The organism is Bradyrhizobium sp. HKCCYLRH2047 (assembly GCF_051168175.1).
Classification (GTDB): Bacteria; Pseudomonadota; Alphaproteobacteria; order Rhizobiales; family Xanthobacteraceae; genus Bradyrhizobium.
The window spans coordinates 55888-110495 of the sequence record NZ_JBNPUM010000003.1 but is presented as its reverse complement, the minus strand read 5'-3'; the positions used below and the strand labels follow the sequence as shown (position 1 = coordinate 110495).

General features: G+C 65.2%; 60 protein-coding genes (2 of these 60 only partly in view). 29 read left to right on the top strand and 31 right to left on the bottom strand.

Features of this window, described 5'->3' with window-relative positions; genetic code table 11:
• Window positions 1-28: the 3' end of a DUF2478 domain-containing protein gene (locus ACQR1D_RS07805; protein WP_434837732.1), read on the top strand. 536 nt of this gene lie to the left of the window's left edge; 28 of the gene's 564 nt are visible here — the last part of the coding sequence; its start codon lies off the left edge, out of view; its stop codon occupies window positions 26-28.
• A gap of 27 nt (window positions 29-55) precedes the next feature.
• On the opposite strand, the gene ACQR1D_RS07800 is transcribed toward ACQR1D_RS07805, so the two are convergent.
• The 11 genes from ACQR1D_RS07800 to nifH all read right to left on the bottom strand — a co-directional run bounded on the left by ACQR1D_RS07800 (window position 56) and on the right by nifH (window position 9140).
• Window positions 56-262, bottom strand: coding sequence for a TOBE domain-containing protein (locus ACQR1D_RS07800; protein ID WP_434837731.1), 207 nt, complete (start codon window positions 260-262; stop codon window positions 56-58).
• Window positions 263-414: 152 nt separating this feature from the next.
• Window positions 415-711 (bottom strand): ferredoxin family protein, encoded by a 297-nt coding sequence (locus ACQR1D_RS07795; protein ID WP_172112536.1) that lies wholly within the window; start codon window positions 709-711, stop codon window positions 415-417.
• A 41-nt stretch (window positions 712-752) separates the two neighbouring features.
• Window positions 753-2060 (bottom strand): FAD-dependent monooxygenase, encoded by a 1308-nt coding sequence (locus ACQR1D_RS07790; protein ID WP_315803656.1) that lies wholly within the window; start codon window positions 2058-2060, stop codon window positions 753-755.
• A 22-nt stretch (window positions 2061-2082) separates the two neighbouring features.
• Entirely contained in the window at window positions 2083-3189 is a 1107-nt protein-coding gene (locus tag ACQR1D_RS07785) for an electron transfer flavoprotein subunit alpha/FixB family protein (RefSeq protein WP_434837730.1), read from the bottom strand.
• Window positions 3190-3225: 36 nt separating this feature from the next.
• Entirely contained in the window at window positions 3226-4071 is an 846-nt protein-coding gene (locus ACQR1D_RS07780) for an electron transfer flavoprotein subunit beta/FixA family protein (protein ID WP_315803658.1), read from the bottom strand.
• Window positions 4072-4332: 261 nt separating this feature from the next.
• Window positions 4333-4671 carry a nitrogenase stabilizing/protective protein NifW gene (gene nifW / locus ACQR1D_RS07775; RefSeq protein WP_434837729.1) on the bottom strand — a complete coding sequence of 113 codons (339 nt, stop codon included), beginning with the start codon at window positions 4669-4671 and terminating at the stop codon, window positions 4333-4335.
• Entirely contained in the window at window positions 4668-5459 is a 792-nt protein-coding gene (gene cysE, locus ACQR1D_RS07770; RefSeq protein WP_316216994.1) for a serine O-acetyltransferase, read from the bottom strand. The genes nifW and cysE overlap by 4 nt, the downstream gene beginning before the upstream one ends.
• Before the next feature lie 2 nt (window positions 5460-5461).
• Entirely contained in the window at window positions 5462-6601 is a 1140-nt protein-coding gene (nifV, locus tag ACQR1D_RS07765; RefSeq protein WP_315803661.1) for a homocitrate synthase, read from the bottom strand.
• Window positions 6602-6921: 320 nt separating this feature from the next.
• Window positions 6922-7416 carry a Fur family transcriptional regulator Irr gene (gene irr / locus ACQR1D_RS07760; protein WP_315803662.1) on the bottom strand — a complete coding sequence of 165 codons (495 nt, stop codon included), beginning with the start codon at window positions 7414-7416 and terminating at the stop codon, window positions 6922-6924.
• A gap of 17 nt (window positions 7417-7433) precedes the next feature.
• Window positions 7434-8168, bottom strand: a complete 735-nt coding sequence (locus tag ACQR1D_RS07755; protein WP_434837728.1) for a nitrogen fixation protein NifQ — start codon at window positions 8166-8168, stop codon at window positions 7434-7436.
• Between the two features lie 84 nt (window positions 8169-8252).
• Window positions 8253-9140 (bottom strand): nitrogenase iron protein, encoded by an 888-nt coding sequence (nifH, locus tag ACQR1D_RS07750; protein WP_315803664.1) that lies wholly within the window; start codon window positions 9138-9140, stop codon window positions 8253-8255.
• 448 nt (window positions 9141-9588) lie between these two features.
• Here nifH and ACQR1D_RS07745 point away from each other — a divergent pair, with 448 nt between their 5' ends.
• Window positions 9589-10014, top strand: coding sequence for a response regulator (locus tag ACQR1D_RS07745; protein WP_315803698.1), 426 nt, complete (start codon window positions 9589-9591; stop codon window positions 10012-10014).
• Between the two features lie 13 nt (window positions 10015-10027).
• Window positions 10028-10489 (top strand): SufE family protein, encoded by a 462-nt coding sequence (locus tag ACQR1D_RS07740; protein WP_434837718.1) that lies wholly within the window; start codon window positions 10028-10030, stop codon window positions 10487-10489.
• A gap of 288 nt (window positions 10490-10777) precedes the next feature.
• Here the strand turns inward: ACQR1D_RS07740 and ACQR1D_RS07735 are convergent, their stop codons facing one another.
• From ACQR1D_RS07735 to ACQR1D_RS07705, 7 genes are all read right to left on the bottom strand, one after another.
• A complete protein-coding gene (locus ACQR1D_RS07735; protein ID WP_315803801.1) occupies window positions 10778-12019 on the bottom strand; it encodes a cysteine desulfurase in 1242 nt (413 codons plus the stop codon).
• Window positions 12020-12022: 3 nt separating this feature from the next.
• Window positions 12023-13348: a Fe-S cluster assembly protein SufD gene (gene sufD, locus ACQR1D_RS07730; RefSeq protein WP_316216998.1), complete on the bottom strand. Its 1326-nt coding sequence runs from the start codon at window positions 13346-13348 to the stop codon at window positions 12023-12025.
• A gap of 19 nt (window positions 13349-13367) precedes the next feature.
• Window positions 13368-14129: a Fe-S cluster assembly ATPase SufC gene (gene sufC / locus ACQR1D_RS07725; RefSeq protein WP_315803701.1), complete on the bottom strand. Its 762-nt coding sequence runs from the start codon at window positions 14127-14129 to the stop codon at window positions 13368-13370.
• 37 nt (window positions 14130-14166) lie between these two features.
• Entirely contained in the window at window positions 14167-15684 is a 1518-nt protein-coding gene (gene sufB / locus ACQR1D_RS07720) for a Fe-S cluster assembly protein SufB (RefSeq protein WP_434837717.1), read from the bottom strand.
• Between the two features lie 38 nt (window positions 15685-15722).
• Complete coding sequence (locus ACQR1D_RS07715) at window positions 15723-15917, bottom strand: 4Fe-4S dicluster domain-containing protein (RefSeq protein WP_006609648.1); 195 nt, start codon at window positions 15915-15917, stop codon at window positions 15723-15725.
• Window positions 15918-16475: 558 nt separating this feature from the next.
• Window positions 16476-18215: a nif-specific transcriptional activator NifA gene (gene nifA / locus ACQR1D_RS07710; protein WP_434837716.1), complete on the bottom strand. Its 1740-nt coding sequence runs from the start codon at window positions 18213-18215 to the stop codon at window positions 16476-16478.
• A 425-nt stretch (window positions 18216-18640) separates the two neighbouring features.
• Window positions 18641-19489 (bottom strand): SDR family NAD(P)-dependent oxidoreductase, encoded by an 849-nt coding sequence (locus ACQR1D_RS07705; protein ID WP_434837715.1) that lies wholly within the window; start codon window positions 19487-19489, stop codon window positions 18641-18643.
• Between the two features lie 397 nt (window positions 19490-19886).
• Between ACQR1D_RS07705 and ACQR1D_RS07700 the strand changes: the two genes are divergently transcribed.
• Both ACQR1D_RS07700 and ACQR1D_RS07695 read left to right on the top strand, forming a co-directional pair.
• Window positions 19887-20753 carry a xanthine dehydrogenase gene (locus ACQR1D_RS07700; protein ID WP_434837714.1) on the top strand — a complete coding sequence of 289 codons (867 nt, stop codon included), beginning with the start codon at window positions 19887-19889 and terminating at the stop codon, window positions 20751-20753.
• A 65-nt stretch (window positions 20754-20818) separates the two neighbouring features.
• Window positions 20819-21061 carry a (2Fe-2S)-binding protein gene (locus ACQR1D_RS07695; protein ID WP_316179915.1) on the top strand — a complete coding sequence of 81 codons (243 nt, stop codon included), beginning with the start codon at window positions 20819-20821 and terminating at the stop codon, window positions 21059-21061.
• 81 nt (window positions 21062-21142) lie between these two features.
• Here ACQR1D_RS07695 and ACQR1D_RS07690 read toward each other — a convergent pair whose 3' ends face one another.
• Window positions 21143-21298, bottom strand: coding sequence for a hypothetical protein (locus tag ACQR1D_RS07690; RefSeq protein WP_315803707.1), 156 nt, complete (start codon window positions 21296-21298; stop codon window positions 21143-21145).
• Between the two features lie 200 nt (window positions 21299-21498).
• Window positions 21499-22845 carry an ATP-binding protein gene (locus ACQR1D_RS07685; protein ID WP_315803708.1) on the bottom strand — a complete coding sequence of 449 codons (1347 nt, stop codon included), beginning with the start codon at window positions 22843-22845 and terminating at the stop codon, window positions 21499-21501.
• A 154-nt stretch (window positions 22846-22999) separates the two neighbouring features.
• On the opposite strand from ACQR1D_RS07685, the gene ACQR1D_RS07680 reads away from it, so the two are divergent.
• Entirely contained in the window at window positions 23000-23620 is a 621-nt protein-coding gene (locus tag ACQR1D_RS07680) for a response regulator transcription factor (RefSeq protein WP_315803709.1), read from the top strand.
• An 85-nt stretch (window positions 23621-23705) separates the two neighbouring features.
• Window positions 23706-24551: an S-formylglutathione hydrolase gene (gene fghA / locus ACQR1D_RS07675; RefSeq protein WP_434837713.1), complete on the top strand. Its 846-nt coding sequence runs from the start codon at window positions 23706-23708 to the stop codon at window positions 24549-24551.
• 629 nt (window positions 24552-25180) lie between these two features.
• Here fghA and ACQR1D_RS07670 read toward each other — a convergent pair.
• On the bottom strand, window positions 25181-25660 hold the full coding sequence (locus ACQR1D_RS07670; RefSeq protein ID WP_316239566.1) for a DUF3280 domain-containing protein: 480 nt from the start codon (window positions 25658-25660) through the stop codon (window positions 25181-25183).
• A 169-nt stretch (window positions 25661-25829) separates the two neighbouring features.
• Here ACQR1D_RS07670 and ACQR1D_RS07665 point away from each other — a divergent pair, with 169 nt between their 5' ends.
• The 5 genes from ACQR1D_RS07665 to ACQR1D_RS07645 all read left to right on the top strand — a co-directional run bounded on the left by ACQR1D_RS07665 (window position 25830) and on the right by ACQR1D_RS07645 (window position 30592).
• Window positions 25830-27011: an ABC transporter substrate-binding protein gene (locus ACQR1D_RS07665; RefSeq protein WP_434893863.1), complete on the top strand. Its 1182-nt coding sequence runs from the start codon at window positions 25830-25832 to the stop codon at window positions 27009-27011.
• A 308-nt stretch (window positions 27012-27319) separates the two neighbouring features.
• Entirely contained in the window at window positions 27320-28324 is a 1005-nt protein-coding gene (locus tag ACQR1D_RS07660) for a YVTN family beta-propeller repeat protein (RefSeq protein WP_434893856.1), read from the top strand.
• On the top strand, window positions 28321-29133 hold the full coding sequence (locus ACQR1D_RS07655) for an ABC transporter ATP-binding protein (protein WP_434886365.1): 813 nt from the start codon (window positions 28321-28323) through the stop codon (window positions 29131-29133). The genes ACQR1D_RS07660 and ACQR1D_RS07655 overlap by 4 nt, the downstream gene beginning before the upstream one ends.
• On the top strand, window positions 29130-29984 hold the full coding sequence (locus tag ACQR1D_RS07650; RefSeq protein WP_316179911.1) for an ABC transporter permease: 855 nt from the start codon (window positions 29130-29132) through the stop codon (window positions 29982-29984). Before ACQR1D_RS07655 ends, ACQR1D_RS07650 begins: the two co-directional genes overlap by 4 nt.
• A complete protein-coding gene (locus tag ACQR1D_RS07645) occupies window positions 29981-30592 on the top strand; it encodes a hypothetical protein (RefSeq protein WP_315803713.1) in 612 nt (203 codons plus the stop codon). The genes ACQR1D_RS07650 and ACQR1D_RS07645 overlap by 4 nt, the downstream gene beginning before the upstream one ends.
• A 32-nt stretch (window positions 30593-30624) precedes the next feature.
• Here the strand turns inward: ACQR1D_RS07645 and ACQR1D_RS07640 are convergent, their stop codons facing one another.
• Together ACQR1D_RS07640 and ACQR1D_RS07635 are read right to left on the bottom strand one after the other, a co-directional pair.
• On the bottom strand, window positions 30625-31185 hold the full coding sequence (locus ACQR1D_RS07640; RefSeq protein WP_434891880.1) for a PQQ-dependent catabolism-associated CXXCW motif protein: 561 nt from the start codon (window positions 31183-31185) through the stop codon (window positions 30625-30627).
• Window positions 31182-32057, bottom strand: a complete 876-nt coding sequence (locus ACQR1D_RS07635; RefSeq protein WP_316179910.1) for a substrate-binding domain-containing protein — start codon at window positions 32055-32057, stop codon at window positions 31182-31184. Before ACQR1D_RS07635 ends, ACQR1D_RS07640 begins: the two co-directional genes overlap by 4 nt.
• Window positions 32058-32218: 161 nt before the next feature.
• On the opposite strand from ACQR1D_RS07635, the gene ACQR1D_RS07630 reads away from it, so the two are divergent.
• Entirely contained in the window at window positions 32219-33145 is a 927-nt protein-coding gene (locus tag ACQR1D_RS07630) for a quinoprotein relay system zinc metallohydrolase 2 (protein ID WP_434837710.1), read from the top strand.
• A gap of 56 nt (window positions 33146-33201) precedes the next feature.
• Window positions 33202-34023, top strand: coding sequence for a quinoprotein dehydrogenase-associated SoxYZ-like carrier (locus ACQR1D_RS07625; RefSeq protein WP_315803717.1), 822 nt, complete (start codon window positions 33202-33204; stop codon window positions 34021-34023).
• A gap of 20 nt (window positions 34024-34043) precedes the next feature.
• On the opposite strand, the gene ACQR1D_RS07620 is transcribed toward ACQR1D_RS07625, so the two are convergent.
• Window positions 34044-34403: a hypothetical protein gene (locus tag ACQR1D_RS07620; protein ID WP_316179908.1), complete on the bottom strand. Its 360-nt coding sequence runs from the start codon at window positions 34401-34403 to the stop codon at window positions 34044-34046.
• 86 nt (window positions 34404-34489) lie between these two features.
• Here ACQR1D_RS07620 and ACQR1D_RS07615 point away from each other — a divergent pair, with 86 nt between their 5' ends.
• From ACQR1D_RS07615 to ACQR1D_RS07600, 4 genes are read left to right on the top strand one after another with little or no spacing between them, the layout of a single operon-like run.
• A complete protein-coding gene (locus tag ACQR1D_RS07615; RefSeq protein ID WP_434837709.1) occupies window positions 34490-35470 on the top strand; it encodes an ABC transporter substrate-binding protein in 981 nt (326 codons plus the stop codon).
• Window positions 35470-36207, top strand: a complete 738-nt coding sequence (locus ACQR1D_RS07610; protein WP_315803720.1) for an ABC transporter permease — start codon at window positions 35470-35472, stop codon at window positions 36205-36207. Before ACQR1D_RS07615 ends, ACQR1D_RS07610 begins: the two co-directional genes overlap by 1 nt.
• Window positions 36197-36907, top strand: coding sequence for an ABC transporter ATP-binding protein (locus ACQR1D_RS07605; protein WP_315803721.1), 711 nt, complete (start codon window positions 36197-36199; stop codon window positions 36905-36907). The genes ACQR1D_RS07610 and ACQR1D_RS07605 overlap by 11 nt, the downstream gene beginning before the upstream one ends.
• Before the next feature lie 36 nt (window positions 36908-36943).
• Window positions 36944-37291, top strand: coding sequence for a hypothetical protein (locus ACQR1D_RS07600; RefSeq protein ID WP_316179906.1), 348 nt, complete (start codon window positions 36944-36946; stop codon window positions 37289-37291).
• 30 nt (window positions 37292-37321) lie between these two features.
• On the opposite strand, the gene ACQR1D_RS07595 is transcribed toward ACQR1D_RS07600, so the two are convergent.
• The gene (locus ACQR1D_RS07595) at window positions 37322-37534 is read right to left on the bottom strand and encodes a hypothetical protein (RefSeq protein ID WP_315713207.1); all 213 of its coding nucleotides are present in this window, start codon (window positions 37532-37534) and stop codon (window positions 37322-37324) included.
• Window positions 37535-37748: 214 nt separating this feature from the next.
• Here ACQR1D_RS07595 and ACQR1D_RS07590 point away from each other — a divergent pair, with 214 nt between their 5' ends.
• On the top strand, window positions 37749-38057 hold the full coding sequence (locus ACQR1D_RS07590; protein WP_434893857.1) for an EthD family reductase: 309 nt from the start codon (window positions 37749-37751) through the stop codon (window positions 38055-38057).
• Window positions 38058-38226: 169 nt separating this feature from the next.
• Here ACQR1D_RS07590 and pqqA read toward each other — a convergent pair whose 3' ends face one another.
• Both pqqA and ACQR1D_RS07580 read right to left on the bottom strand, forming a co-directional pair.
• Window positions 38227-38307: a pyrroloquinoline quinone precursor peptide PqqA gene (gene pqqA / locus ACQR1D_RS07585; RefSeq protein ID WP_009031067.1), complete on the bottom strand. Its 81-nt coding sequence runs from the start codon at window positions 38305-38307 to the stop codon at window positions 38227-38229.
• Between the two features lie 221 nt (window positions 38308-38528).
• Complete coding sequence (locus tag ACQR1D_RS07580; protein ID WP_434837706.1) at window positions 38529-38921, bottom strand: hypothetical protein; 393 nt, start codon at window positions 38919-38921, stop codon at window positions 38529-38531.
• A gap of 261 nt (window positions 38922-39182) precedes the next feature.
• Here ACQR1D_RS07580 and ACQR1D_RS07575 point away from each other — a divergent pair, with 261 nt between their 5' ends.
• Genes ACQR1D_RS07575 through ACQR1D_RS07565 form a run of 3 tightly spaced genes read left to right on the top strand, consistent with a single transcriptional unit; the run spans window position 39183 to window position 42149 of the window.
• Window positions 39183-40847 (top strand): methanol/ethanol family PQQ-dependent dehydrogenase, encoded by a 1665-nt coding sequence (locus ACQR1D_RS07575; RefSeq protein WP_315803725.1) that lies wholly within the window; start codon window positions 39183-39185, stop codon window positions 40845-40847.
• Window positions 40848-40878: 31 nt separating this feature from the next.
• Window positions 40879-41214: a c-type cytochrome gene (locus tag ACQR1D_RS07570; protein WP_434893864.1), complete on the top strand. Its 336-nt coding sequence runs from the start codon at window positions 40879-40881 to the stop codon at window positions 41212-41214.
• Window positions 41214-42149: a substrate-binding periplasmic protein gene (locus ACQR1D_RS07565; RefSeq protein ID WP_434893865.1), complete on the top strand. Its 936-nt coding sequence runs from the start codon at window positions 41214-41216 to the stop codon at window positions 42147-42149. Before ACQR1D_RS07570 ends, ACQR1D_RS07565 begins: the two co-directional genes overlap by 1 nt.
• 18 nt (window positions 42150-42167) lie before the next feature.
• Here the strand turns inward: ACQR1D_RS07565 and ACQR1D_RS07560 are convergent, their stop codons facing one another.
• The gene (locus tag ACQR1D_RS07560) at window positions 42168-43115 is read right to left on the bottom strand and encodes a helix-turn-helix domain-containing protein (RefSeq protein ID WP_434893858.1); all 948 of its coding nucleotides are present in this window, start codon (window positions 43113-43115) and stop codon (window positions 42168-42170) included.
• A 406-nt stretch (window positions 43116-43521) separates the two neighbouring features.
• On the opposite strand from ACQR1D_RS07560, the gene xoxF5 reads away from it, so the two are divergent.
• The 6 genes from xoxF5 to ACQR1D_RS07530 all read left to right on the top strand — a co-directional run bounded on the left by xoxF5 (window position 43522) and on the right by ACQR1D_RS07530 (window position 50868).
• Window positions 43522-45324 carry a lanthanide-dependent methanol dehydrogenase XoxF5 gene (gene xoxF5, locus ACQR1D_RS07555; protein WP_316217013.1) on the top strand — a complete coding sequence of 601 codons (1803 nt, stop codon included), beginning with the start codon at window positions 43522-43524 and terminating at the stop codon, window positions 45322-45324.
• Window positions 45325-45456: 132 nt separating this feature from the next.
• Window positions 45457-45936, top strand: coding sequence for a c-type cytochrome, methanol metabolism-related (locus ACQR1D_RS07550; RefSeq protein ID WP_316179903.1), 480 nt, complete (start codon window positions 45457-45459; stop codon window positions 45934-45936).
• Between the two features lie 78 nt (window positions 45937-46014).
• Window positions 46015-47124, top strand: coding sequence for an S-(hydroxymethyl)glutathione dehydrogenase/class III alcohol dehydrogenase (locus tag ACQR1D_RS07545; protein ID WP_316192879.1), 1110 nt, complete (start codon window positions 46015-46017; stop codon window positions 47122-47124).
• 33 nt (window positions 47125-47157) lie between these two features.
• Window positions 47158-47721, top strand: coding sequence for an S-(hydroxymethyl)glutathione synthase (gene gfa, locus ACQR1D_RS07540; RefSeq protein ID WP_315713222.1), 564 nt, complete (start codon window positions 47158-47160; stop codon window positions 47719-47721).
• Between the two features lie 358 nt (window positions 47722-48079).
• Window positions 48080-48532 carry a (2Fe-2S)-binding protein gene (locus tag ACQR1D_RS07535; protein WP_316179901.1) on the top strand — a complete coding sequence of 151 codons (453 nt, stop codon included), beginning with the start codon at window positions 48080-48082 and terminating at the stop codon, window positions 48530-48532.
• 2 nt (window positions 48533-48534) lie between these two features.
• Window positions 48535-50868: a molybdopterin cofactor-binding domain-containing protein gene (locus ACQR1D_RS07530; RefSeq protein ID WP_434880239.1), complete on the top strand. Its 2334-nt coding sequence runs from the start codon at window positions 48535-48537 to the stop codon at window positions 50866-50868.
• A gap of 71 nt (window positions 50869-50939) precedes the next feature.
• Here the strand turns inward: ACQR1D_RS07530 and ACQR1D_RS07525 are convergent, their stop codons facing one another.
• Entirely contained in the window at window positions 50940-51314 is a 375-nt protein-coding gene (locus tag ACQR1D_RS07525) for a transposase (RefSeq protein WP_316179899.1), read from the bottom strand.
• Between the two features lie 307 nt (window positions 51315-51621).
• Here ACQR1D_RS07525 and ACQR1D_RS07520 point away from each other — a divergent pair, with 307 nt between their 5' ends.
• Window positions 51622-52560: an acetamidase/formamidase family protein gene (locus ACQR1D_RS07520; RefSeq protein ID WP_316239546.1), complete on the top strand. Its 939-nt coding sequence runs from the start codon at window positions 51622-51624 to the stop codon at window positions 52558-52560.
• Between the two features lie 7 nt (window positions 52561-52567).
• Here the strand turns inward: ACQR1D_RS07520 and ccoG are convergent, their stop codons facing one another.
• Complete coding sequence (gene ccoG / locus ACQR1D_RS07515; RefSeq protein WP_434893859.1) at window positions 52568-54049, bottom strand: cytochrome c oxidase accessory protein CcoG; 1482 nt, start codon at window positions 54047-54049, stop codon at window positions 52568-52570.
• Between the two features lie 533 nt (window positions 54050-54582).
• Window positions 54583-54608, bottom strand: the end of a protein-coding gene (locus ACQR1D_RS07510; RefSeq protein ID WP_315803737.1) for a fumarylacetoacetate hydrolase family protein. The gene runs 769 nt beyond the window's last position; 26 of the gene's 795 nt are visible here — the last part of the coding sequence; its start codon lies beyond the right edge, outside the window; it ends in the stop codon at window positions 54583-54585.

The window sequence follows — 54608 nt, the reverse complement described above, 5'->3', positions numbered from 1 at the left end:
GCGCGCGCGCCACGCATCGACCGGCTGATCGGCGCAACAATTCGGCGCCATGTTCCTATTTGCCGATCATCACATCCGACGACTTGATGACGGCGGAGACGCTGTCGCCGACGGCAAGCGCGAGCTCCTCCACCGCCTCGTTGGTGATCGCCGAGAAGACCGTGAGTCCCGGGGCGAGCTCCACCTTGACGTGGGCGGTGGTCACTCCCTTTTCAACCGAGATGATCCGTCCCGGCAAGACGTTTCGTGCGCTCAGCTTCACGTGCTGTTCCTCATCGATTGCAGCTTCGTTGCTGCCCCATGATGTAAGCAGAACGTGGGCCCGAACTCAATGACCTATATCAAGAACGATACAGGATTGATGATCCGGCACCGGTTTGCGGCGCCTCGTCGACCTGCGCGATCCGACGGGCATCAGCCGAACTTGAACAGCACGCCGTAGCCGCCGCGCGGATAGCTCCACTCGATGTCGCCGCTGGCCTCGCCGATGACCCGGCAGGTGCCGCATTCGATGCAGCCGTCGACCGTGATCTCGACCTGGCCCTTGTCGTTGAGCTCGTAGCAGCGTGCCGGGCAGGCCTTGAGAAGCGCCTTCAACTGCGGCGTCGGCGTCGTATGCGGACGGACCTTGATATGGGCCCGGCCGGGATCGACCTGATAGCGATTGTAGAACAGCTTGTCTTCGACCCTGACTGCGACGTCCGTGCTCATGTCTGATCTCCCTCGCTTAAGCTGTCTCGTTCATTCACCAATCATCGCCACGCCCGGGCAAACCTGAAGGCGTCGCCGAACAGGCCGGTCCATGACCTTGCATTCACGAAGGAGCGCACGGTGCTGCTCTCTTTCTCCTTCTTCGGCGTCCCGTCGACGCGCACGAAGTTCTGCATCGCCTTGGAGACGAGCTGCGGGTAGGTCAGGAAGAAGTTCTGCGACTGGTTGTGCAGCAGCGCCGGCATGTCCTTATATTTCTTCAGATCCTTGATGACGAAGGAGTCCTCCAGCATCTTCTTGTAGAGCGCGAGGTTCTCCTTGGTCATCGGATCACGGCGCGACTTCACCTGGAAGATCGCCTCGGCCGCGATGCGCCCTGAGGTCATCGCGAGATTGGAGCCCTCGCGGTGAACGGCGTTGTTGAGCTGGGCGGCATCGCCGACCACGACCCAGCCATCGCCGCAGAGCTGCGGGATCGCGTTGTAGCCACCTTCGGGAATGAGATGCGCCGAGTACTCCTTGACTTCCGAGCCCTCGATCAGCGGCGCCACCGACGGATGCTGCTTGAACCGCTCGAGCAGGCCGTAGGGCGTCTCGCCGGTCTTCTGGAAGTCGGAGACGAGGCAGCCGATGCCGAGCGAAATGCACTCCTTGTTGGAGTAGATGAAGCCCATGCCGGTCATGCCGCGGGAAATCGTACCGACGGCCTCGATGACGGCGCCCTCGTCGCCCTTCAGGTTGAAGCGCGCCTCGATCGTTTCGCGCGGCAGGAAGTGCATCTCCTTGACCGCGAGCGCGACGTTCTCCGGCTTCGGCCGCTCGCGCAGGCCGGCGCGGCTCCCGAGCAGGCCGTTGACGCCCTCCGCCAGCACGACGACGTCGGCATGGATCTCACCATCGCGTCGATCGGTCCTGACGCCGATCACCTTGCCATAGGCGTCCTGCGCCAGCTCGGTGACGGTGGTCTCGCACAGCACGGTGGCGCCGGCTTCCTTGACCTTGGACGAGAACCACTTGTCGAACTGGGCACGGATAATGGTGTAGCGGTTCGGCTTCTCCTCGTTGAAGTCGTCCGACTTGTAGTGCAGGCCGACATGCGACTTGTCGTCGAGCATCCAGAAGCGCTGCTCGACCAGATGGCGTTCGAGCGGCGCTTCCTCGCGGAAGTCCGGAATCAGCTTCTCCAGCATGTCGGCGTAGAGGATCGCGCCCTGCACGTTCTTCGAGCCGGAATACTCGCCGCGCTCGAGCTGCAGCACCTTCATGCCGCGCTGAGCCATGGTCAGCGCAGCCGCATTGCCGGCCATGCCGGCACCCACGACGATCGCGTCGAAACGTTCCTCGATCATTGCCCTGCTCCCTCTCTGGTGCCTAGCTTGCGATGCGATCGCGCGAATGCGGCGACAGACGCGCACGGAATGCCTCCGTCAGCGCAGGCAGCAGCCGGATCGCGTCGGTGACGATGCCGACATGCGCGAAGTCGAAGATCGGCGCGTTCTTGTCGGTGTTGATGGCGACGATCAGATCGGCGCCCTCGACACCGACCCGATGCTGGATCGCGCCGGAAATGCCTGCGGCGATGTACAGCTTGGGCCGGATGGTCTTGCCGGTCTGGCCGATCTGCCGATCGGACGTGACCCAGCCCTTCTGCACCAGTGGCCGGGAGCAGCCGAATTCGGCGCCGAGCACCGACGCGAGCCCCTTGACGAGCTGGAAGTTCTCCGGCGAGCCAAGCCCGAGCCCGCCGGCCACGACGATGTCGGCATAGGCGAGATTGGACTTGGCGGAATCGCGATCCGGAATGAAGGACAGCACCTTGGTGACGATGTCCTCCTCGACGAGACCGAGCTTGTGCTCGATGACGCGGCTCGCAGGCTTCTCGACGCGGTCCGGCATCGGCATCACGCGCGGGCGGACGGTCGCCATCTGCGGCCGGTAGTTCAGCGTGTAGATCGTGCAGAGCAGCGAACCACCGAAGGTCGGCCGCGTCGCGGCCAGGGAACCGTCGCCATCGACGTCGAGCTCGGTGCAGTCGGCGGTCAGACCGGTGAGCAGGGTCGTCGCGACGGAGCCCGCGAGGTCGCGGCCGAGCGTGGTGGCGCCGAGCAGCAGGATCTCCGGCTTGAAGGTGTTGACGACGTCGGTCAGTGCCTTGGTATAGGCTTCGTTGCGATAGTCGGTAAGAACGCCGTCCGCGACGATGTAGGCGAGATCGGCGCCATAGCAGAACGACTCCGCGGCAGCGTGCCGCACGGCTTCTCCGGGAGGACCGATCACCACGGCCGCCAGATCGACCTTCAGCTTGTCGGCGAGCTTGCGGCCGGCGCCCATCAGCTCCCAGGACACCGGGTGAACCTGGCCGCGCTCCTGCTCGATGAACACCCAGACGTGCTTGTAGGCCTTGAAATGCTCGGGCAGCTCCTTCTTGGTCGCGGCGCGACCGGCTGCGGCGGGCGGTGCTTTGGTGGGTTCGCTCATGATCGTCGTCCCTTGGTCCGTCAAAAGCCGTCTGGATCAGAAGCCGTGTGCTGACGTCGTCAGCTCGGCTTCGAGCTTCGGCTGCCGCTTGAACAATTCCTCGATCAGCGCGTCGGCCGGCGCGCGGTTCGAGAAGTCGACCATGGTCGCCTTCTCCGCCCGGGCCGACGGCGCGAAGACCCGCTTCACGATGGTCGGCGAGCCCTTCAGGCCGCACTTCGAGATGTCCTCGACGCCGGCGTCCTTGGCGCTCCAGGTCACGATCTGAGCGCGCGCCGCACGGAGCGCATCGGCCATGGCGCCGCGGCGGATCTCGTTGGTCGCCTCCAGCATCGTCACCAGGCACGGCAGCCTGGTCTTCAGCACCTGAACGCCGCCCTCGGAGCGACGCTCGGCTTCGATGGTGCGCGCGACGGGATCGACCTCGTTGATCTTCGCCACATAGGTCAGTTGCAGCAGGCCCAGACGCTTGGCGATGCCCGGGCCGACCTGCGCGGTGTCGCCGTCGATCGTCTGCTTGCCGGTGAACACGATGTCCGGCGCTCCGAAGGTCTCGCTGATCTTGCGAATGGCTGTCGCCAGCGCATAGGTGGTCGCCAGCGTATCGGCGCCGGCAAAGAAGCGATCGGTCAGCAGCACGGCGCGGTCGGCGCCGTAGGTCAGTGCCCGGCGCAGCGAGTCTTCGGCGGACGGCGGCCCCATCGTCAGCACCGTCACCTCGCCGCCGAACTTGTCGCGCAGTTGCAGCGCCGCCTCGAGCGCGAACAGATCGTAGGGGTTGATGATGGTCGGCACACCCTGGCGCATGATGGTGTTGGTCACCGGATGAACGCGGATCTGCGCGGAGTCCGGAACCTGCTTGATGCAGACGACGATATGCATGCGATCACTCCGGGTGTGTAGGCCTGCGATCAGGACAGCAATTGTCGTACCAGTTTCGGCCGCGATGATTATCGGCACGGATTCAACACCTTGGCGCATGAACCTGAACTGCTTCTGAGAACTCGCCGCCGAGGTCCGACACGTCGCAAGCAACACGCGTCGGGAATGCGACAGGACTTTGAGAGCGCACCGCTCGCCTGAAAGCAGAAGCGCCGCCAGTGGTGCTGGCGGCGCTTCTGGGAGCGATCGTTAGTTCATGCGTTACTTGAGCGTCGTCAGCGACACGAATGGCTTGGGAGCCGGCTTCGGCGGCGCCACCGCCTCCTTGAGCACCTTGAACACCCGCTGATCGAGCGGCGTCGAGACGAGGAAGTCCTGATAGGCCTGCTCGAGGTACGACTTGCAGCGGGCTGCGACATCCTCGCTGGATACGCCGGAGAAGTCCTCGCTGACGAGGTACTGCCCCATCCGGCGGAGAATATGCAGCCGGCAGACATTGAGGATCTTGGGATCGTAGTCGACACCAAGCAGCTTGAAGAATTCCTCGGCAGCAGAGGTCTGCTTCAGTTCGTCCAGAACGTTCGGCGTTGCCACAGTCATTGCTTTGCTCCTTGACTCGAAATCGGATCAACCTCGCACAACGAGGTCGGCGCCGGAGGCGGCGGTCCCTGGCGCACCTTCTGTCTGATGTGAGCGAGCTGCGCTTCGAGAAACTCGATCCGGTCCAGCATCACGGAAAGGGCCTCACCGACCGGATCAGGCATCAGATGATGATCCAGATCGATGCGTCCGACGGTCCGCCGATGGGTGAATTCAGGCCGCACCACCTTGGCAGGGATGCCGACCACGGTGACGTCGGGCGGCGTGCTCTGGATGACGACGGAGTTGGCACCGACGCGGGTCCGCGGACCGATCGTGATCGGGCCGAGAATCTTGGCGCCGGCGCCGACGACGACACCGCTGTCCAGCGTCGGATGCCGCTTGCCTGGCGACCACGACGTGCCGCCCAGGGTGACGCCGTGATAGAGCGTGACATCATCGCCGATCTCGGCAGTTTCACCGATCACGACGCAGGCCCCATGATCGATGAAGAAGCGGCGGCCGATCTCGGCGCCCGGATGAATGTCGACATTCGACAGGAAGCGTCCGAGCCACGACAACAATCGTGCCGGAAAACGCCAGCCGCGAATCCACAGCCGATGCGCCAGGCGATGCCAGATCAGCGCGTGAATGCCGGGATAGGTCAGCAGGGTCTCGATTTCGCTGCGCGCCGCCGGATCGCGCGAGCGGACACAGCCAATGTCCTCGCGGATCAGGCGGAGCAGCGAGGGCCGGCTCGCCTCGACGACGATCGGCTTTGCAATGGGGGTATCGACGATGTCGCTCATGATCAGGCAAAGCTCGCCAGCGGGTGATCGCAGACTTCGCGCCAGATGGCCGCAACGGCCTCTTTCGGCACCGGCCCCTTGTGAACGACGGCATGCCTGCGCACGCGCGCCAGGATGTGCCGAGCCTGGTCGGCGCTCGCCGGCAGGCGCAGATCCGACAGCAGCGAGGTGATCGCCGACAGCCCGGAATGCTTCCCGATCACGATCCGGTTGGAGCGGCCGAACAGCACCGGATCGAGCGCCTGGTAGGTGCGCTGATCCTTCAGCAGGCCATCGACGTGAATGCCGGATTCATGGGTGAAGACGTGCTCGCCGACGATGGCCTTGTTGAGTGGAATGGCGCGCGCCGCAGCGGCCGCCACGACATTGGCGACGTGATCGAGCTCGGCCAGCACGATGCCGGTCTCGCGCCGGTAGAGCTGCCGCAGCGCGACCGCGACCTCCTCCAGCGGAGCATTGCCGGCGCGCTCGCCGAGGCCGATCACGGTGACCGATGCATGGGTCGCGCCCGCCTTGACCGCCGCCAGCGTGTTGGCGGTGGCAAGACCGAGATCGTCATGGCCGTGAAACTCGATCTCCAGGTCCGTGGTCGCGCGCAAGGCGCCGACCAGAGCTGACGTCGCGTCCGGATCGAGCACGCTCAGCGTATCGGCGACGCGGAAGCGCCGGGCGCCGACCGACTTTGCGGTCGCGATCACCTCGGCGAGAAAGCCGACATCGGCGCGCGAGGAATCCTCACCGCCGACGGCAACGGCCAGTCCGCGGCTCCGCGCATAGCCGACCACGCGCTTGAGCAGTTCCAGCGCGGCACTGCGGCTGCCGCCGAGCTTGGCGGCGATCTGCACGTCGGATGTCGGGATGGAGACATTCACCATCGAGACGCCGGCCGCGATCGCCGCATCGACATCCGCCTCGCGCATCCGGCACCAGCCGATGATGGTCGCGGGCAGACTCGCCTCGACGATCGCCCTGATGGCAGCGATCTCGTCGGCCCCCATTGCCGGCGTGCCGGCCTCGATCTCGGGAACGCCGGCTCGCGCCAGCGCACGGGCGATCGCGACCTTCTCTCCGAGAGCGAAGGCGACGCCCGGCGCCTGCTCGCCGTCGCGGAGCGTGGTATCGTTGAGGATGACCCGGGGCATCGGGCTCCCCGAGACCGCGCTCCCGTTGGCAGAGCCGGCATCTCGGGCATTCCTGGACCCGCGCTGTCCGGAGACGTCTGGCATTCACTCGCTCCGTCGCAACCTGTGTGTGGCCGCCAGAAGCACGACGCTCCGTTGCGGCCTGCCATTCACTCAGCAACGGCCATGCCACCGCCGGACACCACGCCAACCAATTGAATATCCGATTGTTTTTCCAACGTCTCGGATTGTCGGATTCGTGACAGCGTCGGACATCGAACGTCGACGCGGAGAGACATGCCCCGCGCCGCGCCTGGACCGCGCGGCGACCAAGGCTGCCGTCAGGCGTGGCGCCTGCGGCGCAGGTGGATGACGATGTCGATCCGCTCCATGCCGTAGCCCGGCAGCGGCTCGGGCAACTGCTCGAACGCGACCTGTTCGGGCACGTCGACGAGCTCGCCTTCGTCCTCATAGAAGAAGTGCGGATGCACGGTCGTATTGGTGTCGAAGAATGATTTCGAGCCGTCCACGCCGATCTGCCGCAGCAGTCCGAGCTCCACGAACTGGTTGAGGGTGTTGTAGATGGTGGCCTGCGAGATCTTCATGCCCGAAGCAACGGCAGCGGCATAGAGCGCGTCGGCGGTGATGTGGCGGTCGCCGCCGCCGAACAGAATCCGGCTCAGTTGCTGACGCTGCTGGGTAGGACGCAACCCGGCCCGACGCAGCGCGTCCTCGCATCGACGCATCAGGATCTCGCCAGCTTCGCAAGTCTCCGCCTGGGGACAACGTCCGCTGTCGGAGTTGCACGGGAATCCAAGCTGGCTGTCCAACAACATCGTCACGGTCCTCGAACTCACATCGCGGCGCCCGCCGCCTCCTGCAGCGCCACCTCGCGTCGCCGTTCGGCCATCCGGCTCTCGCCGCTCTCCTCGCCAAAACAAACCTCGAAGTCGTTGCACTGGGTACAGACCGGCGTCGTGCACATCACGAAGCCATCGTCCTCGCACAGCATGCGGTAGAAGAAGCGCTTCCAGCGCATGTTTCTGGCGTTGCGGCTCGCCAGCGGCGCGAAGTGGCGCATCAGCAGCCGCGACAGCTCGGACCGCTCGCGCAGGCCCAGGTCTTCCCAGAGATGGTTGGGCTCCATCGCGCGACGCGCCACCATGGCCGCGAGCCAGCGGCCGACCTCGCCGTCCGTGGAGCGCTGCGCGGCGAGCAGATCGCGCACCATCGTGATCTCGTCGTCGTCCGGCGCGGCCACGGCCCCGGTGAACGGCAGCCATGAGGAGTCGATCGAGGCTGCCGGAAACAACTGCGCCAGCAGCGCGATCAGCTCGACTGTCGAAAGCCCGGCGCGCTCCGCCAATACGCCGTGCTCCATCGCCGAGACGGAGAGAATCGACGCGACCACATGACGGTCGAAACCGATGTCGCTGTCGATCAGCGCGTCCTCGGGATCGACGCCGGTCAGCAGGCGGTAGATCTCGCGGCCGTGATGCCGCTTGTCCTCTTCGAACGAGCCGCTGCGCGGCGACTTTTGCAGGCCGGCAGCAACGGATTCCGAGACGCCCACGATTGCGATGGTCATAGCGCGATCCCCTGCCGCCATGTCGACGGGACATGCGATGAGGTACCGGCCTTCCGACGGGAGGAAGGCCGGTACCAAGACTGCTTAAGCCGTTGCGGCGAGATCGGCGGCAGTCTTTCCGATTTGGCTCTCGTCCACGGCCTTCATGATGCCGTGCTCCATCAGCATGTCCTCGAGCTCGTCCATCGTGATCGGCGTCGGGATGATGCCCTTGCCGCCGTTGTTGTGGATCTTCTGAGCCAGCGAGCGGTAGTGGCCGGCCTGGACCGAGTCCGGCGCGTATTCCAGCACGGTCATGCGGCGCAGCTCGGCGTGCTGCACGATGTTGTCGCGCGGCACGAAGTAGATCAGCTGCGTGCCGAGCTTCTTGGCGAGTGCTTCCGCCAGCTCCAGCTCCTTGTCGGTCTGGCGCTCGTTGCAGACCAGGCCGCCCAGGCGCACGCCGCCGGAATTCGCGTATTTCAGAATGCCCTTGGAGATGTTGTTGGCGGCATACATCGCCATCATCTCGCCGGACATCACGATGTAGATCTCCTGCGCCTTGTTCTCGCGGATCGGCATCGCGAAGCCGCCGCAGACCACGTCGCCGAGCACGTCGTAGGACACGTAGTCGATGTCCTCATAGGCGCCGTTCTCCTCCAGGAAGTTGATCGAGGTGATGACGCCGCGGCCGGCGCAGCCGACGCCCGGTTCCGGACCGCCGGACTCGACGCAGCGGATGTCGCGATAGCCGACCTTCATGACCTCCTCGATCTCGAGGTCCTCGACGCTGCCGGCGGCGGCGGCCAGGCTGAGAATGGTGTCCTGCGCCTTGGCGTGCAGGATCAGACGGGTCGAATCCGCCTTGGGGTCGCAGCCGACGATCAGGATCCGATGACCCATCTCGGCGAGCGCCGCGAGCGTGTTCTGCGACGTCGTCGATTTGCCGATGCCGCCTTTGCCGTAAAATGCGATTTGTCGAAGTGATGACATTCTGCTCTCCATCAACCGATTGCCAATGTCCCGCATGCGCCTTGCATGACGAGACCGCGTCCTCTCTCCAGAACCGGCAGACGGGTTATTGGGAAGGAGAGCATCGCTCGTCCGAAGCGTCGGCGTGCACTCAGCCCTCAACCTTTGCCTGAGCCCAGTTTTGCAACTGATGTGCCAGAGCTTTGGAATCGTTAAAAAGGCCATGTTTTGAAAGAGATGCGGCCAAGCTCGGCGCTAGGATGTACTTGTTGCAAATCCGACATCGGGGGTTTTCACCCGACGCTCCCGCGCCGTGCTGTCCGAAACGACACATGCCGCCGCGGCTCCGAGCGACGCTTCCGTAGAGAACACCGCGGAACGCTCGCCGAGGCCGGCCAGGAGCGGCGGTACGGAGTTTGCTTGATGTAGATCAAACCCGCTTTCGAACGGGCCAGCAGGAGTACTTTTGATGGCGAGCAAGGCGCGCGTCTTTGTCATTGAAGCCGATCAGGTGATCCGCTCGGCGCTCGGCTACATTCTCAGCGAGCGTCACGAGACCTTCACCTTCGCAGAGACCGCGGATGCACTGAGCAAGGCCGTGCGGGCCACACCCGATGCCGTCCTGGTCGGGAGCAGCATCCTGGAGGACGACGGCGCCGAGACCGTCGGCATGCTTGCCCGGAAGATGCATCAGGCTGGCATCATCGTGGTCGCGGGATCGACCCGATCGCCGCTCGCGCTGGCCGGCCTGCAGCAGGGCGCGGAAGCCATCATCGCCAAGCCGATCACCTTCGACGGCGTCACGCACGCGGTCGATTCCGTGCTGGCACGGCGCGGGAGCGAACCGGGCCCGACGGCATCGCCGGCCCGCATATCCACGGAGATCAGCCGGTGACACGGAGAGCCTGATGTTGAAGATGACCCAGACCACGGCGCCGGGGGCGCCGGACATCGAGGACATCGTCGAGAATTTCGCGCTGCTCGACGACTGGGACGACCGCTACCGCTATGTGATCGAGCTCGGCCGCGGCCTCCCGCCGCTGCCCGACGCCGACCGCAATGATGGCAACAAGGTGCAGGGCTGCACCAGCCAGGTCTGGCTCGCCACCACCGTGCGGCACGACGCCGCAGCACCGGCGCTCCGCTTCATCGGCGACAGCGACGCCCACATCGTTCGCGGCCTGGTCGCGATCCTCCTGGCCATGGTGTCGGGCCGCACGGCAAGCGAGATCCTGGCCGCCGATCCGATCGCCCTGTTCGAGAAGCTCGGCTTGCGCGAGCATTTGACCCCGCAGCGCTCCAACGGTTTCCGCTCGATGGTGGCCCGCATCAAGGCGGATGCCCAGGCGGCGCTGGCGGCGGCGGCGTAGGTTTGATTGGCTTATTTTCTGGCTTGATTGATCCGTCTTGTGGCGGCGATCTCGGTGCACCCTCTCCCCTTGTGGGAGAGGGTGGCGGCCCCTGGCGATGCGAAGCATCGCCCTGGGTCGCCGGGTGAGGGGTTGTCTCGGCATATTCAGACGGTCGTGGCTCGCGGAGACAACCCCTCACCCGAGTTTGCCTGGGACTCACAGCGGTGCTGCCCTCTCCCACAAGGGGAGAGGGCGCATCAATCGGCACCGTCTCTTTGCGATCATCAAGCGTAGGGCAAGTCGTCTCTACGCGAAAAACTCCTGCGCCTTCCTCAGCGCGCGCACGAGGACATCGACCTCTTCCCGCGTGTTGTACATCGCGAACGAGGCACGGCAGGTCGCCGTCACGCCGAAGCGTTCCAGCAGCGGCATGGCGCAATGGGTGCCGGCGCGGACCGCGACGCCGGAGCGGTCGATGACGGTGGCGAAGTCGTGGGCGTGGGCGCCCTGCATCTCGAACGAGACGATCGCGCCCTTGTCGGCGGCATTGCCGATGATGCGCAGCGAGTTGATCTCGCGCAGCTGCTCGGTGGCATAGGCGACGAGATCATGCTCGTGCGCCGCGATGCGCTGCTTGCCGATCGAGGCGACGTAATCGATCGCCGCGCCGAGCCCAGCCGCTTCAACGATCGGCGGCGTGCCGGCCTCGAAGCGATGCGGCGGGTCGCCATAGGTGACAAAGTCCCGCGATACCTCGCGGATCATCTCGCCGCCGCCGTTGAACGGCGGCATCGCGGCCAGGAGCTCGCGCTTGCCGTAGAGCGCGCCAATGCCGGTCGGACCGTAGATCTTGTGCCCGGTGACGCAGTAGAAGTCGGCGTCGAGATCGCGGACGTCGACCTCCATGTGCACGGCGGCCTGCGAGCCGTCGACCAGCACGGGAATGCCGCGGGCGTGCGCGATGCGGATGACCTCCTTGACCGGAACGACGGTGCCGAGCACGTTCGACATCTGCGTCATCGCCACCATCCTGGTGCGCGGGCTCAGGAGCTTCTCGAATTCGTCGAGCAGGAAGTTGCCGTCGTCATCGACCGGAGCCCATTTGATGACAGCACCCTGGCGCTCCCTGAGGAAATGCCAGGGAATGATATTGGCGTGGTGCTCCATGATCGAGAGCACGATCTCGTCGCCCGGCCCGATGCGCTCGCGCCCGAAGGTCTGCGCCACCAGGTTCACCGCCTCGGTGGCGCCGCGGGTGAAGATGATCTGCTCCGGGCTCTCAGCATTGAGGAACGCCGCGACCTTGGCACGGGCGCCCTCATAGGCCTCGGTGGCGGCGTTGGCGAGATGATGCAGGCCGCGATGCACGTTGGCATATTCGGACGTATAGACCTGGTTCATCCGGTCGAGCACCGCCTGCGGCTTCTGCGCCGAGGCGGCGTTGTCGAGATAGACCAGCGGCTTGCCGTGCACCTGCATGCCGAGGATGGGAAAATCCGCCCGGATGCGGCCGACGTCGTAGCCGCTTCCCTGCACCGCTGCATGCATCATCTACTCCCGTCGTCCGAGCCAGCCCAGCATCGCCTCGGTCAGCGCCGCCCGCACGCTCTCATTGGCCGCGCCTTCGATGATCTCGCCGATGAAGGCCTGGATCAGCAGCGCCTTGGCCTCCTTGGGCGGAATGCCGCGCGCCATCAAGTAGAACAACAGCTCATCGTCGATGGCGCCGGTGGTCGTGCCGTGACCACACTGCACGTCGTCGGCGAAGATCTCGAGCTCCGGCTTGCTGTCGGCCTCGGCCTCGTCGGACAACAGCAGCGCCCGCGACATCATCTTGGCGTCGGTCTTCTGCGCGCCGGGGCTGACGGTGATCTTGCCCTGGAACACCGCGCGCGCGGTATCGCCGACGACGGCCTTGAAGGTCTCGCGGCTCTGGCCGTTCTCGGCGGCGTGCTCAATAGCGAGCGTGGCATCGGCATGCTGCGTGCCCGACAGCAGCGCGCCGCCGCGGATATCGGCGACGGTGCCCTCACCCGCAAGGCGGACGAACAGCTGATTGCGCACCAGGCCGCCGCCGGCAACGAAGCCGAGCTGGTTGAAGGTCGCGCGCGCGCCGATATTGGCGAGCAGCGAGCCGATATGCAGCGCGCTGTTGCCCTCGCTGACGACCTTGACGTGATCGATCCGCGCCTCGTCGCCGACGACGAGTTGCATTGCGGCGTTCACCTGATACTCGCTGCCGTCGGGTCCCTGATGCGTCTCGACTATGGTGGCGCTGGCGCCGGCACCGATATTGACCAGCGACCGCGTGAACATCGAGGTCGCGACCCAGTTGGTCGTGACGAAGGCGACATGGATCGGCCGGCTCAGCACGGTGCCCGGTGCGACCAGGATCACGACCCCATTGGCGGCCAGCGCGGTGTTGAGCGCCAGCGCCGGATCGTCGTCCGGCACCATCGGGCCGAGACGCTGCGACAGCAGCGGCTTGTCGGCGGCGAGCGCGTCGGCCATCGGCTGGATGGTGAGGCCAGTCTCGAGATCGGCGAGGTCCGACAGCTCGGGCACGAAGGCGCCGTCGACGACCATCAGCTTGCGAAAGCCGGCGCCGGCGAACAAGTCGCGCGCCTCGCGCGCCTTGGCCTTCGCAGCATCGTCCGGAAGCGAAGCGAGACGCTTCGCCTCCTTCATCTGCGTGCGAAGATCGGTGTAGCGCCAGGCTTCGACGCGCCGATGCGGCAGGCCGACCGCGTTAAAGCGGTCGAATGCGGCGGCGCGCACCGCCGTGATCTCCTCGCCACCCGGCAGATAGCGGCGGGCGCCCTGATACAGATCGGCCAGTCCGAGCTCGGCCTTGGTCTTGCGGATCGCGACGCCCATGCTCGTGCTCCTCGCGCTCTTACGCCGCTTCGCTCTGATACTGGGCGTAACCGGTCGCCTCGAGCTCGCGCGCGAGGTCCGCGGTCCCGGTACGGACGATGCGCCCTGCCGCGAACACGTGGACGATGTCGGGCACGATGTAGTCGAGCAGCCGCTGATAATGGGTGATCACGATCATGCCGCGCTCAGCGGAGCGCAGCGCGTTGACACCGTTGGCGACGACCTTCAGCGCATCGATGTCGAGACCGGAATCGGTTTCGTCGAGCACGCAGAGCGAGGGCTGCAGCAGCGCCATCTGCAGGGTCTCGTTGCGCTTCTTCTCGCCGCCGGAGAAGCCGACATTGAGCGGCCGCTTCAGCATGTCGGCGTCGATGTTCAGGGTCTTGGCGATCTCGCGCACGCGCTTGATCAGGTCGGGCGACGACAGCTCCTCCTCGCCGCGCGCCTTGCGCTGGGCATTGAAGGCGGCGCGCAGGAACGTCAGGGTGGCAACGCCGGGGATCTCCAGCGGGTATTGGAACGCGAGGAACACACCCTTGGCGGCGCGCTCGTCGGCCGCCATCGCCAGCAGGTCCTCGCCGTTGAGATAGACCTCACCGGCGGTGACCTCGTAGCCGGGCTTGCCGGCGAGCACGTAGGACAGCGTCGACTTGCCGGCACCGTTCGGCCCCATGATGGCGTGGATCTCGCCCTTGTTCACGGTCAGGTCCAGGCCCTGGATGATCTTCCGTCCGCCGGCGATCTCGGCGTGGAGTCCCTTGATTTCGAGCAGGGCCGTCATCGAACACTCCTTCTGATGTTGTCGCCGCGCGACGCCGTCATCCAACCGAACCTTCGAGCGAGATCGAGATCAGCTTCTGCGCCTCGACGGCGAATTCCATCGGCAATTGCTGCAGCACGTCCTTGACGAAGCCGTTGACGACGAGGCCGACCGCTTCCTCTTGGCTAAGACCGCGCTGGATGCAGTAGAACAGCACGTCCTCGGAGATCTTGGACGTGGTTGCCTCGTGCTCGAACACCGCCGAGGAATTCTTCGCCTCGATGTAGGGCACGGTGTGTGCGCCGCATTTGTCGCCGATCAAGAGCGAGTCGCAGGCGGTGAAGTTGCGTGCCCCCGACGCCTTGCGATGCGCGCTGACCAGGCCGCGATAGGTGTTCTGCGACTTTCCGGCGGCGATGCCCTTGGAGATGATCCGGCTCGACGTGTTCTTGCCGAGATGGATCATCTTGGTGCCGCTGTCGACCTGCTGGAAGCCGTTGGAGATCGCGATCGAGTAGAACTCGCCGCTGGAATTGTCGCCACGCAGGATGCAGCTCGGATATTTCCAGGTGATCGCCGATCCCGTCTCGACCTGGGTCCAGGAGATCTTGGAATTGGTGCCGCGGCAGTCGCCACGCTTGGTGACGAAATTGTAGATGCCGCCGACCCCTTCCGAATTGCCGGGGTACCAGTTCTGCACCGTCGAATATTTGATCTCGGCATCATCGAGCGCGACCAGCTCGACCACGGCGGCATGGAGCTGGTTCTCGTCGCGCTGCGGCGCGGTGCAGCCTTCGAGATAGGAGACGTAAGCGCCCTTGTCGGCGATGATCAGGGTGCGCTCGAACTGGCCGGTGTTGCGCTCGTTGATGCGGAAATAGGTCGACAGCTCCATCGGACAGCGCACGCCCGGCGGGATGTAGACGAACGAACCGTCGGAGAAGACCGCCGAATTGAGCGTGGCGAAATAATTGTCGGTGGTCGGCACCACCGTGCCGAGATATTTCTGCACGAGGTCCGGGTGCTCGCGCAGCGCCTCGGAGATCGGCATGAAGATCACGCCGGCCTTTTTCAGCTCCTCCTTGAAGGTCGTCGCCACCGACACCGAGTCGAACACGGCATCGACCGCGATCCTGCTGCGCGGCGCCGCGGCCTCGCCGTCGACATTGGTTTCCGCCGCCGCAGGCCGCTCGACGCCCTCGAGGATTTCGACCTCACGCAGGGGAATGCCGAGCTTTTCGTAGGTCTTCAGGATCTCCGGATCGATCTCGTCGAGCGAGGCCACCTTCTTCTTCGGCTTCGGCGCGGCGTAATAATAGAGATCCTGATAGTCGATCCTGGGATAGCCGACCCGTGCCCAGGTCGGCTCGGTCATGGTCAGCCAGCGGCGATAGGCCTCCAGCCGCCATTCCAGCATCCAGGCCGGCTCGTTCTTCTTGGCCGAGATGAAGCGGATGGTGTCTTCCGACAGCCCCTTCGGAGCCTTCTCGGATTCGATGACGGTCTCGAACCCGTAGCGATATTGATCGACGTCAATGCCCTTGACCCGATCAATGGTCTCCTGAACTGCTGCCATCGCTCACTCCGCTTGCAATGTTTCCGCCGCGGCCCGCGTCAGGCAGGGACGCAGGTGTCCGGCACCGGACAGACAGCAGCGCATTGCGGCGCGTCGAAATGGCCTTCGCACTCCGTGCACTTCTTCGGATCGATGATGTACATGTCGTTCTTGAGCCGAATGGCTGCGTTCGGGCACTCGAACTCGCATGCCCCGCAGACCGTGCATTGTGAGGCGATGATCTTGTAGGTCATGTGCAGCTCCCGCGATTCCTGCGACATCGAGCGATGTCATTCGCGCGTTATCTTTCAAGCGCCGTGCCAGAGAGCATTTGGTTGATTTCTAAGGAGGATTCTAAAGTTCGCCGGTCACGGCGAGCTGTCGCTCTCCCGACAGCATGTCGCAAGTGCGACAGGACGCGAGGTAAGCGGTAGTCTCCGAAATCGGACTGCCAACCGCGACGACGGTGCGCTCCCCTCCCCCTTGCGGGGAGGGGTCGGGGGTGTGGGTCCACGCGCACGCTGCATGTGATGCGCGCTGATGCTCTGTCGAGGACACCGGCCATCGTTGATACATCGAACCGCTGAGCAACCGAGCGTAAGCCGCGGCAAGACCTGCATAACGATCGAATGCACTCACAACGATTTGCGTTCGGAGACCCCCCAACCCCTCCCCGCAAGGGGGAGGGGAGCCGACCACCATCGTGGTTGAAAGCTCGACTCTCACGATGACTGCAGCGGTCGACCGCAGCATGCGCCCAAACAAAAGGGCGCGCCAGCCGCGCGCCCTTCAAAAAGCCGAAGCCAGGCCGCTCAGAACCGCTTGACCTCGATATTGTGCTTCTTCAGCGCGTAGCCGATCTGGCGCGGCGTCAGGCCGAGCAGGCGGGCGGCCTTGGCCTGGACCCAACCGGACCGCTCCATCGCCTGCACGATGCGGTCGCGTTCCGGCACAGCGCCGCCCTCCATGCTATCGGAATACTCGCCGTCATCGGCATCGATCGCCGGCAGCTCGACGGGAGCCTCGACCGGCGCCGACGTCCGCGGCAGGATCGGCAGCGGCACCATCGGCTGGCCGCGCGGCGGCGGAGGCGTCACCGTATTGCCCTTCCACAGGATCGCCGACATGCACTCGTTGCGACTGCAGGCGAAGTCGTCCATGCCGATCGCCGAGCCCGTCGCCATGGTCGCGGTCCGCTGCACGCAGTTCTCCAGCTCGCGCACATTGCCAGGAAAGCCGCAATGCATCAGCACCTCGATGGCGCTGACGTCGAAGGTGAGATCGCGCTCGTTCTCGCAATTGAAGCGGCGCAGGAACTCGCGCGCCAACTGCGGAATGTCGCTGCGCCGCTCGCGCAACGGCGGCAATTTGATCGGCACCACGCTGATGCGGTAGTAGAGGTCGGCGCGGAACTCGTTGCGCGACACCGCCTCCTCGAGATTGCGGTTGGTGGCGGTGACGATGCGGACATCGACCTTGATGGTCTGGTTGCCGCCGACGCGCTCGAACTCCTGCTCCTGCAGCACGCGCAGCAGCTTGGCCTGGAACGCCGGGGAGATCTCGCCGATCTCGTCGAGGAACAATGTGCCCTTGTCGGCCAGTTCGAAGCGGCCCTTGCGAGCGTTGATCGCGCCCGTGAAGGCGCCCTTCTCGTGGCCGAACAGCTCCGACTCCAGCACCGTCTCCGGCAATGCGGCGCAGTTGATCTTGATGAACGGCCGCTTCGCGCGATTGGACAGTTCATGGATCGCCTTCGCCACCAGCTCCTTGCCGGTGCCGGATTCCCCGCGCAGCAGCACCGGCGCATTCGACTTGGCGACGACGTTGATCTTCTCCAGCAGCACGCGCAGCGCCGGGCTGTCGCCGACGATGCCGTCGACCAGCACCCTCTTGCGATCCTTCGGCACCGGCTTCAGTTCCGAGAGCTCCTTCTGCAGCCGGTGGCTTTCCGCCATCAACCGCTCGCGGTCGCGCGCCACGACGCGATGCAGCTTGATGGTCTGGCCGATCAGATTGGCGACCATGGTCAGGAAGCGCACATCGGAATCCAGCCGGAAGACGGCGCGGCCGTCCCAGACCCGGTCGATCGTCAGGGTGCCGACGACGCGCTGGTCGATGCGGATGGGAACACCGAGGAAGGACACACGGGTGTCGGCGCCGGCGCCGAGCGTGGCCGCATCCGCATCGCTGAAGGCGGGATGATCGGCGACGTTCTCGGCGATCAGCGGCACGGCGGTGGCGACGATCTGGTCAATGGCCTTCTGCGGCAGGCGCTCGCGATAACGCTGGTCGCTGCCTTCGCTCCACCCGGCCCCGACTGCGAGATCGGGAATGCCGTCATCGGCGAGCAGCGACACCACGCCGTGGCGCATCTGCATGAAGGACTGCAACAGGTTGACGACATTGGCGAGGGTGATCTCCAGCCGCGTCGGCGCGGCGAGAATTTTCGAGATTTCGAAAATTCCGGTTAGCGCGATCTCGCTGAGCGGGATCGGCGCGGCGTTGGACCTGACGTCCTGAGCTTCGACCTGACGTGTTTCCGTTTGGACCATCGTCGCTTCTCTGATCGTCACGAACGCCTTGGTGAAGCCGCCCGTGATTGTAGGTGTTCTAACATCCTCCCTTAACCGCAGATGATTGTCGTGCCTAACTTTGCTGCATTGCCGCAGAAGTAGTGTGCAACGGACAGATCAGAAAAGCTGCAGGCTTTCATGATGTTAACAAATTAGTTTGCACCCGTGACGATGCGTGCATTGCACGTCCGCCCGGGCGGCAAAGACGATGCGCCTGACGATTTCGCGTTGTCTTCTCGACATCTAGTATTCGCGTATCCGCCGGCATGTTTGCGACCGGATCGCAACGGACAACACCTGAACACCAACTTTCCACGTCCGGCCCGCCGCTCATCTCCTTCGGCTGCCAGCCGCGGCATGACGCGTTCACATCCGCGTGTCGGCCGCGCGCGGCTGTGATCAACCTAGAGGTGCTGCCCCCCGTTGATCTGAATCTCCTCGCCGGTCACGTAGCTCGCCGCATCCGAGCACAAAAAGAACAGCACCTTGGCGACCTCTTCCGGCGCGCCGATCCGGCGCATCGGAATCAGCGGCGAGAACCGCGCCTCGGTCTCCGGCGACACCATCTCGGTCTTGATCTCGCCCGGCGCGATGGCGTTGACGCGGATGCCATGCGGCGCGAAGTCGTGCGCCATCTCGCGAGTCAGGCAGGCGAGCGCCGCCTTCGAGGTCGCATAGGCTGTGCCCGCAAACGGATGGACGCGGGTGCCGACGATCGAGGTCACGTTGACGACCGCGCCCTGCCCGCGCTTCAGCTCCTCGAACAGCCCGCGCGCCAGCAGGATCGGTCCGAGAAAATTGACGTGAAAGACGGTCATCCAGGTTTCGACCGAGGTCGACAGCGAATCCAGCCGGCCGCCGTCGCCGGCCTTCGGAGAGATCGCGGCATTGTTGATCAAGGCATGCAGCGGCGCGCCGTCGAGCCGCTGCTTGATGTCGGCAATCGCACGCGGGATCGCCTTGCGATCGCTGAGATCGACCTGGACGTGATTGTCGGGACCGGCGTCCCACGGACAGCGGCCGCCATCGAAAGGCTGGCGCGAGCAGGTGATGATGCGCCAGCCGGCGTCGGAGAACAGCTTTGCGGTCGCATGACCGATGCCGCGCGAGCCGCCGGTCAGCACGAGCGTTTTCTGCTCGGTGCGCGCGGGCCGCTCGGCGGCGGCCATGTCTCGATGGAACGGGCACGCCGTGATGGTCCCGGCCGCCTCGATGACGGGTTCGCGGACGTCCTGGTCGAGATCGAGGCTCACCTCATCCGTCCTGATCCTGCGCCGCAACGCCACCAGGACGCCGGCTACCGAGCTTCGGCTGCTGCCTTTGCCTCAGACGTGGTCTGGGCGCAGGCTCCGCGACGATCGGAAATACCAGTGGTATCGCCATGCTCCGGTTGTGCAGATTCCGGGCCAGCGAAAACAGCGGGCAAAGCAGCCTTTTCCTGTCGGGTTCGCGACAGATTGGCGGGTTCTGGACACATCCCGCGTCAGCTTTGGACCGCGTCCTTCGCAAGACCGTCAAAGCGCGATCGTTTTCAGAACGATGGCCGATGGTCCAACTCTTGCTCGACGGAACCGATCATTCGAACTGGAAGACCGCTTGTCAGTCGAACGACGGACAGCCACGAGACGCCAACAGCGTATGGACCAGGACATGGGGACGAATGCAGTGCGCTTCGCCGTGGTCCTCGGGACCAACGACGTCGCGTCGGCGATCGGCGTGCATCTGCATCGTGCCGGCTTCTGCGTGGTGCTGTCGCATGATCCCAATCCGCCGGTCATGCGCCGCAAGATGGCGTTTCACGACGCCCTGTTCGGCGACACGGTCCGCGTCGAGAACGTGACCGGCGAGCGCATCGAGAGCACGATGGAGGTGTTCAAGGCGCTCGGCAATCCCCGGCACGTCCTCGTCACCCCACTCGGATTGCTCGATCTCCTGCCGGTCCGTCCCATCGACGTTCTGATCGACGCGCGGATGCAGAGGCGCGAAGTGACCCCGGACCTGCGCGGCATGACGCGGCTCTCGATCGGCATCGGTCCGGGTTTCTCGCCGTCGGCCAATTGCGATATCGCGATCGAGACCCGGCCGGACCGGGTCGGCCAGATCGTACGCCAGGGCTGGACGCTGGCAACGGATGATGTCGGCGCGCTAATCGGCGTCGAGTGCCTGGTGCATTCGCCGCATGAGGGCCGATGGCATACTCCGATCGAGATCGGCACGCGCATCTACAAGGGCTTCGTGATCGGCCATCTCTCCGGCGCGCCGGTCACGGCCCCCCATGACGGCATCCTGCGCGGCATCGTCCGCGACGGCAGCGACCTGCCGGCCGGCATCGCGCTCGCCGAGATCGATCCACGCGGCCGTCATGCGCAGTGGACCGGGATCGATGCGCAGGGACAGGCACTCGCCCAGGCGACGCTGGCCGCCACGCGGCTGCATGTCGCGCACTGCATCAGGACGAGCGCGAGCCTGCCCGCGGACCTGCCCGCGGATCAGATCGTTTCGAACGATTCTGATTAGCCCGCGCCCTGCGCGCCGGCCTTGGCATCCCGGTTGCTTATCGTTTGCAGGAGCGAGCAACAGCCATGATCATCTGTTCCTGCAACGTCATCAGCGACACGGCCATTCGCGACGTCGTCACGGCGGCCGACATCACCTTCGGCTCGCCGGCGCAAGTGTATGATTGTCTCGGCTGCACGGTCCAATGCGGCCTCTGCTCGCGCTCGGTGAAACGGATTCTCGACGAGCGGCAGGCTGACACGGCCGTCGCGGCGGTGTGGCCGGTGCAGCCCGAGCCGGCGCCGTGCGCGATGATGTCCGCCGCGTAGCTCCGACACGGATTTGTCGGATGTCGGACAAAGGCGACAACGCCGAGCTGCACACGTCTATCCGCATCGCAGTCCGTCACCTCAATGCGTGTTGCTCTCGCTCCACGTCTCCAGGTCCTTGGCCGCCTCCGAGCGCTGCTCCTTCTCCGGCTTCTCGGCCCAGGGCTTGTCGGTCTGCTTCATCGAGCCCCAGTCGCTTTTCTGGCGCGGATCGTCCTTCGGCGTTTCCTTGCTCATCAGCTCGCTCCTTGTCCGCTCGCGCTCACCCGGCGGGATCCTCGGTGGCACGCCTCGACGGTGTGACCTGCGTGGCAATCATCGGGACGAGACGAAGTTCCAAGGCATGCTCGCCATAGGCGATCTGCCGCGGAGCTGCCGCCGCGTGCTCCGCGCGGCAAATTGCGAATAGCCGGTCGGATGGTTCGTTGCGGCCGGACTCACGCCGCGTCGGCCGGCACCATCGCCTCGATCGTGACGCCGGCGCCGGTGGAGGCCACCGTCAGGGTGCCCCCCAGCGCCAGCAGCCGCTCGCGCATGCCGGTGAGGCCGAAGCCGAGCTTGTGCTCCGGGCTGAACCCGCGGCCGTCGTCGCGGACGCGCACCCGCGTATAGCTGCGGCGATGGCCGGCCGTCGTCTGCTGCAGCGGCTCGATGGTGACGTCGACCGCGGTGGCCTCGGCGTGGCGGAACACGTTGGTCAGCGCCTCCTGCACCACCCGGTAGATCGTCAGCTCCGCCGTCTCGTTGCTGCGCACGACCGTGTCGGTGAAGCTGGTCTCGATCGCGACCTCCGGGCGCGACTCCCGCCACAGCCGCACCAAAGCGCCGAGCGCCTCGCGTAAGCCAAGCTCGGCGAGGCCGACGGGCCGCAGCCGCTCCAGGATGCGGCGGTTGAACTGCTGCACGGCGTTGACCTGGTCGAGGATCGCCTGGCCGTGCCGACGCATCGCGGCGACGTCGAGCGTCGCAGCCTCCGGCAATCGCATCAGCGCGCTGGCATGGGCGCGCAGCGCGAACAAATGCGGCCCGAACTCGTCATGCAGCTCGCGCGCGATTTCCTTGCGCTCGTGGTCCTGCAGCGACACCGTGCGCTCGGCCAGGCGGCGCTTCTCCTCCACCGCCTCGCCGAGCGCGCCGGCGAGATGGTTGAGCTTGGCGCAGAGCGCCGCGAGCTCGGGCGCGCCGCCCGGCTTGACGCGGGTATCGTAGGCGCCGGCCTCGATCCGGCTCATCGCGTCCGACAGATCCGAAAGCGGCGCCAGCGCGCGGCCGACCACGAGCATGGTGATCGCGAACAACGCCAGCCCGACCAGCGAGCCGACGACGAGCTGGGTGACGATGCCGTCCCAGATCTCCGCGATCTCGTCGTCGGGATGCGAGGTGATCACCAGCGAGTCACTTTGGCCGGCGACGATGACCGGCATGCTGACCGAGGTCTTGTCGGGATGCACCAGTGCGATGAACCACGCCGGTGCCGCGCGGCCGACGCCGGGAGAGGGCGGAGTCTGCGCCGGCATTCCCTGCCGTCTCACGCTGACGTGACGAAGCTGTCGGAGATCGCCGACGATCCGGTCCAGCCGCGCGTTCGGATCCGGCGCGTCGTTGACCTCGTCCATGATGGTCTCGACGAAGGCCCGCGTCAGGCGGATGACGCTCTGGTCCTCCGCCAGCACGCGCGGCGCCGCCTCCAGCACGAGACGGCCGATGTTGATGGCGAGGCCCAGCGTCAGCAGCAGCGCCAGCAGCACGTTGATGCGGGTCCGCAACGACCAATTCTGCCACATTCTCTCCGCCTCACCGCCACCGGGTTTCATGCGCACTCACGTTGACAGACAAATCCGCCGGCGATCTAATTGCAACATCATGCAATACCGCGCAGCATGCATCCATGATGCATCGCAACAATGACGCGAGTTGGAAGTCCGGGACCCCAAGGCCATGCGCGTACTGATCGTCGATGACCATCCCATTGTGGCATCAGGCTGCCGGGCCCTGCTCTCGACCGATCCGGAGCTCGAGCTGATCGAAGCCGCGGACGCCGAGAGCGGCGAAGCCGGCTTCATCGCGCGCCGGCCGGACGTCTGCGTCGTCGACATCAACCTGCCGACCGTCTCCGGCTTCGAGCTGGCGCGGCGCATCCTCGCCCACGACGGCAATGCCCGGCTGATCATGTTCAGCATGAACGACGATCCGGTGTTCGCGGCGCGCGCCATCGACATCGGCGCCAAGGGCTACGTCTCCAAGAGCGGCGATCCGAACGATCTCGCCGAGGCGATCCGCGAGGTCGCCCGCGGCGGCAGCTATCTGCCGCCGGCGATCGCGCGCAGCATCGCGTTCGCGGGCGCCGCCGTCGCGCAGAGCCCGCTGGCGAAACTGACCTCGCGCGAGCTCGAGATCCTGCGCCTGCTCAGCGCCGGCAAGAGCCTGTCGGAGATTGCCTGGCTGATCCACTCGTCCTACAAGACCGTCGCCAACACCTCCTCGATCATCCGCCAGAAGCTCGGCGTGCGAACATCCGGCGAGCTGGTGCGTTTGGCGATCGAGAACGGCGTTGCTTGACTCGTCCCGACTGAACGACGCTGCCTGACACGCGTTGGCGACAGCCACGCCAAAAGCCCGACATCATTGCCGAACAGGTGATCCCATGACGCTCACGACCGTCTCCCAGAACAAATCCCATGGCGGCGTCCAGGGCGTCTACCGCCACGCCAGCCAGGAGACCAAGACCGAGATGACGTTCTCGGTGTTCGTGCCGCCGCATGCCGACGGCGCGAAGCTGCCGGTCGTCTGGTATCTCTCCGGCCTGACCTGCACCCACGCCAACGTCACCGAGAAGGGCGAGTTTCGCGCCGCCTGCGCCGAGCTCGGCCTCGTCTTTGTGGCGCCCGACACTTCGCCGCGCGGCGACGGCGTGCCCGGCGATCCCAACAACGCCTATGATTTCGGCCTCGGCGCCGGCTTCTATGTCGACGCGACCGAGGCACCGTTCGCGAAGAACTACCGGATGTGGAGCTACGTCACCGAGGAGCTGCCGAGCGTGGTCGCGGCAAACTTCCCGGTCGATCCGCGCCGGCAGTCGGTGATGGGCCACTCGATGGGCGGCCATGGCGCGCTCACGGTGGCGTTGCGCAACCCCGACCGCTACCGCGCGGCCAGCGCGTTCTCGCCGATCGTCGCGCCGTCGCAGGTGCCGTGGGGCGAGAAGGCCCTGGGCGGCTATCTCGGCGCCGACAAGGCGGCGTGGCGCAAGCACGATGCGGTGGCGCTGATCGAGGACGGCGCGCGCGTCTCCGACCTGCTGGTCGATGTCGGCACCGCCGATCAGTTCCTGACCCAGCAGTTGCGCCCGGAGTTGCTCAAGGCCGCTTGCGACAAGGCCCACATCCCGCTGCTGCTGCGCAAGCAGGAGGGCTACGACCACAGCTACTACTTCATCTCGACCTACATGGCCGATCATCTGCGCTGGCACGCCGCGCGGCTCGGCCGCTGACATCAGCCGCGGCCTTGATTTGCCCGACGGGCGCGATCGCGCGCCGTCGAGGCAATGTCATGATCTTCACCGCCCGATCATCTGCTGCGCGCGCAGGCCGATTTCCGCAGGCCGCGCAAGGCGATCACCGTGTCCAGTGCGTCGGGGAAAAAGATTCTGCTTTCGCTTTTCCAGAATACATGATTGTATCGCGCCATCCCGCCTCGTCGAGAGGGCGTATCGCGGTCGTCACGAACGTGGAGGCGGGATGCGGTGGACGCCGGCGGCGCGCAGCATGCTCGCGAGAGCATGCGGACGAACGCGCCGCGGCGTACGGCCAAGTCGCGTGGTCCTGGCATCCCGATGCCGATGCCCCCGTGGCGGCGCGTGAGAAGCGTGTCGTCGCGCACGGTGACCAGAAAGCCCGGCGCACCGGGGAGAACGCGAAGCAACCGTTAAGACCATCCGCGCAGGGAGGGCCGGGATGTCCCAGCCGAACCTGTGGTACCTGCCGCCTGCATTTTCTTCTGCAGGCGGACCATGGGGGCGGCAGGCTCCCGGCCTTCCCTGCGCCTCTTGTTTTAAGGGGCGACCGGCACGCAGAGCTCGGGCGTCATCCGCCGCGAGAATGCACCGTCATATCTCGTCGGCTACTGCGCCTGCGGCGCACCGTAGTTCGGCGCCAGCAGGCGGTTGCGGATCAGCCAGGCCATGGTGCGGGTCCAGGATTCGTCGGTGTTGCCGCGCATGTCGGCGGTAACAGCCGCGACCGGCTTCCCGGTATGCGCGTCGCGCAGATAGATGTTCATGTTGAGGATGAGATTGGAGACCTTCTGCACCGTCCCGGTGATGGCGAGATCGGCACCGATGTCGCCCGCGAGCTTGACGTCGCAGCCGCCGCAGGCCTGCAGATTGCTGTGGTGCGCCGCATCGTTGACGGGGGCGATGTCAAGGACGCGAAAACGTCCGGAATCCTGCAGCGCCGATCGCAACTGCTCGGCGGCGTGCGCCAGCCTGGTCTGCTCGTCCTGGCGCGGGCCCTGCACCTCGCCCTGCAGGCTGGTGTCGATCAGCTCGAAGTCGAACACCGCCACCTTGGTCGGCTCGGCATGCACTGATGTCGCAGACATCAGGATCAGGAACGCGAAGAGAACGGCAGGTTTCAAGGTCGTGATCCGAAATGACGCGACAGCGGCCAAAAGTGGGGTTGAAAGCTAGGCCAATTCGTTCATCTTGCAAGACGAAACCTCGCCGGAAAAGGACGAGGGAACAGTGGGAGGACATGTGGTCCTGGGAGTTCTGGCCCGATCTCTGATCGGCGCGATCGGCCTCATCGCCGCCGCAACCGCCGCCAGCGCGGCGGAGCCGGTCGACATCGCGATCGGCTATCTCGGCCGTAGCGGCGTGCCGCAGACGTTGTCGCCGCTCGACCAGCCGGCGGCCGATGATGGCGTGGCCGGCGCGAAGCTCGCGATCGAGGACAACAACACCACCGGCAAGTTCCTCAACCAGCGCTTCACTTTGATCGAGCGCCGCATCAAGGACGACGAGGACGCGGCGCAGGCCGTCAATGAGCTCGCGGGAAAGGCCGGCTTCATTCTCGCCGACCTTCCGGCGGATGCGCTGCTGAAGGTCGCAGACGCCCTGCGCGGACGTGGCACCACCCTGCTCAATGTCGGCGCCACGGACGACCGCCTGCGCGAGCAGGACTGCCGCGCCAACGTCATCCATGTCGCCCCGACACGCTCGATGCTGGCCGATGGGCTTGGGCAGTATCTGGTATGGAAGCAGTGGAAGCGCTGGCTTCTGGTCACCGGCTCGCACGACAACGACAAGCTGTTCGCCGACGCGCTGCGTCGCGCCGCCACCCGTTTCGGCGCTAGAATCGTCGAGGAGCGCACCTTCGAGGACACCGGCGGCGCGCGGCGCACTGACTCTGGCGTGACCCTGATCCAGCGCCAGATGCCGGTGTTCACGCAGAAGGCGCCGGCCTATGACGTGCTGGTCGCCGCCGACGAGAGCGAGGTGTTCGCCAACTACCTGCCCTATCGCACCTGGGATCCGCGCCCCGTCGCGGGCTCCGCCGGCCTGCGTCCGACCAGCTGGGATCCGGCGCAGGACCAGTGGGGCGCGACGCAATTGCAGAACCGCTTCATGAAGCTGGCATCACGCCGCATGGACGCCTTGGACATGCAGGCCTGGATGGCCGTGCGCATGATCGGCGAGGCTGCCTCGCGCACCAACTCCGGCGACGCAAAGACGTTGACCGACTATCTCAAGGGCCCGAACTTCACCATCGCCGCCTTCAAGGGCACGAGGCTCTCGCTGCGCGACTGGAACCTGCAACTGCGCCAGCCGATCCTGCTGGCTGACGGCCGCATGATCGTCTCGGTCTCGCCGCAGGAGGGTTTCCTGCATCAAGTCTCCGAGCTCGACACCCTCGGTGTCGACCGCCCCGAAACCAAGTGCAAGCTGCAATGATGTCGGATTGGAAGATGTTGATGACGATGCGCAGTCCGACAGGTCGAATGCTGAGAGGTGAGCTCCTCGGATCGAAGGCTCTCCGTTGTGAGGAGGCCACCGTCGACACCGCGCGCGCGGTGCAAGCCTCTCCCCGCGTGCGGGGAGAGGCCGGATTGCATCGCAGATGCAATCCGGGTGAGGGGGACTCTCCACGCAGCGTGCTCGCGGAGAGAGCCCCTCACCCCAACCCTCTCCCCGTGAAGAACGGGGAGAGGGAGCGCACCGCCGTAGCCGCGATATCTCGAGTCGATCGAACAAAGGATCGAATGAGGAAATGGAGCGATCAGCTTCCGAAGCGCTCTGCCGTCGCGGCCTGTCTTCTCACCGCCGCCCTCTCCCTCGCCTCCATCAGCCCAGCGTCCGCCTTCGTCGCGTTCGTCTCCAACGAAAAAGGCAACACCGTCTCCGTCATCGATACCGACACATGGACCGTCACCAAGACCATCAAGGTCGGCCAGCGGCCGCGCGGCATCGCGTTCACGCGCGACGGCAAGTTCGTGATGGTCGCCGTCGGCGATGACGACACCATCCAGGTGATCGACGCCAGGAAGATGGAGGTGGTGGACACCCTGCCCTCCGGCCCGGATCCCGAGCTGTTCGCGCAGGACGCCGCCGGCAAGACGCTCTATGTCGCCAACGAGAATGACAACACCGTCACCGTGCTCGACCTCGAAAAGCGCGTGCGCATCGGCGATGTCCAGGTCGGCGTCGAGCCCGAGGGCATGATGCTCAGCCCGGACGGCAAGATCCTGATCTGCACCTCCGAGACCACCAACATGGCGCATTTCATCGACACGTCGACGCGCCAGATCGTCGCCAACGTGCTGGTCGATGCGCGGCCACGCTATGCCGAGTTCAAGAGCGACGGCTCGGAACTGTGGGTGTCGGCGGAGATCGGCGGCACGGTGTCGATCATCGATCCCGCCAAGCGCGAGGTCACCGGCAAGATCAAGTTCGCCGTGCCCGGCCTGCGCAGCGAGGCCATCCAGCCGGTCGGCATCGCCCTGACCAAGGATGGCAAGACCGGCTTCGTCGCACTCGGCCCCGCCAACCGCGTCGCGGTCGTCGACGGCACCACCCACGAGGTGAAGAAATATCTCCTGGTCGGCCAGCGCGTCTGGCACATGGAGTTTACGCCCGACGAGAAATATCTTCTGGTCACCAACGGCGTCTCCAACGACGTCTCGGTGATCGACGTCGCGGCGCAGAAGGTGATCAAGACCATCCAGGTCGGCGAGCTGCCCTGGGGCATCACGATCGCACAGCCATGACGACGCAGAACGCACCCGCTCTCGACGCGACAGGCGCCACGCCGCAAACGGCTCCCGACCAGGTGCCGGCACTGTCGGTCGCCGGCGTCAGCCATTCCTACGGCGCACGCAAGGCGCTCAACGACGTCAGCTTCGCCGTGAGGCCTGCGAGCTTCACCGCCCTGCTCGGCCTCAACGGCGCCGGCAAGAGCACCTTGTTCTCGCTGATCACGCGGCTGTTCGCGGTGCAGACCGGCCGGATCGGCATCTTCGGCCATGACATCGGCCGTACGCCCGGCGAGGCGCTGCGGCTGCTCGGCGTCGTGTTCCAGCCGCGCACGCTCGATCTCGATCTGTCGCTGACTCAGAACCTGCTCTATCACGCCGCCCTGCACGGCATCTCGCGCCGCGAGGCCCGCGCCCGCAGCGAGGAGCTGCTGACCCGGATCGGTCTCGCCGACCGCGCCGGCAACAAGGTGCGCGACCTCTCCGGCGGCCAGATGCGCCGCCTGGAAATCGCCCGCGCCCTGCTGCACCGGCCGCGCCTCCTGCTGCTCGACGAAGCCACCGTCGGGCTCGACGTCAAGGCGCGCGCCGACATCGTCGGTCATGTCCGCCAGCTCGTCGCCGAGCAGGGCATCGGCGTGCTCTGGGCCACGCATCTGTTCGACGAGATCGCGCCGACCGACGATCTCGTGGTGCTGCATCAAGGCCGCGTGCTGGCGCGCGGGCCTGTCCCGCAGGTCATTGCCGAAGCCGGCGCATCCGACGTCAACGCGGCGTTCGCGCGGCTGACGACGCAGGCCAGCCCGGCGCGGAGCGAGCCATGACCGTCACGACAGTTCACGCTCCTGCCACACCACGCAGCGGCTTCTCGGCCGGTGAGTACATCACCTGCCTCACCGGCATCGTCTGGCGCGAGGGGCTGCGCTTCCTGCATCAGCGCGAGCGCTTCATCTCGGCGCTGGTGCGGCCGCTGGTCTGGCTGTTCATCTTCGCTGCCGGCTTCCGCCAGGTGCTCGGCATCTCGATCATCCCGCCCTACGAGACCTACATCCCCTACGAGGTCTATATCGCGCCCGGCCTGATGGCGATGATCCAGCTGTTCAACGGCATGCAGTCGTCGCTATCGATGGTCTACGACCGCGAGATGGGCAACATGCGCACCTTGCTGGTGAGCCCGCTGCCGCGCGGCTATCTCCTGTTCTGCAAGCTGCTCGCCGGCACCGCCGTCTCGGTGCTGCAGGTCTACGCGTTTCTCGCCATCGCCTGGTTCTGGGACATCACCCCGCCGCCGATGGGCTATCTCACCGTGCTGCCGGCGCTGGTCCTCTCCGGGCTGATGCTCGGCGCGCTGGGCATGCTGATCTCCTCCGGCATCAAGCAGCTCGAGAACTTTGCCGGCGTCATGAACTTCGTGATCTTCCCGATGTTCTTCGCCTCGTCGGCGCTCTACCCGCTGTGGCGCGTCGAGGAAGGCAGTCCGTGGCTCGCTTATCTCTGCGAGGCCAACCCCTTCACCCACGCGGTCGAGCTCATCCGCTTCGCGCTCTATGGCAAGCTGAACTGGGTTTCGCTCGCGGTGGTCGGCGGCTGTACCGCCGTGTTCATGATCGGCGCGATCCTGGCCTACGATCCGTCGCGGGGTCTTGTCAGGCGTGGTCCCGGAGGCGAGGCATGAGGTTGAGAACGATCCTGGCGGCCGTCGCCATCGCAGCGTCAGCAGGCGCTGCGATGGCCGCCGATCCGCGCTATCCGGATTGGCCCTGCCCGCAGGCCAAGGTGCCGGAAATCTCCATCGCGGCCGTGTGGTCCGGCCCTGCGATCGACGATGTCGGCGCGAGCTGGAAGGACGACGCCAAGATCGCGGAGCTGGTCGCCAGGCTGGCGGCGCGCCGCATCCCGCTGGAGCAGGCGCAGAAGGACGTCGCCGATTTCCTGACCGGTACGCCCGAGGAGAAGACCCGCAAGGGCAAGCTGCTGTTTGCCGGCCTTTTCGATACGCTGAACGCCCAGCGGACGTCGGTCATGAACGGCCTCGAGCGCGTCATGCGCAAGCAGCGCGAAGCGGTCGAGAAGGTGCGCGGCGACACCATCGCGTTGCAGGAGATGCACAGCGGGCCCAACCCGGATCAGGCCAAGGTCGAGGAGATGACCAACCAGTTGAACTGGGAGACGCGCATCTTCGAGGACCGGCGTCGCGTGATGAAGTTCGTCTGCGAGGTGCCGACCGCGATCGACCAGCGCCTGTTCGCCCTGGCGCGCGAGATCCAGCAGGACATGGAGTAGCTGATTTGATGCGCTCTCGCCGCCCTCTCCGCTCACTCCTCAGGCCGCGGCTCGGGCTGCGTCTGCTGCAGCGGCAGGTCGGCGCGGCTCCAGCCGTCGGTCCCGTCGGGGTACCAGGCGATGTTGCGATAGCCGTAAGTCAGCGCGCGCCGCGCGGCATTCCACGACATCCAGCAATCTTCGAGGCAATAGAACACGAGCAGACGACCGAAATCGCCACCCGATGCATGGGCGAGGCCACGCTTCAGATAGTCCTCAGTCTGGGGTGCCAGCACGCCGTAGCCGGTATCGGGCAGCCAGATGCTGCCGGGAATGTCCAGGCGCGGCTGCTCGCGCCACACCGTCCCGGCCGGCAGGTTCTTCGGCTTGGGCGGCCGCGGCAGCACATCGACGAAGGCGGCCGATTTTGCGCGCCAGATCGCCTCGGTCTCCCGCGTCGACAGCACGCGCGCTCCGCTCAGGTTCGTCGGCACCGGCGCGCGATAGTTCTCGGTGCGATAGCTGTCCGGCTCCGGCACGAGATCATCGGCCCGCACCGCCACGGCGATCAGCAGCACGCCTGCCAATGCCGCAGCGGTGAGCCGACCGATCATGGCTTCGCTGCAGCCTCGGCGGTGATCAGATGATTGCTCTCGTCCAGCAGCGGCACCCCGAAGTCCAGCAGGATCTTGTTGATCTCACCCTGGTTCTCCTGGATCAGCTTGTTGAGCTGGCGACGCCAGTTCTGGTCCGCGCCACGGACGCCCATGGCGATGCGGTAGATCAGCTTCGGCCCGCTGGTCTCTTTCACCAGCGGCGTGACGTGCAGTTGCGGGCTCGCCTGCTTGGCATAGTAGCCGGCCATCGGCCCCCACAGCACGCCGGCATCGATCTCGCCGGACTTCAGATCGTTGATCATCGCCTCCGCCGAGGAATCGACGCGGGTGTCGATCATCAGCGGATAGGGCTTTGCGGTCGGCATCAGCCCGGCCAGCGCCATGTTGGTCGCCGGCGGCGTGCCCGCCACGATGCCGATGTGCTTGCCCTTCAGCTTGGCGTCCTCCAGCGTCGTCACATCGGCGAGATCGGAGCCCGGCTTGGTCACGATCGCGTAGGCCGTCCGGTAATAGGGACTGGTGCTCTGCACCAGGTCGTCCCCTTGCGGAAAGCCCATGATCACGTCGCAACGGTGCGAGCCGAGCGTCATGCGCACGAATCCGGTGGCCTGCGGGAAGAACGTGTAGTCCACCTTCTTCTGCAGCTTGGCGGCAAAGAGCTCGGCCAGCTTGTTCTCGAAGCCGTCGCCCTTCTCGTTCGAGAACGGCAGGTTGCGCGGATCGGCGCAGACCCTGAGCACCTTGGGATCGACCAGCTCGATCGACAGGTCCAGGCCGTCGTTGCTCTGCGCGAAAGCGGCGGCCGGCCCGAGCAGAGTGAGCCCCGCGGCAACAGCCAGCGAGCAAGCAAGTTTGTGACGCTTCGTCATCCGTATTTCCATCCCTATCGAACGCATCGCGGTATTTTTGAAAATGCTAGGCCGCCGGCCGCGCGGGTGCAACAGTCGCCGTCATCGCGAAGAGTTGACCCAGTGCTGCGCCGCAGCGTCCATGGCCTGATGCACAGGTCCCACGCGAGCAAGGCAAGCCGATGGTGAGGCATCCGATCATTGCGATCATCGCCTGGTGTGCGCTGGCGCTCGGCGGCGCCGCTCTTGCCATGCCCCCGGAACTCGAGGTGAGCGAGATCGCGCCCGGCGTGTTCGTTCACATCGGCCAGACCGCGCTGATGAACGCGGCGAACGACGGCGCCATCGCCAATGTCGGTTTCATCGTCGGCGGTGACGCGGTCGCAGTGATCGACACCGGCGGCAGCGTCCGCGAAGGCCGCGCGCTGCTGGCCGCGATCCGCGCCCGTACCGACAAGCCCGTGCGCTACGTCGTCAACACCCATGCTCATCCCGACCATCTGTTCGGCAATGCCGCCTTCGAGGCGGACGGCACCCGCTTCGTCGGCGCCAAGAACCTGCCCCGGGCGCTCGCCCTGCGCGGGCCGCACTACATCGAGGCGTTCCGGCGCCTGATGGGCGCCGAACTGATCGACGAGGTCCGCCTCGTCGCTCCGTCGATCCTCGTCGATGACGAGATGGCGCTCGACCTGGGCGGCCGCACCCTCACGCTGAAGGCCTGGAGCACCGCGCATAGCGACTGCGACCTGTCCGTCTATGATGACCGGAGCCGGACCTTGTTCGCCGGCGATCTCGTATTCCTGCGTCACATCCCAGTGATGGATGGCAGCCTGCGCGGCTGGATCGCCGACATGGCCGCACTCGCGGCCATTCCGGCCGAGCGCGTCGTCCCGGGCCATGGACCTGTCAGCCCCTGGCCACTGGCGCTCAGTGACGAGCGTCGCTACCTCGACACATTGGCCCACGACGTTCGCGGGCTGATCAAGGCGGGCAGGCCGATCGCCGACGCCGCTGGGGCCGCTGGATCGGAGCGCGGCAAATGGGAGCTGTTCGACGACTACAATGCCCGCAACGCAACTGCAGCATTCTCGGAAATGGAATGGGAATGAGGCGGGTGACGCGCTATGATCGTTAATCCACCAGACTGCCTTGGGAGGACTGCGCCATGATCGGGCTCCGCTTGCCGTCCACATTGCTTCTCGGGGTATGCCTCGCGTTTGCCTTCGCACCTGCGAAAGCCGCTGATGGTTATGATCCATGGCCGGGACTCGTCCAGGACATCTTCAACAACAAGGCGATGCAGGACGGCACCAATGTGCTGTCGATCGAGATGCCGACGCGCGCCGAGGATGCCTCGGTGGTCCCGGTCACCCTGCGTAGCAAGCTGTCGCCCGCCGACGAGCGCCGCATCAAGACCATCACGCTGGTGATCGACCAGAATCCTGCGCCGATGGCCGCCAAGTTCACGCTCGGCGCGGACGCCAATGTGACTGCGATCTCGACGCGGGTGCGCGTCAACAACTACACGGACGTGCATGCCGTGGCCGAGCTGACGGATGGTCAGCTCTATGTGGTCAAGACCTTCGTCAAGGCGTCCGGAGGCTGCTCGGCGCCGGCGGCGAAGAATCCGGACGAGGCCAAGGCGCGCATCGGCCAGATGCGCTATCGGCAGTTCACGCAAAGCAGCGACGGCGCCACGAGCGGCATCCGCGAAGCGCAGGTCATGATCGGGCATCCCAACAATTCCGGGCTCCAGATGGACCAGGTGACGCAGCTCTACATCCCGGCCTTCTTCATCGACCGGCTGACGCTGTCGCAGGATGGCAGCCTGGTGCTGTCGGTCGAAGGCGGCATCTCGATCTCGGAGGATCCCAATATCCGCTTCACCTACGTGTCGAACGGCGCCAAGCAATTCCATGCGGAAGCGAAGGATACGCAGGGCCACGTGTTCGAGCACGATTGGCCGGCCGACGGTTCAGGAACCTGATGCGGCAGAGCGGCAGCGCTTCAGAAGCACCTCACTTCGGCTTCGGCCTGCGCCCGGCGAAGATCGTTCAGCGCGTTGGCGGCCTGCTCGGACGTGCGGAACTGGGTGCCGAGATTGCTGTGCACTTGGGACATGCTGAGGACGGTCTCGGCCGTGACGTAGCGCTCATAGGGGATGATCGAGGCGATCACGTCGATCGAGCAGGAGCATTGCGCGATCGCCTCACGGGTCTCGCCATTCGCCTTCATGCAGCCGAACACATATTCGGCCCGCGCCGAGGTCGGATAGTCGTTGAGCTCCTCGGCACGAGCCGGCCCGGCGACCGCGATCATGGCAACGAGGGCGGCGACAATCGGTCCTACCGGAACAGCACTACGCATCACAGTCCTCCACGGCATCGCAGCCGAAGCTATGCTAAGGGAATGAGGCTGAAAAGAACACATCTCGAGGAATTGCAGACGGGCTCATGACGCAGATCGGTCGTTTGTTGATGGCGATTGTCGCCTGCGCCCTGCTGCCGGTCACGGCATGCTGCGCCGCCGAGACCGTCAAGGTTGCGGTGCAGAAGACCGGGACCTTCGCCTGGGAGCTGGGGGTGATCCGCGCCCACCAGCTCGACAAGCAGGCGGATATCGCGATCGATGCGGTCGAGCTGGCGAGCCCGGAGGCCGGCAAGATCGCGCTGCGTGCCGGCAACGCCGACATCATGGTATCGGATTGGCTCTGGGTGTCGCGCGAGCGTGCGCTCGGCGCCAAGCTGACCTTCTATCCCTATTCGAGCGCGCTCGGCGCCGTGATGGTGCCGGCGGCCTCGCCGATCAAGACGCTTGCCGATCTGAAGGGACGCAAGCTGGCGGTGGCCGGCGGCCCGCTCGACAAGAGCTGGTTGCTGCTGCAGGCCACGCTCAAGCGCGACGGCGTCGACCTGAAATCGCAGGCGACCATTACCTACGGCGCGCCGCCGCTGCTGGCCGCCAAGCTGGCCGACGGCGAGATGGATGCGGGCTTGAACTACTGGAATTTCTGCGCGGCGCTGGAGGCCAAGGGCTTCCGCCGTCTCGCCGGGGTCGAGGACCTGCTGCCGCCGTTCGGTGCCAAGGGCCGCACCGCGATGATCGGCTACGTCTTCGACGAGGACTGGGCCGCCAAGCACCGCGATCTCGTGGCACGCTTCCTGTCCGTCACGGCCAAGGCCAAGGAGATCCTGGCGACATCCGACGCCGACTGGCAGACGATCGCCCCGCTGACCGGCGCGCAGGACGACGCTACCTTGCGCGCCTATCGCGACGGCTATCGCGAGGGCATTCCGCGCCGGCCGATCGCCGAGGAAGAGGCCGACGCGCGCATCCTCTACGGCGTGCTCGCTTCGATCGGCGGCCGCGATCTGGTCGGCCCGTCTCCGGAGCTCAGTCCCGGCACCTACTACAGGGCGGATGCGAGGGATTAGTGCTGCGCTTGTTGTCCTTTGCGCTCCTGCTGGCCACCTGGTGGATTGCCGCGGCTGTCGCCGGCAGCGCCAAGCTGCCATTGCCATCGGCCGTGCTTGCGGTTGCGGTGGCGGAAGCGCGGTCCGGCGCGCTGTTTCTGCATCTCGGCGCTACGCTCGCCCGCGTCGCCCTCGCTTTCACGCTGTCGATGGCACTCGGCTCGGCGATCGGCTTTTTGATGGGGCGCAGCCAGCTCGCCAACCGCCTGGGCGATCCCTGGCTGATCCTGCTGCTCAATCTGCCCGCGCTGGTGGTGATCGTGCTCGCCTATATCTGGGCCGGTCTCACCGAGGTCGCAGCGATCGCGGCGATCGCGATCAACAAGCTGCCGACCGCCGTCGTCACCTTGCGCGAAGGCGCCCGCGCGCTCGATCCATCGCTCGACGAGATGGCCAAGGTGTTCGCCTTCCCGCGCGGACGCATCCTCCGCCATGTCCTGCTGCCGCAACTTGCGCCTTATATTGCGGCGGCCGCGCGCTCCGGCCTGTCATTGGTCTGGAAGATCGTGCTGGTCGCCGAGCTGCTCGGGAGGCCCAACGGCATCGGCTTCGAGATCGGCGTCGCCTTCCAGCTGTTCGACATTCCGCTGCTGCTCGCCTACTCGCTCAGCTTTGCCGCCGTGGTGCTGGTGATCGAGGCTGTCATCGTCCAGCCGTTCGAGCTGCGCGCATCGAGGTGGCGGCTCCGTGCGGCTTGAGGTCGATATCAGGTCCAAGAGCTACACCAGCGCCAATGGCAAGCGCCAGGAGGTGATTGCGGGCATTGCCTTTGCGCTGCAGCGGGGCGAGGTCGGCGTCGTCGTCGGTCCCTCGGGCTGCGGCAAGAGCACGATGCTGCGGATCCTCGCCGGTCTGGACAACGACTATGAGGGCCACGTCGCACAACCCGCCGGCGCCCGGCTGGCGATGGTGTTCCAGGAGCCGCGGCTGCTGCCGTGGCGCTCCGTCGAGGACAATGTCCGGCTGGCAGCGCCCGGTGTCGCCGAGGACAGGCTGGCCGCCATCTTCGGCGTGCTCGAGCTCGAGGGACATCGCAGCCATTTCCCGGGTGAGCTGTCGCTTGGCCTCGCCCGCCGCGTCGCGCTGGCGCGGGCGTTTGCAGTGGAGCCGGACTTCCTGATTCTCGACGAGCCGCTGGCTTCGCTCGACGACGCGCTCGCCGCGCGGCTGCGCGAGGAGATCGCGACGCTCGTGGCCTCGCGCCCCATGATCACGCTTCTGGTCACGCACAGCATGGACGACGCGGCACGGCTCGGCGACCGGATCTTCCTGCTGTCCTCGCGCCCCGCCCGTCTGCTTCATTCAGTCCCGATCGACCTGCCGCGCGCGCAGCGCAACAACGACGCGGTCGCGGCAATCAAGGCCGATGTGGCGCGACTGGATTTTTCCGTGTCATAGTCATGGCAAAGGACATCGGACCCCAGGGAAAACGCCATGAGACGCGCATTCGCCGTGACGGCGATCATTCTGTTCGGCATCCCGCTCGCGACCGCCGCACAAAGCAAGGGCATCCGGCTCTGGAATCTGACCACCGCGACGATGACCGGCTTTCAGCTCTCTCCGGCCGGCCAGAACAACTGGGGACCGAATCAGACGCTGAACGACAAGGACAAGGAGCTCGATCACGACGAACGGCTGAAACTCACCGGAGTCGAGCCTGGGCGCTACGACGCCAAGGTGAGCTATGCCGGCGAGCGCCAATGCGTCGTTCGCGACCTCGACATCACGGCCGACGCCGTGGTCTCGGTGGCGGACAAGGACCTCAAGGAATGCACGAAATAGGCGGCTGACACGCCTGCGGCAAAGCCGGCCTCAGGCCTTGTCGTTGCTGTGCGGATATTCGCAGCGCCATCGCACTGCAGTCCATTTCGGGTGCTCGCCGATCCACTGGGCGATGTAGGGCGGCGCCTTCATCGCGCATTGCTGCAGCGAGGCGCCGCCATCGGCGAAAACGAGATGCTGCTCCTCGCAGGTGGCCGGAGACAGGACTGCGCAGACGGTGATGACGAGATCGATGGAGCTCATGGCTCGTTGTCCTTCGATAAGCCTGAAGCAGCTTATCTGAAACTACGACATCCGGCTGCATCAGTTTCTCCGCGCGCAACAAATTATGCAGCGGAACCAAGGCTGGAACGACGATCCCTGGGCAAAGCCGCCCTGACGCTTGATCCGAACCGGCAGATCGGCTGCAATGGAATCGGTCGATCGACCTCAAAAAGAGCGAATGCGGAGGAAGCAGATGCCCAAGGTTCTCGTACTCTACAAGACCCCCAAGAGCGCCGAGGCGTTCGACAAACACTATATGAACGTCCATGTGCCGCTGGCGAAGAAGATTCCCGGTCTGAAGAGCTACGATATCAGCCGCGGCCCGGTGAATGGGCCGGCGGGCGGCACCAACATCCACCTCGTGGCCACCCTGGTATTCGATTCGATGCAGGCGCTGCAGGCGGGAATGGGCTCTGCCGAAGGCAAGGCGGCGGCGGGCGATCTGCCCAACTTCGCCGATGGCGGCGTCGACCTGTATCTCTTCGACACGCAGGACGTTTGACCCTTGGACGGTCCTCAGGCCGTCACCAACGTTCGGCGGCGTGCCCATCATGTCCGATCGGCCGGGAGGCCGGTCGCCGGGACGATCTCGCGGGATCGTCTCTATCGAATGGATCCGCCAAGCCAGTCAGAAGCGTTGCGCTCCTCGTGGCTTGGCAGATCGCTACGCGTTACTTGCGCGCCGCACAGGCGTACATGTTGATTTCCATGCCAACCGGCACTTCGACGATCTTCGGTGTCTTCCAGGCCATTTCAAGCTCCCAAGTTCGACTATCATTGACTGGCGCATTGCTCGCGCCAAGGCCGAAGCTAGGATCGCGTTCGGAAGAACGCAAGGCTCGACCGTCGCCGGCGCACCCATGCAGATGTCACGTAGTTGATTCGACAACGTTCCGCCGCAATCGCCGCCCGCCCGCCTCCTGCTGCTCGATGCAGGCATCATCCGCCGAGGACGAGTGCCCGCAGCATCCGCTCACGCACCGCCCGGCTGCACGTAGCAGAACACATACCGATTGCGGCTCAGGAAGATGATGCCGTGCCCCGTCGGATTTCCCTTGTCCCACTTCAGCTTGTGATCGGGGACCTCGATCTCGGTACCGACATCGATATGCGGACGGCCGCGCGGCTCATCGGGACGGTCATCGGTGATGATGACATAGGTCTTGCCGTCGCGGACATGGATCTCATCGGCAAAGTAGGCGTCAGCCTCACCGCAGCACGATGCCGTCGGCACGTCGGGCTGCATCAGCGCCTCGTACCATTGACGCAATGCAGGATCGACCGCTCCCCACTGACCGAGATCACGCGCACTCGCACTCACCCAAAGGCAACAAAGCATGCCGAGCCAAAGGATGGTTCGTCTCATCCGCCTACTCCTCTGTTATCCCGGCATGATGCACTGAAGCAATGTTTGTGCCGCAACGCAGCATCAGGCGGTGCGATCATGCCGAGCCAGATCAGCGAGCAGAGACAACCGACCGGCTGCTCTGTCCCGATCGAACGAGGACGGCTTCCCGATGCGCCGAGGGCGGTTGCCAGCTTTTCGTATTGACGGTTCCCGATTTCGAGCGGAGTGTTGTTCCCGCAGCGTCAGGATAGGCGCGCATAAAAATCTCGGAGGAAATGAATGAAGCGGATCGCGCTGGCCGCAGGCCTCGCCATTTTTGCATCACATGGTGCGAGCGCGCAGAGCGCCGATCAGTTGGTCAAGGGTGCAACTGATACGGCGAACGTTCTCAACTACGGCATGGGCTACAATCTGCAGCGGTTCAGCCCGCTCAACCAGATCAACAAGGACAACGCCAAGAACCTGGTTCCGGTCTGGAACTACAGTTTCGCCGATGACCGCAGTGAGGAGTCGCAGCCGCTGGTGTACCAGGGCGTGCTCTACGTCACGACCCACAATGCGACGATGGCCGTCGATGCCAAGACCGGCAAGCAGATCTGGAAAAGCAAGATCGACTATCCCGCCGAAACGCCGCGCGTGGTCTGCTGCGGCATCATCAATCGCGGCGCCGCGCTGTACGACGGCAAGCTGTTCCGCACGACGCTCGATGCCAACGTCATTGCGCTCGATGCCAAGACCGGCAAGGAACTGTGGCGCCAGAAGGCTGCCGACATCAAGGAAGGCTACTCGATGACGGTGGCGCCGCTGGTGGCCGACGGCGTCGTGCTGACCGGCATCTCGGGCGCCGAGTTCGGCACACGCGGCTTCATCGATGGCTGGGACCCGGCGACCGGCAAGCATTTGTGGCGCACGCATACGGTGCCAACCCCGGATGAACCCGGCGGCGACACCTGGAAGGGCGACACTTGGAAGCTCGGCGGCGGCTCGACCTGGATCACAGGATCGTACGATCCCGAGCAGAACACCGTGTTCTGGGGCGTCGGCAATCCCGGACCGTTCAACGCGGCGGTGCGCCCGGGCGACAACCTCTACACCTGCTCGGTGCTCGCGCTCGATCCGAAGACCGGCAAGATGAAGTGGCACTTCCAGTTTTCGCCGAACAATCCGTTCGACTACGACGCGGTCGCGGAGATGGTGCTCGCCGACATGAATGTCGAGGGCAAGCAGACCAAGGTGCTGATGAATGCCAACCGCAATGGCTTCTTCTATGTGCTCGATCGCACCAATGGGAAGCTGCTCGCGGCCAACCCCTATGTGAAGGTGAACTGGGCCTCCAGCATCGACCTGAAGACGGGCAAGCCGGTCGAGACCGATGTCACGCGTGATGCGCGCGAGGGCAAGAAAGTCACGGTCTATCCGTCGATTCTCGGCGGCAAGAACTGGGAGCCGATGTCGTTCAATCCGCAAACCGGATTGGCCTACGCCAACACGCTCGTGTTCGGCGGCCACTACAAGACCGAGCCTGCGACCTACAAGGCCGGCGAGTGGTACCTCGGCATGGATCTGACGGATCTTTGGGATTGGCCGGAAGGTCCGCGTGGTCAGCTCAAGGCCATCGATCCGATGACCGGCAAGACCAAGTGGGAGCAGCCGAGCGACATCCCGCGCTTCTCCGGCGTGTTGTCCACGGCAGGCGGCGTGGTGTTTTCGGGCAAGCTGACCGGCGAGTTCGAGGCTTTCGACGCCGACAGCGGCAAGAAGCTGTGGCAGTTCCAGACCGGCTCCGGCATCGAGGGCCAGCCCGTCACCTGGCAGCAGGATGGCGTCCAGTATGTCGCTGTCACCTCCGGCTACGGCGGCGTCTACTCGCTGTTCTCCGGTGACGAGCGCCTCGCCAACGTTCCGGCAGGCGGCTCGTTGTGGGTCTTCGCGGTCAAGAATTGAGTGCGGATCGCCCGTGAGACAGAATACGTTCATGAAAGCGGCGGCGGCCTTCGCCGCCGTCGTGGCGACGTTGGCCGTCCAGTCGACGGCCGCCCTCGCCCAACAACAAGATGACAGCGCGGCACACAGCCAGGTGGACCTCGGCAAGACGACGTTCGCCCAGAAGTGCTCGCACTGTCACGGGCCCAACATGGTGAACTCCGGGACTATAACGCCGGACCTGCGCCGGTTTCCCGATGATCAGCCTCGTTTCGTCACCACGGTGAAGCAGGGCAAGAACGGCCGCATGCCGCCCTGGGGCGACATTCTCAGCGATGACGAGATCTCCGCACTATGGGCCTACGTCTCGAGCCGGAGAGCGCAGTGATGCGTCATCTCTGCTGTTGGCTGGCTGCCTTGATGATGTCGGCAATGTCGTCGGCGGCCTTGGCCGCTGACGACGTGCTGCGCATCTGTCTCGACGAAAATCTTCCGCCGCTCTCGGTCCATCATCGCGGCAAGCCCGGCGGCGGCTTCGATGTCCTGCTCGGTCAGGCGATCGCCGACCGCCTTGGCAGGAAGCTCGAGATCCAGTGGTACGAAAGCAAATTGGACGAAGATTCCAGTCCGGCGCTGGAGGCGAATGCGCTGCTATCGGACGGACGCTGCTCGCTGCTCGGCAGCTATGCGTTTACCCAGGACGGACTGGTTGCGCCTGGCGTCAAGACGGCCAAGCTGCCGGACTTCGATGGCGCCACGCGCGACGACCGCCGCCGCCGTGTTGCCCTCGGCACGCTGACGCCGAGCAAGCCCTATATGTTTTCGACCCTGACCGTCGTTCTCGGCCCTTCCGCGAAACAGCGCCCGATTACCGACATCGGCGATCTGGCCGGGCTGCGGCTGGCAATCGAGAGCGGCACGTTGGCAGATGCAATCCTGATGACGTTCGACAAGGGGCGGCTGATCGACGACATCACGCATTTGATTCCGACGCGGGACGATCTGCTCGGGGCGCTCGAACTGGGCAAGTTCGACGCAACCCTGCTCGATGGCAGACGCTTCGATGCGTATCGGGCCGCTCATCCCGACACCAGGCTGAGCGCGTCGGGGTACAGCTATCCGATTGGTGTGAACCGAGGCTATGTGGGGCTGGCCAGCTCTGCCGAGCTCATCGCATCGGTCGACAAGGCCTTGACGGAGCTCGAGGCCTCAGGAGCCCTGGCGACTCTCGGCCAATCCGCAGGACTGACCTACCTTCCGCCGCGTCAGCCGGTGATTCTGGGTGACGCGTTCCAGAGGATCATCCGGAGCGGCGCACGCTAACGGCCGCTCCAGGAGCGCTCAGCGCGCCGCCGTCTTGTGAACCGACGACGGCACGACGCCGAAATATTTGCGGAAGACGCGGCTGAAGTGCGACGAGCTCGAAAAACCCCACGAGAACGCGACATCGGTGATGGTCTTGCCGCTCTGCGTCTCCAGCTCCTGCCGGCAATGCTGAAGCCGAGCCCGCCAGATGTAGTCGCTGACTGTCATGCCACGATCGCTGAACACCATGTGAAGGTAGCGCTTGGTGCACCCCAGAGCCGCCGAAATCTGATCGATGCAAAGGTCAGGATCGCGCAGATGCTCGCGGATGAAGGCTTGAGCGCGGATATAGATCGCCTCGGGTCCCGCCCGATCCAGCATGCGATCGGCTTCACGCAGCGGCAGGAGCAACAGATCGATCAGCGATTCGGCGACGCTGACGGCCGAGTTGGGCGAAAGCCGGGTCGCCTCATCGAACGCGGCGTGGGTGACGTCATGCGCAATCCGGCCGGTCCCGCTCCGCGCCGACAGCTTGTAGGCGGGCATCTTTTCCGACCGGAAGCCGCGCTCCTGCAGTAGCTCCTTCGGCACGATCACGACGTCATGGCGGGTCAGCGCGGGGCTGATGATCGTGTGCGGTGACGAGACGTCATAGGCGAGGCAATCGCCCGGGCCGATCTCGATCTGGCGGCCATCCTGCTCGAAATAGGACGTTCCATAGGTCTGGAACAAGATCTTGATGTAAGGATGTGCCGCCTTTTGCGCACGCGCATAGGTATGCGCAATGCGATGCTGGCTGGCCTCGATCTGGCAGAGCTTCAGGCGCGACACCGTCGTGAAATTGATGCGCCCCTCGAATGAGGCCCCCTCCAGCGGATCGACATCGAAACGTCCGCACAGGTCGGTCAGTGCATCTGACCAACGCTGGATCTGGCTCTTCGGTGAGAATCCCGAAGTATTAAGCGAGCGGATCGTGTCGGACATGTTTCATCCACCGATTCATGATCGAAACGCAACGGGTCCGCCGCAGTACGGCGAACGAGACTGCAGCAAGATTGCTCCCATTTTAAGGCCGCGGCTTTCGCGGCGCACTTCGTTCCATAACGCGCCCCGCGTGATCCTCCGCCTTCGTCTCTGTAAGGTCAAGGGAAACGTCAACCTTCGGTGGAACCATGGTGTCGCAAATTGATGCTGCGCAGCAAGAATGGCGCTCATGTTGCGGACCAGCAAAGCAAAATCTCCTTCAAAAACTTCTATTCGCTTCACTCTTGAGCAAGCTCTTTTCTCTTTTGGGCAAGTTTCCCGGTTGGGAAGTGGATATTCAATGATGCCGAAAACGAATACTGGGCCGCGTGCTGCGGAACCTCAGTTGAACCCGGGAGGAAAGACGATGCGAAGAGTGCTACTCGCAACATGTCTGACGTCAGTCGCGGCGCTCGCCGCGGGTGGCGCATGGGCCAGCGATGAGCTGGCCAAGATGTCGGCCAACCCGAAGGACTGGGTGATGCCGGCGGGAGACTACGCCAATACGCGTTACTCCAAGCTCAACCAGATCAACGCCCAGAACGTCGGCAAGCTGCAGGTCGCGTGGACCTTCTCCACCGGCGTGCTGCGCGGCCACGAAGGCGGACCGCTCATCATCGGCAACATGATGTATGTGCACACGCCGTTCCCGAACAAGGTCTATGCGCTCGATCTCGCGCAGGACAACAAGATCGTCTGGAAGTACGAGCCCAAGCAGGATCCGAACGTCATTCCGGTGATGTGCTGCGACACCGTCAACCGCGGCGTCGCCTATGGTGACGGCAAGATCTTCCTGCATCAGGCCGACGACAAGCTGGTGGCGATCGACGCCAAGACCGGCCAGCACGTCTGGACCGCCGTCAATGGCGATCCGACCAAGGGACAGACCGGAACCTCGGCTCCGCTCGTGGTGAAGGACAAGGTGCTGGTCGGCACGTCCGGCGGCGAGTTCGGCGTCCAGTGCAGCATGACCGCTTACGACATCAAGAGCGGCAAGCAGGTCTGGAAGGCATACTCCGAAGGTCCGGATGACCAGATCCTGTTCGACGCCAACACCACCGCGCTCGGCAAGCCGGTCGGCAAGGACTCGAGCTTGAAGACCTGGCAAGGCGATCAGTGGAAGACCGGCGGCGGCTGCACCTGGGGCTGGATTTCCTACGACCCGCAGCTCGACATGGTCTATTACGGGTCGGGCAATCCCTCGACCTGGAATCCGAAGCAGCGTCCCGGCGACAACAAGTGGTCGATGACGATCTTCGCCCGCCATGCCGACACCGGCGTCGCGAAGTGGGTCTATCAGATGACGCCCCACGACGAGTGGGACTATGACGGCGTCAACGAGATGATCCTGTCCGACCAGTCCATCAACGGCCAGCCGCGCAAGCTGCTCACGCACTTCGATCGTAACGGCCTCGGCTACACGCTTGATCGTGCCACCGGCGAGCTGCTGGTTGCCGAGAAGTACGACCCGAAGGTGAACTGGACCACCGGCGTCGACATGGACAAGAACTCTGCGACCTACGGCCGTCCGAAGGTTGTCGATCAATACTCGACCGACAAGCAGGGTGAGGACGTCAATACCAAGGGCATCTGCCCGGCGGCGCTCGGCACCAAGGACGAGCAGCCGGCGGCCTACTCGCCGGACACGCAGCTGTTCTACGTGCCCACCAACCATGTCTGCATGGACTACGAGCCCTTCAAGGTGAGCTACACCGCAGGTCAGCCCTATGTCGGCGCGACCCTGTCGATGTACCCGCCGGCGGGTGACACCCATATGGGCAACTTCATCGCCTGGGACGGCAAGACCGGCAAGATCGCCTGGTCGAACAAGGAGCCGTTCTCGGTGTGGTCCGGTGCGCTCGCGACGGCCGGCGGCGTGGTGTTCTACGGAACGCTCGAAGGCTACCTCAAGGCGGTCGATGCCAAGACGGGCAAGGAGCTCTACAAGTTCAAGACCCCGTCCGGCATCATCGGCAACGTCACGACCTACGAGGCCAACGGCAAGCAGTACGTCGCCGTTCTCTCGGGTGTCGGTGGCTGGGCCGGCATCGGTCTCGCGGCGGGTCTGACCGATCCGACCGCCGGCCTCGGTGCCGTCGGCGGCTACGCCGCGCTGAGCAACTACACCGCTCTCGGTGGTGCGCTCACCGTGTTCTCGCTGCCGCAGTAAGCCAGGTACCTGCCTCCGGCGCATGGATCTCATCCATGCGCCGGTTCGCCTGTTCCAAAAAATTAAGGGAAAACGCCCTTGCGTAGAATCTGGTTTGCGGTCGCCACGGCTCTGAGCCTGGCAACCGGCGGGATGACTGTCGCCGAAAATGCCTGGGCCGAAGGTCCCGGCGATGCCAAGGCCGTCAAATCCGAGGACGGGAAGTACTTCGATAAGGATGGCATTCCGACCTACAAGGTGGCCGCCGACGGAACGGTCGACTGGTACACCTACTCCGGATACCGCCGCTATCATTCCGAATGCCACGTCTGCCATGGCCCCGACGGCATGGGATCGACCTACGCCCCGGCGCTCAAGGACTCGGTCAAGAACATGAGCTACGGCGACTTCATCGGGACTATCGCCAGCGGCCGCAAGAATGTCAGCACGTCGCAGGAGAACGTCATGCCGGCCTTCGGCGACAATCCGAACGTGGCCTGCTACATGGACGATCTCTACGTCTACCTGCGCGCCCGCGGCGATGATGCGGTGGGCCGCGTTCGCCCCGCCAAGCATGAGGACAAGCCGCCAGCCTATACGGAAGCGGAGAACTCCTGCATGGGCAAGAAATGACTGACGACGAGGACCGCGCCTGGACAGTTTCCCTGGACAGGGTCGCGGGCCTGACAGACTGAAACAGGAGTTTGAGACATGAAGACGCGCGCCGCGGTCGCTTTCGAAGCCAAGAAGCCGCTGGAGATCGTCGAGGTTGACCTCGAAGGGCCGAAGGCCGGCGAGGTGCTGGTCGAGATCAAGGCCACCGGCATCTGCCACACCGATGCCTATACGCTCGACGGTTTCGACAGCGAGGGCATATTCCCCTCGATCCTCGGCCATGAGGGCGCCGGCATCGTGCGCGAAGTCGGCCCTGGCGTGACCTCGGTCAAGCCAGGCGACCACGTCATTCCGCTCTACACACCGGAATGCCGCCAGTGCAAGAGCTGCCTCAGCCGCAAGACCAATCTCTGCACCGCGATCCGCGCCACGCAGGGCAAGGGCCTGATGCCCGACGGCACGTCGCGCTTCAGCTACAAGGGCCAGACCATCTACCATTACATGGGCTGCTCGACCTTCTCCAACTTCACCGTGTTGCCGGAGATCGCGGTCGCGAAGATTCGCGAGGACGCGCCCTTCGACAAGAGCTGCTATATCGGCTGCGGCGTCACCACCGGCGTCGGCGCGGTCGTCAACACGGCGAAGGTCACGCCCGGCGCGAACGTCGTTGTGTTCGGCCTTGGCGGCATCGGCCTCAACGTCATTCAGGGCGCCAGGATGGCGGGGGCCGACAAGATCATCGGCGTCGACCTCAATGACGGCAAGGAGGAATGGGGCCGCCGCTTCGGCATGACCCATTTCGTCAACCCGAAGAAGGTGACCGGCGACATCGTCCAGCACCTGGTCGCGCTCACCGACGGCGGTGCCGACTATACCTTCGACTGCACCGGAAATACCACGGTGATGCGCCAGGCGCTGGAAGCCTGCCATCGCGGCTGGGGCGAATCGATCATCATTGGTGTCGCCGAGGCCGGCAAGGAGATCGCGACCCGCCCGTTCCAGCTCGTCACCGGACGCGTCTGGAAGGGCACGGCGTTCGGCGGCGCGCGCGGGCGCACCGACGTTCCCAAGATCGTCGACTGGTACATGAACGGGAAGATCGAAATCGACCCGATGATCACCCACACGCTCAAGCTCGAAGACATCAACAAGGGCTTCGACCTGATGCATGAGGGCAAATCGATCCGTTCCGTCGTCGTGTTCTGACCCCAAGCACGCAAAACTGAGGAGGATTGCGCCATGACTGTCCACATCCATCCGTCCGTCGATAACGGCGTCAAACAGGGAAGCGGCCATTTCGCCGGCGGCACGCTGGTCTGCAAATGCCACGACCGGCCGGTCAAGGTCGGCATCAAGGGCGATGTCGCGCATAACCACGCGTGCGGCTGCACCAAATGCTGGAAGCCCTCCGGCGCGACCTTCTCGGTCGTTGCAGTGGTGCCGCGGCAGAACGTCACGGTGCTGGAGAACGGCGACAAGCTCAAGATCGTCGATCCCTCCGCCGTCATCCAGCGCTACGCCTGCACCGGCTGCGGCACGCATATGTATGGCCGCATCGAGAACACGGGCCACCCGTTCTACGGCCTCGACTTCATTCACCCCGAGCTGTTCCAGGAGCAGGGTTCGGCCGCGCCGGGCTTTGCGGCCTTCGTCTCCTCGGTGATCGAGTCGGGCGTGAAGCCGGAACAGATGGGCGAGATTCGGGCGCGATTGAAGGAGCTGGGGCTCGAGCCCTATGACTGCCTGTCGCCGGCCCTGATGGATGCGATTGCCACCCACGTGGCGAAAGCAAAGGCGGCCTGACGGCCGCAACGTAACCAAGCGTACAACTGAAGCGTTCCTTCCTGAAGACTTGGTGCCTCGCCTGCCCCACGCTGGCGAGGCATTCTTTTTTGCCGTCGTTATCGCCTGGTGGCCGCCATTGTCGTCGGCGCATCGTCCATTGTTCTGCGTTTGCATTGCAGTGGGCTGCACGCGCTGCGCTCGTCTGCTCTGACAACACACGCGCCTGTGTAGACCGATGTCTGTCCCGGTCTGCTATCATGGATCGTTTCCGACAACTCCCAATTGATCCGGCGCGTGTACTCAGGACATGTGGTCCCGCGCGCGTCCACCAACGATCAGAACCGGCGACCATTGGTCCGACAAAACGAGGGCGAGCATGATCAAGGTGAAAATCAACGGACAGGAGCAGAGCTGGGATGGCGATCCGAGCCTGCCGCTGCTGTGGTATCTGCGCGATGAGCTGGGCCTGACCGGCTCGAAATACGGTTGCGGCGCGGCGCTGTGCGGCGCCTGCACCGTGATGGTCGACAAGGAAGCCGCGCGCTCCTGCATCACGGCGATTTCCGATGTCGCGGGCCGCGAGGTCACCACCATCGAAGGTCTGCATCCGACCGGGGATCATCCGGTGCAGAAGGCGTGGCGGCAGGTCAACGTGCCGCAATGCGGCTTCTGCCAGGCCGGTCAGATCATGCAGGCGGCGGCGCTGCTCAACCAGAATCCCAAGCCGTCGCATGACCAGATCCGGGACGCGATGTCCGGCAACATCTGCCGCTGTGGCTGCTATCAGCGCATCGAGAATGCGGTCCATCTGGCCTCGACGGGGGTGTGATCATGAGCATCATCGCAAATCCCGACATCGCAAAGTCTGCTTCTCGCCGCGGCTTCGAGCGGCATCTCAAGGTCGAGAACGTCTCGCGCCGCGCCATCCTGCAGACGCTGGGGCTCGCCGGCGGGTTCGTGCTCGCGGCTCCCTTGCTGTCGCGCCCGGCGTTTGCCGCCTATGAGACCGGCGCCGGCAAGATGCCGCACGGCACCGTGGTCGATCCCAAGGTCTTCGTTTCGATCGCCCCCGACGGCATCGTGTCGATCGTCGCCCACCGGTCCGAGATGGGCACGGGCGTGCGGACCAGCCTGCCGCTGATCGTGGCCGAGGAGATGGAAGCCGACTGGTCGCGCGTGCGCGTCGTGCAGGCCCCCGGCGACGAGGTGAAGTTCGGCAACCAGGATACCGACGGCTCGCGCAGCACGCGGCACTATCTGCTGCCGATGCGACAGATCGGCGCGCTGGCGCGGGCGATGCTCGAAGCCGCGGCGGCCAAGCGCCTCGGCGTGCCGCCGAGCGAAGTGAAGGCCGTCAATCATGAGGTCGTGCACAGCGCCAGCGGCCGCCGCCTCGGCTTCGGCGAGCTCGCGGCCGATGCCGCCGGTCTGCCGGTGCCTGCGGTCGACACCATCAAGCTGAAGTCGCCTGCGGATTTCCGTTATCTCGGCAAGGGTCAGGTCAGCATCGTCGATCTGCACGACATCACCGTCGGCAAGGCGCGCTACGGCGCCGACGTCCGCCTGCCCGGCATGAAATACGCGGTCATCGCCCGGCCGCCGGTGACCGGCGGCAAGGTCAAGTCGTTCGATCCGGCCGAGGCACTGAAGGTGCCCGGCGTCGAGCAGGTGATCGAGGTCAAGGGCTGGCCGTGGCCGTCGAAGTTCCAGCCGCTCGGCGGCGTCGCCGTGATCGCACGCAACACCGGTGCCGCGATCAAGGGCCGCGACGTGCTCAAGGTCGAGTGGGACGACGGCGCCAATGCGAGCTACGACTCTGTCGCCTATCGGACCGAGCTCGAGGCCGCCGCGCGCCAGCCGGGCCTCGTCGTGCGACAGGAAGGCGACGTCGAGGCCGCGCTGAGGTCGGCCGACAAGGTTGTCATCGGTGAGTACTACCTGCCGCACGTCGCTCATGCCAGCATGGAGCCGCCGGTCGCGGTCGCCGACGTCAAGGGCGACAAGGCCGAGATCTGGGCGCCGGTGCAGAGCCCCGGCGGCACGCACGAGGATGTCGCCAAGACGCTGCAGATTCCGCCGGAGAACGTGACCGTCAACGTCACCCTGCTCGGCGGCGGGTTCGGGCGGAAGTCCAAATGCGACTTCGCGCTCGAGGCTGCCCTGCTGTCGAAGACGGTGGGTGCGCCGGTCAAGGTGCAGTGGACGCGTGATGACGACATCCATCACGATTTCCTGCACACGGTGTCGGTGGAGCGCATCGAGGCCGGCCTCGACAAGAGCGGCAAGGTGGTGGCGTGGCGTCACCGCAGCGTCGCGCCGACCATCCTGTCGACCTTCGCCGCCGGCGCCGACCATGCCGCGCCGTTCGAGCTCGGCATGGGCCTCGTCGACATGCCGTTCGAGATCGCCAACATCCAATGCGAGAATCCGGCCGCCAAGGCGATGACCCGCATCGGCTGGTTCCGGTCGGTCTCGAACATCCCGCGCGCCTTCGCCGTGCAGTCGATGGTCGGCGAGATCGCGCACGCCACCGGCCGCGACCAGAAGGACACGCTGCTCGATCTGATCGGCAGCCCGCGCGTGCTCAAGCTCACCTCGGTGAAGGACCTCTGGAACTACGGCGAGCCCTACGAGAGCTACCCGATCGATACCGGACGGCTGCGCCGCGTCGTCGAGTTCGTCGCCGAGAAAGGCAATTGGGGCCGGTCGGTGCCCAAGGGCCACGGTCTCGGCATCGCCGCGCATCGCAGCTTCGTCAGCTACATCGCTACCATCGTGGAGGTGTCGGTCGACGACAAGGGCAAGCTTGTCGTGCACCAGGTCGACACCGCGATCGACTGCGGCACCTTCGTCAACCCCGAGCGTATCGCCTCGCAGCTCGAAGGTGCCGCGATCATGGGGCTGAGCCTCGCCAAATATGGCGAGGTGAGCTTCAAGAACGGCCGGGTGCAGCAGCGCAACTTCGACGACCATCCGGTGGTCCGGATCGACGAAGCCCCGCTGATCACGAACGTGCACATCGTCCCTGCCGATGCCGACACGCCGCCGAGCGGCGTCGGCGAGCCGGGCGTGCCGCCGTTCGCGCCGGCGCTCGCCAATGCGATCTTCGCCGCCACCGGCAAGCGCCTGCGGGCGCTGCCAATCGGCAATCAGCTCGCGACGTAAGCTTGCAGCAATCAGCAGATCATCGGCCGGAGCGATCCGGCCGATGATCCTACCGGAAGACGCAGGATCAGTCAGCGCCCATAGCGCACCGAGGCATAGCGGCCAATGACGGCGCCACGTCCCTGCCCCGGCGCGCCCGCCACGCCGTGAGGCGTGCTGCCGCAGTCCTGGCGCTGCGGCACCGGCGCAGCCTTGATGGCCGTGTTTGCATTCGGCTGCCCCTCGACGAGCTTCGTCACCAGCGAGCGCAGCCGCTGATTCTCGATCTCCAGCTCTTTCAGATGACGCAGAGCAGGACTGCTGAGACCGCCATAGCGCTGACGCCAACGATAGAAGGTGCGCAGCGACACGCCGGCCGTGCTGCAAATTTCGGCAATCGGAACGCCCGACTCCGCCTCGCCAAGCAGAACCAGAATTTCGTGCTCGGTGTGCAGGGAACGTCGCATGATCAGGTACCCCTACGCGGCCAACGCGGTCAATCTCGCATGAATTCCATGAGCTTGGTAGTGCGGCAACGCATGGGTCTCGCAACCGCGCTCCGCGTGGGCGCACCGCGATCGAGGTCAAGCGCAGCGATGCGGGCTCATCGCGGGCCGCCGGCGCCTCGCCGCCAATTGGCAAAATTGACGCGCGTCGCCAGACACGTCGCCCGCTGCCGGTCGTGTGAGCAAGGCTGAACAGTTTTTGGCGTTGCCGACCGCGACATCCTGCCTTGATATCAGCTGCAAAGACCGAGACCCGAGGAGCCCTGCCATGTCCAAACGCCACGAGATTCCCGCGACGCATGACAGCATGGTCTGGGGCTATCTCGACAGCACGACGCCGCCGGTGCTCGAGGTCGCCTCCGGCGACACCGTGACGCTGCATTCCTTTCCGGCCGGCGGGAAGGAGACCTTGCCCGAGGACCGTAGCATCGTTCCCGCCAACTACCTCACCGCGCTCGACACCATGATCCAGGGGCCCGGACCGCATTTCATCACCGGTCCGGTCTATGTGAAGGGCGCGCAGCCAGGCGATACGCTTCAGGTCGACATTCTCAACGTCAAGGTCAGCCAGGACTGGGGCTTCGTCTCGATCCTGCCGCTGCTCGGCACCCTGCCAGACGAGTTCACGGACTACGAGACCATCCACCCCAAGGTCGACCACGACCGCCAGGTCTGCATCATGCCCTGGGGCACCGAGATCGCGCTCGATCCGTTCTTCGGCATCATCGCCACTGCGCCGCCGCCGGCCTGGGGGCGGTGCGGCTCGCCGGTGCCGCGCAGTTTTGGCGGCAACATGGACAACAAGGAGCTGCGGCCCGGCACCACGCTGTATCTGCCCGTCTTCAACGAGGGCGCGCTGTTCTTTGCCGGCGACGGCCATGGCGTGCAGGGCGACGGCGAGGTCTGCATCACCGCGCTCGAGACCGGCGTCACCGGCAGCTTCCGCCTCACCGTGCGCAAGGACATGGACATCACCTGGCCGTTCGCCGAGAACGCCACCCACCTGATGTCGATCGGCCTCGACGAGGATCTCGACGACGCCGCCAAGCAGGCGGTGCGCGAGATGGTCAAGCACGTCTGCGCCCGCACCAATTTGTCGCGCAACCAAGCCTACATGTTGTGCTCGCTGGCCGGCAATCTGCGCGTCACCCAGCTGGTCGACGGCAACAAGGGCATCCACATGCTGCTGCCGAAGGCGTATCTCTGAGCCTCCTCTACCGGTTGACGAAGCGGTCGTGCGCGGTCAGCACGACCTGCCCGCTCGGATCCACCGCCTCGAAGGTGACGTCGGCATCCTCGGGCTCTGGCATGGTCAGCGTCACCCGCAGCGTTTCCGAGCCGTCGGGCTCGACCTCGATCGCATCCGCCGCCGCATGGCCGACGATGGCGAGCGCCGCGTCGACGCCGCTGATCCCGAGCTTGAAGCTCTGCACGGCCGAGGACTTGTTGAGCAGCTTGACGGTGTAGGCGTTGCGCACCGAACCATCCGACAGCCGCACGGCAAGGGGATCACGATCGTGCTGCACCGACAGCACGGCCGTGGTCTTGGTCACGAACGACACCGCGATGACGCCGGCCAGCGCGACGCAGGCCAGCGCGAGCCCGATCGTCTTCGGCCGCACCAGCCGCGACACACGCGGCTCGCCGACGCGGCCGCGCTCGATGTTGCGCCAGCTCTCGTAGTCGATGAGGCCGCGCGGACGATCGAGCTTCGCCATCACGCCGTCGCAGGCATCGACGCAGAGGCCGCAATTGATGCAGGCGAAGCTCGGACCCTGCCGGATGTCGATGCCGATCGGGCAGACCGCGACGCAGGCGCCGCAATCGACGCAATCGCCGGCCGGCAGCCCCTGCGACCGCGCCTCGGCGGCCTTCTTGGCGGACATCCGGGTCTCGCCGCGATAGTCACGGTAGTTGACGGTGAAGGCTTCGGGATCCCAGATCGCGCCCTGCAGCCGCGGCCACGGACACATGAAGGTGCAGACCTGCTCGCGCGCGAAGCCGGCGAGGCCGTAGGTCGTGCCCGCGAACACCAGCGTCCAGGTCAGCGCCGTCGCCGACATCTCGCCATGGATGACGTCGCGCACCAGCTCCGGCGCGTCGGTGAAGTAGAAGATCAGGGTGCCGCCGGTGCCAAGCGCGATCGCCATCCAAAGTGCGTGCTTGGTCGCGATCTGCGCGATGCGTTTCGCCGTCAGCGGCGCGCCGATGTTCTTCAGCCGCTGCCGGCGGTCGCCCTCGACGAGGCGCTCGATCAGCAGGAACAGGTCGGTCCATACCGTCTGCGGACAGGCGAAGCCGCACCACAGACGGCCGGCCAGCGCGTTGACCAGGACGAGGATGAACGTCGCCAGCAGCATCGCCGCGGTGATGAGGTAGAGGTCCTGCGGCCAGATCTCGGCGGGGCCGAGATAGAGCTTTCCGTGGGCGAAATCGAGCAGCACGGCTTGGCCCGGGGCATTCGGTCCGCGGTTCCAGCGCACGAACGGCGTGACGTAGTAGACCGACAGGGTGAACACCAGGATCAGCCATTTGAGCCGGCGGATCGGGCCCTTGACGCCCTGCGGAACCACAGGACCACCCGCCTTGCGCGGCGATCGTGCCGGGCTGCGCGCTGGTGCCTGGGACTGGCTTTGTCCCCGTCCCTCCGCCATGCGCCGCGTCCTGGCGTGATCGATCTCGATGGTGATGGCCACGGCTGCCCTCGTTCGCTTGCCTGTTGCAGGCGACGATAGGCGGCGAGGCCGGGACGCTCTTTGTCGGGCCACAAACTTGCGAACGGGTGGCAGCGACTGTTTGCGCGGGAACAACGATAGTTCCCGTTCGGCAGGTGATGGGAGGCGCAGCGCCGCGAGCGCCATGGCGACAGGCGCAGCATCCGGAGGGACGACGATGGCGGCTGCCGCCCTTTGGGCGGCGGTCTGCAGGAGGACAGCGTATTGCCGCCACATCGGCATTCTTTGCTCGGCCCATCCTTCGAGACGCGCGCCTTCGGCGCGCTCCTCAGGATGAGGGCGGAATGCTCGGTCAAAGGCTTGAGCCTCATGTCACAGTCGTGATCCTCTCCATGAACACGCCAACAGCGTGTTCATAGTCCCGTATGCAGCGGCCGCCCCGCCGCTTGCGCCTCATGGTGAGGAGCGCCGCTCGCGGCGCGTCTCGAACCATGAGCCACAGGCGGGAAGCGAACTGCGGAGAAGTTCGTCTTCGTAAACAAGAACCACGATCCTCAGACAATCTTGATCGACATGTCCG

Bases quoted from the DNA above. Each gene is read 5' to 3' on its own strand.
- ACQR1D_RS07795 (WP_172112536.1), bottom strand. From the start codon at position 711: ATGAGCACGGACGTCGCAGTCAGGGTCGAAGACAAGCTGTTCTACAAT.
- ACQR1D_RS07790 (WP_315803656.1), bottom strand. From the start codon at position 2,060: ATGATCGAGGAACGTTTCGACGCGATCGTCGTGGGTGCCGGCATGGCC.
- ACQR1D_RS07785 (WP_434837730.1), bottom strand. From the start codon at position 3,189: ATGAGCGAACCCACCAAAGCACCGCCCGCCGCAGCCGGTCGCGCCGCG.
- ACQR1D_RS07780 (WP_315803658.1), bottom strand. From the start codon at position 4,071: ATGCATATCGTCGTCTGCATCAAGCAGGTTCCGGACTCCGCGCAGATC.
- nifW (WP_434837729.1), bottom strand. From the start codon at position 4,671: ATGACTGTGGCAACGCCGAACGTTCTGGACGAACTGAAGCAGACCTCT.
- cysE (WP_316216994.1), bottom strand. From the start codon at position 5,459: ATGAGCGACATCGTCGATACCCCCATTGCAAAGCCGATCGTCGTCGAG.
- nifV (WP_315803661.1), bottom strand. From the start codon at position 6,601: ATGCCCCGGGTCATCCTCAACGATACCACGCTCCGCGACGGCGAGCAG.
- irr (WP_315803662.1), bottom strand. From the start codon at position 7,416: ATGTTGTTGGACAGCCAGCTTGGATTCCCGTGCAACTCCGACAGCGGA.
- ACQR1D_RS07755 (WP_434837728.1), bottom strand. From the start codon at position 8,168: ATGACCATCGCAATCGTGGGCGTCTCGGAATCCGTTGCTGCCGGCCTG.
- nifH (WP_315803664.1), bottom strand. From the start codon at position 9,140: ATGTCATCACTTCGACAAATCGCATTTTACGGCAAAGGCGGCATCGGC.
- ACQR1D_RS07745 (WP_315803698.1), top strand. From the start codon at position 9,589: ATGGCGAGCAAGGCGCGCGTCTTTGTCATTGAAGCCGATCAGGTGATC.
- ACQR1D_RS07740 (WP_434837718.1), top strand. From the start codon at position 10,028: ATGTTGAAGATGACCCAGACCACGGCGCCGGGGGCGCCGGACATCGAG.
- ACQR1D_RS07735 (WP_315803801.1), bottom strand. From the start codon at position 12,019: ATGCATGCAGCGGTGCAGGGAAGCGGCTACGACGTCGGCCGCATCCGG.
- sufD (WP_316216998.1), bottom strand. From the start codon at position 13,348: ATGGGCGTCGCGATCCGCAAGACCAAGGCCGAGCTCGGACTGGCCGAT.
- sufC (WP_315803701.1), bottom strand. From the start codon at position 14,129: ATGACGGCCCTGCTCGAAATCAAGGGACTCCACGCCGAGATCGCCGGC.
- sufB (WP_434837717.1), bottom strand. From the start codon at position 15,684: ATGGCAGCAGTTCAGGAGACCATTGATCGGGTCAAGGGCATTGACGTC.
- ACQR1D_RS07715 (WP_006609648.1), bottom strand. From the start codon at position 15,917: ATGACCTACAAGATCATCGCCTCACAATGCACGGTCTGCGGGGCATGC.
- nifA (WP_434837716.1), bottom strand. From the start codon at position 18,215: ATGGTCCAAACGGAAACACGTCAGGTCGAAGCTCAGGACGTCAGGTCC.
- ACQR1D_RS07700 (WP_434837714.1), top strand. From the start codon at position 19,887: ATGGGGACGAATGCAGTGCGCTTCGCCGTGGTCCTCGGGACCAACGAC.
- ACQR1D_RS07695 (WP_316179915.1), top strand. From the start codon at position 20,819: ATGATCATCTGTTCCTGCAACGTCATCAGCGACACGGCCATTCGCGAC.
- ACQR1D_RS07690 (WP_315803707.1), bottom strand. From the start codon at position 21,298: ATGAGCAAGGAAACGCCGAAGGACGATCCGCGCCAGAAAAGCGACTGG.
- ACQR1D_RS07685 (WP_315803708.1), bottom strand. From the start codon at position 22,845: ATGTGGCAGAATTGGTCGTTGCGGACCCGCATCAACGTGCTGCTGGCG.
- ACQR1D_RS07680 (WP_315803709.1), top strand. From the start codon at position 23,000: ATGCGCGTACTGATCGTCGATGACCATCCCATTGTGGCATCAGGCTGC.
- fghA (WP_434837713.1), top strand. From the start codon at position 23,706: ATGACGCTCACGACCGTCTCCCAGAACAAATCCCATGGCGGCGTCCAG.
- ACQR1D_RS07670 (WP_316239566.1), bottom strand. From the start codon at position 25,660: ATGTCTGCGACATCAGTGCATGCCGAGCCGACCAAGGTGGCGGTGTTC.
- ACQR1D_RS07660 (WP_434893856.1), top strand. From the start codon at position 27,320: ATGAGGAAATGGAGCGATCAGCTTCCGAAGCGCTCTGCCGTCGCGGCC.
- ACQR1D_RS07655 (WP_434886365.1), top strand. From the start codon at position 28,321: ATGACGACGCAGAACGCACCCGCTCTCGACGCGACAGGCGCCACGCCG.
- ACQR1D_RS07650 (WP_316179911.1), top strand. From the start codon at position 29,130: ATGACCGTCACGACAGTTCACGCTCCTGCCACACCACGCAGCGGCTTC.
- ACQR1D_RS07645 (WP_315803713.1), top strand. From the start codon at position 29,981: ATGAGGTTGAGAACGATCCTGGCGGCCGTCGCCATCGCAGCGTCAGCA.
- ACQR1D_RS07640 (WP_434891880.1), bottom strand. From the start codon at position 31,185: ATGATCGGTCGGCTCACCGCTGCGGCATTGGCAGGCGTGCTGCTGATC.
- ACQR1D_RS07635 (WP_316179910.1), bottom strand. From the start codon at position 32,057: ATGACGAAGCGTCACAAACTTGCTTGCTCGCTGGCTGTTGCCGCGGGG.
- ACQR1D_RS07630 (WP_434837710.1), top strand. From the start codon at position 32,219: ATGGTGAGGCATCCGATCATTGCGATCATCGCCTGGTGTGCGCTGGCG.
- ACQR1D_RS07625 (WP_315803717.1), top strand. From the start codon at position 33,202: ATGATCGGGCTCCGCTTGCCGTCCACATTGCTTCTCGGGGTATGCCTC.
- ACQR1D_RS07620 (WP_316179908.1), bottom strand. From the start codon at position 34,403: ATGCGTAGTGCTGTTCCGGTAGGACCGATTGTCGCCGCCCTCGTTGCC.
- ACQR1D_RS07615 (WP_434837709.1), top strand. From the start codon at position 34,490: ATGACGCAGATCGGTCGTTTGTTGATGGCGATTGTCGCCTGCGCCCTG.
- ACQR1D_RS07600 (WP_316179906.1), top strand. From the start codon at position 36,944: ATGAGACGCGCATTCGCCGTGACGGCGATCATTCTGTTCGGCATCCCG.
- ACQR1D_RS07595 (WP_315713207.1), bottom strand. From the start codon at position 37,534: ATGAGCTCCATCGATCTCGTCATCACCGTCTGCGCAGTCCTGTCTCCG.
- ACQR1D_RS07590 (WP_434893857.1), top strand. From the start codon at position 37,749: ATGCCCAAGGTTCTCGTACTCTACAAGACCCCCAAGAGCGCCGAGGCG.
- pqqA (WP_009031067.1), bottom strand. From the start codon at position 38,307: ATGGCCTGGAAGACACCGAAGATCGTCGAAGTGCCGGTTGGCATGGAA.
- ACQR1D_RS07580 (WP_434837706.1), bottom strand. From the start codon at position 38,921: ATGAGACGAACCATCCTTTGGCTCGGCATGCTTTGTTGCCTTTGGGTG.
- ACQR1D_RS07575 (WP_315803725.1), top strand. From the start codon at position 39,183: ATGAAGCGGATCGCGCTGGCCGCAGGCCTCGCCATTTTTGCATCACAT.
- ACQR1D_RS07570 (WP_434893864.1), top strand. From the start codon at position 40,879: ATGAAAGCGGCGGCGGCCTTCGCCGCCGTCGTGGCGACGTTGGCCGTC.
- ACQR1D_RS07565 (WP_434893865.1), top strand. From the start codon at position 41,214: ATGCGTCATCTCTGCTGTTGGCTGGCTGCCTTGATGATGTCGGCAATG.
- ACQR1D_RS07560 (WP_434893858.1), bottom strand. From the start codon at position 43,115: ATGTCCGACACGATCCGCTCGCTTAATACTTCGGGATTCTCACCGAAG.
- xoxF5 (WP_316217013.1), top strand. From the start codon at position 43,522: ATGCGAAGAGTGCTACTCGCAACATGTCTGACGTCAGTCGCGGCGCTC.
- ACQR1D_RS07550 (WP_316179903.1), top strand. From the start codon at position 45,457: ATGACTGTCGCCGAAAATGCCTGGGCCGAAGGTCCCGGCGATGCCAAG.
- ACQR1D_RS07545 (WP_316192879.1), top strand. From the start codon at position 46,015: ATGAAGACGCGCGCCGCGGTCGCTTTCGAAGCCAAGAAGCCGCTGGAG.
- gfa (WP_315713222.1), top strand. From the start codon at position 47,158: ATGACTGTCCACATCCATCCGTCCGTCGATAACGGCGTCAAACAGGGA.
- ACQR1D_RS07535 (WP_316179901.1), top strand. From the start codon at position 48,080: ATGATCAAGGTGAAAATCAACGGACAGGAGCAGAGCTGGGATGGCGAT.
- ACQR1D_RS07530 (WP_434880239.1), top strand. From the start codon at position 48,535: ATGAGCATCATCGCAAATCCCGACATCGCAAAGTCTGCTTCTCGCCGC.
- ACQR1D_RS07525 (WP_316179899.1), bottom strand. From the start codon at position 51,314: ATGCGACGTTCCCTGCACACCGAGCACGAAATTCTGGTTCTGCTTGGC.
- ACQR1D_RS07520 (WP_316239546.1), top strand. From the start codon at position 51,622: ATGTCCAAACGCCACGAGATTCCCGCGACGCATGACAGCATGGTCTGG.